A 57,671-nucleotide genomic window follows, 5' to 3' on the forward strand; every position below is an offset into this window, starting at 1 on the left:
AGATTTTTGTCTCGCCGTCAACCGTAAAATGCACTTTATTTGCAGAAATAAGTTTGTTTGCTTTTTATTTGTACAGACTGCGTTTTTATTGCGCTTATGATGGCTGATAAAGGCGCAACAGCTTTAATTGGCAATAGAGAATGTTGAATAATGTGATTAGCTGAAACTTCATCTTTATATGATCAGACGGTAAAATACGGGGTTGCTTACATCAGATATAAAAAAGCCCGATAATGAAATTCATTTATCAGGCTTTTAATTATTATTTAAAACTTAATAATAATTAAATTTTGAATATACTCGCTTCGTCGTGTAATTCACTTGCTAAGGCTGCTACATCATCACTAGCTCGAGAATTTTCTTGAGAATCACTAGCAACTTGCTCACCAATATCACGAATGCGGATAATATTCTCATCAACATCCTTAACAACGACCGCTTGTTGCTCAACCGCGGTAGCTACAAGTACAGTCATTTCCGCAATAGAGTTAACATCGGTAATAATCTCATTTAGCACTTCTTCGGTTTCTTGTGCTTGTGTAACACTATTAAGCCCCTGCTCTTTACACACGCCAACGGTATTCACAATTTCAGAGGTTGTCGCTTGTAGCTCACTAATAATGGCGGTAATTTCGGCGGTAGAATCTTGGGTTCTCACCGCAAGTGTTCTGACTTCATCAGCAACAACAGCGAATCCACGCCCTTGCTCGCCAGCACGAGCCGCTTCAATTGCTGCGTTAAGTGCCAATAGGTTAGTTTGCTCTGCAATACCTTTAATAACTTCGAGTACAGAAGTAATGCCATTACTTTTCTCTTGTAATTGCACTATTTCCTCACCTGCATTAATCAGCTGCTCGGATAATTGGTTAATATTAACAACTGTGCTATCAAGTTTTTCCTTACCTTCTACCGCTTTGATAGCTGCTTCATCGGTACGCTCTTTAGTCAGTCGGGCGTTATCTGCTATTTCACCAGCAACAATTCCCATTTCCGTTACCGCAGTGGCCACCATATCGCTTTGCTGTGACTGGTTTACGATTCCTTCGGTTGTTTTGGAGACACTACCCGAAACAATATTTGACGACTCACTAAGGGAGTCAACAGTTTGGTTAATGCTTTTAATGAGTTCCTGAAAATGCTCCATAAAGATATTAAATTCTTTAGAGATAACACCAATTTCGTCGTGGCGATCTTCCGTACGCTGAGTTAAGTCACTCGCTTTCCTAATTTCCGATATCCGTGTTGAAAAGTTATTTAACGGGGTAATAATTTGTCGTGCAACAATAATAATTACGCCAGTAATTAATATCGACACAATAATAGTCACAAGTAGATGTTGTATACGGGCTTGCTCAATACCATCGTTAATATAACCATTTAACAATTCAATTTCTTTTGTCAGTTCACTTTCAACTTTATGGACCGCTGAACGCATCGTGCCCCGTATACCTGACTTTGAGTCCAAGCCAATTTGCTTTGATATATCAACAAACTTATTAAACTCGCTTACATAGGTTGATAGCAAATTACGCGTATTGGCATTCGGTAGGCGAATATCAAGTTGTTCTGCAACACTCGCTATGCGTCCAACGTATTTTTCGTCGTTACGCAGAATAAAATCTTTTTCGTGGCGTCTAAGTGTTAATAGTAAAGTGTGAGACTCAAAATCACCCATAACTTCAATACTACTTTCAAGTGCATGAGTTGCCGCACGCAACTCGCCATAAGTACCAGAGTCTTTATCAAGGCCCTTTGCTATTGACGTCATTAATAGCTTTTCAAATGACTGTTGATAATTTTGCAGGCTGCTCTTGATAATTAATAATTCTTTGGTAGAAATATCTGCTGCTGTTAAACGATGTTCCATATCGGCAAAAAGATACAGCGCGTGCTTATAAGTGGTATCGAATTTTTTTCTGTACTTTATATCTTTACGCAACAAAAAGTCTTTTTCACTGCGTCGCAGTTGCAACATAGTGACTTGCAAATCTTTCAGTTCAGTTTTGATTTCAATTAAATTAGCTACTTTGCTCTGATTCGCTGCATTCTCAAGGTAAAGCCCTAACAAGCCCAACATAACTAAAGTGACAATTACATAGAGTTTTTGCTTAATGGTTAATTTCATACAACATCCCGATTAGAACAATTACGAAAGGAAACGTATTATAAATTTTAATTGTTTACTAAGCCATATTTGATTTCAAAAACATTGCGAGAAATCAAAGAGAAGCGAATATGTTACTGTCAAAGTTAACAACATCTTGAGTAAAGCACTGGTGAAAATAAAACCATTACGCTACTATCGAAAATACTATTAATTCTCTAGTATTAATTGGTTTTATCTATGATAAAAATTCGTGATTTAGAATATTTACTTGCTATTGCGGAGCATAAACACTTCGGCAATGCAGCAGAAGCTTGCTTTGTTAGCCAACCAACCTTGAGTGGGCAAATTCAAAAGCTTGAACAAAGACTAAAGCTCACCTTAATCGAGCGAAAAACTCGTAATGTCATGTTGACTCCTGCTGGTGAGAAATTAATTCAACAAGCAAGACAAGTGCTCAACGCCGCCAGTAATTTTGAAGAGGCTGCAAAAGCATTACTTGATCCGTTATCGGGCGATTTACATATCGGCTTAATCCCAACTTTGGCACCCTACGCACTGCCTCATATTATGCCTGCGTTAAATAGCACGTTACCTAAGGTTAATTTTTATCTACATGAAAATAGAACCAAAGATCTACTCCAGCAATTAGAGCAAGGTAAGCTCGATATTTTAATTCTGCCTTGGCTGTCGGAAATGGAACGCTTTGAGCGTTATGATTTATTTGCTGAGCCGCTAGTCATGGCAACCTCTCAGCAACACGAGTTCGCCAGTAAAACTCAGGTTAACTTTGATGATTTGCAACATCAGAAAATTCTTACCTTAGAAGACGGCCATTGTTTACGAGATCAAGCTATGGGTTATTGCTTCAGTGCTGGTGCAGAAGAAGACCACAGTTTTAGGGCAACTAGCTTAGAAACTCTGCGTTATATGGTCGCCAGTAATATGGGCATTACTTTGCTACCACAGTTGGCAACATTAAACCCGCTTTCTAACAAAGACATCCGCTATATTTCTTTTTCACAGCCAGAGCCAACACGAGAAATATCACTACTGTGCCGTGCAGGTTATGCAAGAATGGATTGTGTTAGAGCGGTTGCAACTTCTGTGCGCAATTCAATAACGCCATTATTTACTCCCCAATAGTAAAACTAAAACAAAAAGCGCAACTCAAATAGAGTATGCGCTTTCAAAACTTTCCATGTTCGAAAAGAACTTATGCCGCTGCGTCTTGGCTCTCTGTCGTTAATCCATTAGGGTTTGGTGTTCTAATTAAATAATCGAATGCCCCTAGTGCTGCCGTTGCGCCACTGCCCATAGCAATGATAATTTGCTTAAACGGCGAGTTAGTTACGTCACCTGCGGCATAGACACCCGCCATGTTAGTTTCACCCTTTTGATTAGTGATAACTTCGCCACGCTCGGTTAATTCAACACTACCCTGTAAGAATTGCGAATTAGGTAACAAGCCAATTTGCACAAATATTCCTGCCAGTGCGATTTCTTCTTGCTGATTAGTGGCACGATTAAGGTAAGTTAACCCAGTAACGTGCTTACCATTACCTAATACTTCGGTGGTTTGCGCATTAACAATAATATCGATATTAGCAAGTGAACGCGCTTTGTTTTGTAATACGGCATCGGCACGTAATACAGAGTCAAACTCCAATACGGTAACATGTTCAACAATACCAGCTAGATCAATTGCCGCTTCAATACCTGAATTGCCACCGCCAATTACCGCGACTGACTTGCCTTTAAATAATGGGCCATCACAATGTGGACAATAAGCAACCCCTTTACCACGGTATTCTTGTTCACCAGGCACATTCATTTCTCGCCATCTTGCCCCTGTAGCAATAACGGTAGAGCGGGTTTGTAAGCTGGCACCATTTTCTAATTCTATGGTGATCAGGCCGCCTTCTTCTTCACTTTCTATAATTTTTTTCACTCGTTGATCATTCATAATATCAACGTCATAGTCTTTGACATGCGCTTCCAAGCTAGCCACCAACTTTGGCCCTTGTGTAGCACTGACTGAAATAAAGTTTTCTATCGCCATCGTATCTTGCACTTGGCCACCAAATCGGTCAGCAACAATGCCGGTACGAATACCTTTACGAGCACTATAAATGGCTGAAGCTGCACCCGCGGGCCCGCCACCAATAACTAATAAATCAAAGGCTTCTTTGTTATTAATAACTGCCGCTTGACGGGCGCTAGCATTACTATCAACTTTATTTAAAATTTCGCTGATGGTCATTCTACCTTGACCAAACGCCTGACCGTTCAAGTAAACCGCAGGTACAGAAAGAATATCGCGTTGATACACTTCTTCTTGAAATAATGCTCCGTCAACCATCACATGCTTAATTTGAGGGTTAATGGCCGCCATCATATTTAACGCTTGCACAACATCAGGACAATTTTGACAGCTCAAGGAAATATAGGTTTCAAAGCTATATTCACCTTCTAATGCTGCCACTTGTTCGATAACTTCTTTTTCAAGCTTGATGGGGTGTCCACCACTGTGTAATAACGCCAACACCAGTGAAGTAAACTCGTGGCCCATAGGCACACCAGCAAAACGCATTTCACCACCTGTTTTCACTGATTTAACCAGCATTGATGGTACCCGTTCATTCGTTGCGTCAGCTTCTACTACACTCACTAATGTCGACATTTCAGCAATGTCTGACACTAATGATTTTAATTCTTTTGATTTGAGGTCATCACCTAAAAATATCGACAATTCAACAGCCGAGGTTAAATTTTGTAAATAGGTCTTTAATTGTTGCTTTAAGTTCGTATCTAGCATGGTTTATTCCTTCGAAAATAGATATTGAATTGGAAAATTTTAAGTTTTTATCTTGCTTTAGGTACTGCCGCGACATCAGTTGGTAACGTCGCGGCTAGTTGGACTTGATGTTAGATTTTGCCAACTAAGTCTAATGATGGTGCTAACGTTTCTGCACCTGGTTGCCATGCAGCTGGACATACTTCGCCGTCGTGCTCTGCAACATATTGTGCCGCTTGAATTTTACGAACTAATTCTTTTGCTGAACGGCCTATGCCTAAGTCATGTACTTCAGCTATTTTGATTTCACCTTCTGGATTAACAACGAACGTACCGCGTAATGCCAAACCGTCATCTTCAATCATGACACCGAAATTACGGGTAATTTTTCCTGTTGGGTCACCAATCATAGGGTATTGAATTTTACCTATAGTGTCTGAACTGTCGTGCCATGCTTTGTGAGTAAAATGTGTGTCGGTAGATACTGAGTAAACTTCAACACCCATTTCTTGCAACTGGCTGTAATGGTCGGCCATATCACCTAATTCTGTTGGACATACAAAGGTAAAATCAGCTGGGTAGAAAAAGAATACTGACCATTTACCGGCAACATCAGCTTCAGAAACTTCAACGAAGTCACCATTACTAAATGCCGTCGCGTTAAAAGGTTTAATTTTTGAATTGATAATAGATTGATACATGCTTATCTCCACTTGTTTGTAAAAGCTTGTGCTGTTTAAGTTGGAATAATATTAAGGCGAACCATTAAATAGGTACAATCGTTTAAATTAATAAATGTAATAGTTAAAAACTATCAATATGAGATGACGTGGTGAGGAAGACTTGCTAATGCAGTCTAGGCATAACTTTGTGCTATAGGGCATAAAAGCTTTGACACTGTTAAAAAGGCACAAATCGATAGATTATAGTATTCGCAGCTTAACCAAGGGGAAAATCATGAATATTAGCCACACTGAAGAAAACACGCAGCAACAGGAAGATGAATTTAACTATATCACCAGCAAGAGTATTGCTAAGCAGAACAAGCAAGCAAAGCAAGGTAATGAGGTTATTATGAGTAAAATATTAGAGCTATTAGAAGATAATGCTTCCAACCATGTTTTAGGCTATAACTAGGTTGCAAGGTAATTTAATGTCAAGCAAGCGCTGATAAATTACTGAGCTAACGCGGCATCACGTTTGTGAATATCAGCATAATGCTTAAGGCGAATATTGAGTAGATCATTATTTTTAATGGCTGCTTTAACAATGCCTTCTAATTCCAACTTTCGCTCCTTTAATAACGAGTGGCTAGAAATAGCAAGATAATGACGAGTTTTATAATCTGGTTGATACACTGTTTTCGCTATTCTGTTTCGTTCACCTAATTTCATTAAAAGTGGTAGTGTACTTTCTTCATAGTGCACAAATGCATCAATACGTTTATGTAATAACAATTCGATATTTTGCACGACCCCAGAGGCACGGAACTTATTGATTCTATTGTCATCATCGAAAGGTTTAAAATATTTAGAATAGCGATTTACGCCAATATATTTGCCAGATAGATCATTGTAGTTTTTGATACTTTGATGGTTTTCTTGTAAGGTGAAAATACGGTATGAAAGTGACTCATAATGCGGCATGATGTAAATAAATTCATCTTGTCTTTCATCCGTTTTCTGAATACCGACAATTAAATCTAATTGGCCATGTTCAATTTGTAGTAACCGCCTAGCAAATGGCATAGTCGACAATTCTAGTGTCATATTAAGCTTTTCAGCAAAATACTTTAAATATTTACTATGTAAGCCATGCCTAAACTCTTCTGCAACCGCAGCCCTAATTACAGGTTTCGTTCCGTCATTCCCATAAGATTGCCCACAGAAAAATAAAGCCATAACGAAAATAAAATTTCTCATTAGCTTATCAACTATTCACGATATCTTAATACATTAACTATGAGTGAAAATTCGCAATTTTCCAGCTTTGCTCAATGTACGAATTTGCCAGCAAGTAGCTTTTGATAATTCCCATCTTTAATCACGTGCTGACCATTAAGCCAAACTTGCTCAATACCTGATGAGTATTTATTCCATGATGAAAAGTCGGCATTGGCTGAAAAGTTTTCAGCATCAAAAATAATAATATCCGCCTGATAGCCTTTTTGTAGTTGACCACGATTTTTCAAACCCAGTATTTTCGCCGTTTGACTCGAGCTTTTATTGATAAATTCACCAACCGTTAACAACGCTTTTTTCTGCACATATTCTTGGTACTTTTGCGGGAAGCTAGCAAATTTTCGTGGGTGACCATTAGTGCCATCGGATGAGGTTACTACCCAAGGTTGTACCATAAAGGTTTCAACATCAGTTGCTGACATATTAAATGAAGCGACCCGTACTTCGCCTTCTTGCACTAATTCAATAGCGGTTGTCACTGCGTCTTGTTGTCGACGCTCAGCAACTTCGGCCAAATTTAGCCCAACTAGTTCTGGTATTTTAAATGCGGTAATTAACAGTGATTTTGGTCCGCCACGACGACGAATGTTTTCTTGAATTTCGGCTCGTAATTTAACGGCTAAGCTCACATCATTTAAACGGTTATGAAAAGCTTGCTGTGAATCTGCCATTGCCCATTTCGGCATGACCGCACTACGTAATTTAGTACCTGAGGCAAGCCACGGATATTGATCCGCCGAAATGCTAATGCCTTGTGCTTGTGCTTGTTCGATTTTTTCAATCGCAGCGGCACTTTGCCCCCAAACATCAACACCTAGGGCTTTAATATGGGCAAGGTGCAAATGTATTTCAGCGGCATCGGCAATATGTATAGCTTCAGCCAGTGCGGCAAGAAAACCAATATTAAAGGTGCTTTCATCACGTAAGTGAGTATCATAAATTCCGTTATACTGACTGGCGATTTTAGCTAACGCTACAACTTCTTCGGTATTGGCAAAGCTACCAGGTACATAATATAAACCGCTCGACAAACCTAATGCGCCAGCTTCCATCGCTTGCCTTAACAACTGAGACATTTCGCGCAATTCTTCTGCACTTGCATAACGCTGTGCTCGCCCCATCACTTGTTCACGCACGCTACCATGACCAACCAACAACGCGACATTAGTGCCGATACCATTAGCTTCAAGCTCTCGAGCAGTTTTTGCGATATCAACAGGACCTTCTCCGTCATTACCATTGACGACAGTGGTAACCCCTTGAGTTAAATAATTAAGGTTATGGTTTTTATCTTGGCTGTACAGTTCTTCTAAGCTATGCGTATGAGGGTCAATAAAGCCTGGGCTGACAATTTTTCCTTCGGCATTAATGGTATTTTGTGCTTGAATGTTATGTTTACCCGATGGATACATACCACAAATTTCATTAGCGCAAATGGCAATATCCATAGCTTGGGCTTCAACATCAATGCCGTTATAAACGGTGCCATTAATAATTAAGGTATCAGCAACCTTTGCTTGAGCATCGTTTACCGAATGACTGTCACTGGCTGACTTTTTTTCAACACACGCGCTGAGCATTAATGCACTACTAATGATCAAAGCTACAGGTAGAACTTGATTCAAACTTATACTACGCATAAATACACTTACTCTTTATTGTGATCAGTACCTGACATCAGCGTTTGCATTAACGTTACTGCGGCATTATTAGCAATAACTTTAATATTATCACGATTAGTTTCATCACCCATTTCATAAGTTATGGCGTGTACTTGATAATTATCAGCAAAATATTGTTTAGAAACGCCATTATTCGGACGGTTACCTGGCTTTTGTATTACGTCAAAATTCGGCATAGCTTGGTCAAGGGCACCTAACCAATGCTTAACAAAATAGCGGTTTTCAACGCCGTAATCTACCGGCATAGTATAAAAGACGTCATGTTGGGTAGAATGAAAATCAACCGCAAACTTTATCTTCTGACCACTAGCAACAAGCGCTTGTAAATGTTGATGTACTTGCGTGGTTTCAGGCTGCTTAAAGGTGATCCAATCTCGATTCAAATCAACGCCATTGGCATTATGACGCCAATTACCCATAGCGACACCATCTGGGTTTAAATTTGGAATAATAAGTAAGTTATATTTTTGACGAAAGCTATCCGCAAATGGGTTGCTCGCCAATAAAGTTTCAACAAAAGGAAATAGCGCTAACGCTCCGGTTACCTCTGGTGGATGCATGCGTCCCAGAATAACCAGCCATTCATTACTACTGCCTTTACTCTCTATTTTATATATAGGTCGACCTTGAATCGATTCACCTAATTGACTATGTTTTACTGAGCTAATAGCTTCTAAATGTTTCGCCCAATCAACATAATATTGATTGTTAATCACTTCTTGTCCGGCAATATAGGTTGCTTGCTGACTAGCACTAACATTAAAAGTTAACACTTTTCCACGATATCTATGCTTATGAACATGCCAAGATTGCATATCGTTACTTATTTTCGGTAAATAACGATTCTCTCGTTTGCCGGCAATTTTAATTGCTACTTTAACTTGAGCTGGCTGATCCGCCACTATTTTAAAAGCGTACCAAGGGCTAGGGTTTATCGGTGTATTTTCTGGCTTGATAATAACCTGAAAACTATTGCCCCCTATGCGCTTACATTCATCCATTCGGCTTGCTTCAAAGTCAGCCAGTAAACGTACACTGCCAATATTACATGCTTGCGCATTATTACTTTTATTTACAACAACCGTTTCCGCACACGAGGCAAGGAGTAGTGTTGAAAATAACCATGAGCAAATTTGTAGTGATTTCTTCATAATAACATCTTAAAAATTGGTATTGTTTCGAGAAAATAAGGCTCGACTAGTGTAATAGTCGAGCCTTAATTATCAACTTAGTCTATGACTAAAAGTCTTTTCTTAAACTCATGTAGAAATAACGACCACGATTTGAATGTAAGGCACCAAAGTAACCGTGTGCTAATTCATCAGCTAATGGTGGTTCTTCATCGGCGATATTTCGCACACCAAAGCGGATTTTAGTGCCATCTAAGGCACTATCGTCGGCAAAACGATAATCAGCATAAACATTCACGCGAGTGAAGCTATCCACTGGCAACATAATAACTTCGTCGTCAACGGTTGCTGTCGTACTGGTATCAATCACTTCACTCACGTAATTAGCATTAATACCTGCTCCCCACTGATTATAATCCCAATCAAGTGAAACTCTTGCGCGCCATTCTGGACGACCATTTTGTTTGATCAAGTCGCCAGCGCCAGCAACTGTTCGGTCTGCCGGTACCGCTGGATTCCCGGCTTCTTGGGCCGCAATTAACTGTGCTGAAATTGAGTCAGCTTCTTGCTCAAACTTATTCAGCTTGGCAGCATTAGCGGTAAATTCAAATTCACCGAAATCAGTTTCCCAATCATAAATCAAACTAAAATCTATGCCTTCAATGTTTCTGACACCTAAATTCAAATAATCATTATTGATTTGTATCACTTCATTGGTATTGGCATCACGAATGACTGCACTATTACTAGAGCCTTCACTTCTTAGTAATGAATCGTAAAGTAAATGTGATGACCCTGGTAAAATACCCACTAAATCTTTCTGCTTAATTTTCCAAGTATCTATGGTAAAAGTCAGATTTTCAGTAGGTTCAAAGATTAAACCAAACGAGGTATTTTCATCATCTTCTGGTTTTAAGTCGGTCGTACCACTACGAATATCAACAATGCCATAAGTTGAATCAAGCACTGGATCATACAAACTATTTGAGCGTGGCACACCTTCCGCTGATACTTGCGGTAAACCAGGTGCACGGAATCCACCCGCGTATGATGCTCGGAAACTTATCCAATCTGCTGGCTCCCAAAACAACGCCACTTTTGGTTTTACTGCACTGCCAACATCAGAAAAATTTTCATATCGGCCAGCCACTTGTAATTCTACATAATGAGAATCAGAGTCAACTAAAGGGACTAAAAATTCTGCATAGGCAGAAGTGACATTACGAGAAGCTTTTGAATCTGGCGTTGGACTGCTACCTAAAACGTCACTACCCGAAAGCTCTTCTCCCGAAATTTGATCAACAAACGGGATTCTACCATCAAGTAATGGATCGCGATCATCTTCAAAGGTTTCACGTCTAAATTCAACGCCCATTGCAATTCCAACATCACCAGCAGGTAAGCTCCAAAGAGCACCATTACTGACTTTAAAATCAACTGATGCCAAGCTTGTTTTTGAATCACGATTAACGTTAACCATAAATTGGTCGATAACACTTTGTGGATTTAAGGTTGTATCACCACTATTTGGATTGTTTACATCACCGCCTGTAAAGATGTTATACGCTAATGAAGGATCAGTACTATTGATTGCCTGCTGAAATTTACTGGCTTGAATACGGTTGGCTGAATCATTAGTTTCTGCCGCAGTGTAAAATGCCGCAGTCTCCCAATCCCAATCGTTATACGTACCTTTCAAACCACCTAAAACACGATAACTAGTATCGTCAACTTCAACATTTCTAGGCCCTGTATCAATTGCTCGATAGCTACGCAATAATACTTCCTCGCCAAATGGGTTATGTGCTGCATCGGCAGAAATAAGAAAACGTTGTGCGGTTAAGTTATGCGTTTGCTCACGAGTACGTTCCGCTTTCGCATTGTAATATGTCACTTCAGAAAAAAAGTCTAAATCGCTATTAATCTCATGCGTAAAATAACTGTAAAAATTTAATCGCCTGACATCAGAAACTAATGAACGAGTAGTGCCGCGATCAAAGCGCTGGTCTCTTGGGAAGCTACCACTGTCAGCACAAACACCACCGTCTAGATTAACCACACAACCAGAGCTCGTATCAGGCTGCAAATGAAAACGGCCTAAAGCGTCCGATTGAAAGTCACCCCAAGGCGTTGCAGTAGAGCGATTATCTAATTGGGTATCGCCAATAAACTCTTCTGGTAGTCCAGGATATTCACGTAAATCATGACTGGCTGAATAAGGACGTTCACTCGCCATCATGCCATTACGATCATAGTAGCTAAATGACGCGGTTAAGTGTGAACGACCTTCATTTAAATCAAAGCCGGTTAAATAACTAAAGGTGGTTTCATCAAGTGATGTACCTTCTGAGCCGCCATATGACAACTTAACTTGATTACCCTCAAAGTCATCTTTAAGTTGGTAGTTTACAACACCAGCAACGGCATCAGAGCCGTATATTGCCGCAGCACCATCACGTAAAACTTGCAAAGAACGTAAGCCTGAAACAGGTAAAGTATTTGAATTTGATGTCGACACAGGAACAAAATTTTCTGATTGTGTACCTGGATGAGTGACAAGTCGACGTCCATTTAGCAAGGTTAAGGTATTACCTGAGCCTACGCCGCGTAAGTTAATTGAAGCAACATCGCCACGGGCATCATTTACACCACCATTACCCGTTGCAGCACCAAAGTTAACAGCGCCAATTTGCGGTATTGAACGTAATAATTCATCACCTGACATTGCCGCCGTATTTTCAATGTCTTTCTCTGTTAATGCGGTAACAGGTAAGGCACCAATATCAGAAGCACGTTTAATATTAGAACCAACAATACTGATTCGTTCAATTTCTTCTTCTTTAGCTGCCGCTTCTTCTGCATTGGCTTGCTGAATAAATGTTGTTTGGGCTGTTAAGGCGGCTAGTACACATAGACTTACCCGCTTTAACTTATGCTTATACATCGCTTGTTGTTTCATCACTCTCACCATCATAAGTTGCATTTATACTGTTTTATTTGTCGAATATTTTTTTATTCGTTTCTTGTTGTTAGGTTCACCATGCCGAATTCATAAACGCAATACTATTGACACTTCGTTTACAACCCATAACCTAAAGTTATAGCAAAGTTACAATTTCAGCCAATTTCTCCTTTCAATCACGTTATCATCCTCATAATTATGCTAAGCTCCCGCGCAAAAATTTTCCTAGCTAACTTCATTAACAGTGAATGAAAGCTGAGTAGCGAGAGTAAAACTTTTGGTTATGACTCTCTTAAATTTTTGAACTGCTGATCGAACGATTATCTCTTTACAATCGAATTTCGATGCATTGTCCATATAAGAATCATGCGATAACGAAAACGCCAAATAGAAAAAGGTTAAATGCTCATATGAATATTGAAATATCTACTACTGAAACGCTGCTCGTTGCTCTTGTCATTCTTTTTGCCGGTTACTACCTTAATAGCAAAATTGCATTTCTAAAAAATAACAACATTCCTGAACCCGTTGTCGGCGGTATTGCTTTTTCCATTCTTTCGGCAATTGCTCACGTGTATTTTGATGTGAATTTTCAATTTGATATGGCCTTTAAAAATCCACTAATGACAGTATTTTTTACTACTGTCGGTTTAGGCGCCAGTTTCACTTTATTACTTAAAGGCGGGCCTAAAGTGGCGTTATTTCTTGGTGTTGCCACTTTATATCTGCTGGTACAAAATGCCGTTGGAGTTTCTGTTGCCGCGGCCACAGGTATGGAGCCATTAATGGGCTTAATCGGCGGTTCAGTGACACTTTCTGGTGGTCATGGTAATGGCGCAACCTACGCTGATTTATTTATTAATGAATATGGCATGCATAGCAGCGTATTTGAGTTAGCCATGGCAGCAGCAACCTTAGGATTAATATTAGGCGGCTTGGCTGGCGGCCCAGTGAGCAAAAAACTCATTAAAAAATATAACCTCAAAGCAGATACTTCTTACCATGAGGAATTAGACGATACCATTACCTTTGATCCAGAAGATCATGACTTAGTTACGCCAAAGAAAATGATGGAAACACTTTTTGTTATTTTACTTTGTATGTATTTAGGTCGTATGGGTTATGAAGCATTAAAAGCCATTGACGTGGTGCTACCTGCTTTTTTAATTCCATTATTATTTGGTGTGGTTATCACCAACCTAACCGAGTTTACTAAAATTTATAAGGTCAGCCGTGCGTGTATCGATTTATGGGGTACCATGGCGTTATCAATATTCCTTGCCATGGCATTAATGTCGTTGAAAATATGGGAACTGGTTAGCTTAGCTGGTCCAATGATATTTTTGATTTTAGTGCAAGCCGTTATGTTAATGCTGTTTGCTTACTTCATCACGTTTAGGGTTATGGGCAAGAACTACAACGCTGCAATCATGGCAGGAGGTCATTGTGGCTTTGGCCTTGGAGCAACGCCAACAGCCGTCGCTAATATGGAATCTTTAGTGTCACGCCATGGTCCGTCACCACAAGCATTTTTAGTGGTACCATTGGTGGGTGCATTTTTTATTGATATCACCAATGCTTTGATCATACAGTTATATTTAAGCTTACCATTTGTTGGTGGTTAACCAAGCCTAGCCCACAAACTTTACTAAGGACGTTGAATGCGCTTACGACATATAGAAATTTTTCATGCCATTTATACAACAGGTTCCATCACTAATGCCGCAAAAATTTTGCATGTATCGCAGCCCTCAGTCAGTAAAGTATTATCACATGCCGAGTTACAGCTCGGCTTCAATCTTTTTGAACGGGTTAAGGGCCGGCTAATTCCGACCGATGAAGCAGAAATGCTTTTTGATGAAGTTGATAAAATTTATCAGCAAATGCGCTCAATAAAAAATACCGCACAGAATATTAAAAAATCTGAGTTTGGTAGTATCGCTCTTGGCGTGACACCCGCATTAGGTTTTGATGCCATTCCCAATGTTATTGCCAATTACCATCAAGACTATCCAAACGTTACTTTTGATATTCAAACCATTCATAACGATGCTGTAATGCAGTCTTTGCTAGAACATAAATGTGATTTAGCAATCCTATTTTCCCCACATAGCATGCCTGGCATTACTTCCATTCCTTTAGCAGAATCAGAATTAGTCATAGTCTATCCGAAAGAAAAATTCCCTAATTCTCCACAGCAATTAACCTTAAGTGAAGTCAGCGATTCAGAATTTATTGATATTAGTGATAGTGGCCCACTCGCTGATATGTTGTGGGCAAGAGCAATGGAAGAAGACATCAGTTTCACATCATCAATTAAAGTGCAAACCTACTTTATTGCTGCTCGTTTAGTGGCACGTGGCTTGGGCGTTTGTGTGGTTGACCGCTACACCGCAGACGGCAATCTGTCAGATAATGTTGCTATTGCCTCTTTTGAACCCGCTCTTACCTTTAACATCAATGCGGTACATTTAGAAAACCGAACTAAATCTAAAGTAATTGATGAATTCATTCCATATTTAAAACAGGGAATTTCAAACAGTTAAAGAGAAACATAACCCCAGGTTATGATCGATACAAGCCTTCTCACTTTTAATGTTTGGTCACTAAGTTAAGCTCGGAATAAGAAAATTTCTGCTATCCCAGCGTTTAAATTTAGGAACTTCATTATGCAAATTGCTTCTCCTTACCTATTATTTATCGGTGATGCCACTGATCAACTTTCGATAAAAATGGCACGTGGCGCGGCAGACTGGCGGCCGGAGCTTTGTGTAGGTGAATACAGCGTTGACGGCTGCACCGTGAGTACAGGCATAAAAAAAATGGACATTGCACAGGCAGCAAGCCAAGGCGCAAAATCTTTTATTTTAGGCTTTGCCAATAGCGGCGGTGTGCTTGAAAAGAAATGGCTACCCTACATTCTAGAAGCAATGGATAACGGCATGGATATCGTTTCCGGTCTACACGACAAACTAACTGATTTTCCTGAAATTGTCGCAAAAGCCCAACAAACGCAACGACAGTTGCTCGATATACGGCATCCAAAAGCTGAGTTCGTTACGGGTACTGGGGTAAAACGCTCAGGTAAGCGTTTACTGACTGTCGGTACGGATTGTTCAGTGGGCAAAATGTATACCTCATTAAGCCTTGAAAAGTCGATGAAAAAACTAGGTTTTGATGTTGATTTTCGCGCCACAGGCCAATGCGGCATTTTAATCGCTGGCCAAGGTGTTGCCATTGATTGCGTTATCTCTGACTTTCTCTCAGGTGCAACTGAGTCACTTTCCCCAAACAACAGTGCTGAACACTGGGATATTATTGAAGGCCAAGGTTCGTTATCACACCCTGCTTTTGCCGGGGTAAGTTTAGGTTTATTGCATGGCTCCCAACCTGATGCGCTAGTCGTTTGTCACGATTTAAACCGCAGCCACATGCGCGGCTTACCTGATAGCCAATTTCCTAGCATTGAAAATACAATCGCTTTGAATGTACAAGCGGCTAAGCTTACCAACCCAAATGCAAAAGTCGTTGGCATTACCGTGAATACCTCGAGTGTCAGCGTTGATGAAGGGCAACGTATTTGTGCTCAACTTAGCGAACAGTTTTCTCTGCCTTGTGTCGACCCATTGCGTGATGGTGCTGATAGTATCATTGCAACTTTAGCATAGGCAAAATAGCGATGACTTTAAGCATTCAGGTTGCTGAGCAACAACTGCCGTTAAAAAACGTTTTCCGTATTGCTCGCGGCGCAAAAACACAAGCCAATGTTATAGTGGTCACCATTACTGACGGCATAAATGCTGGCTGGGCAGAGGCTGTGCCTTATGCCCGCTATCAAGAATCTGTTGATAATGTGAGTCAACAAATACAGGCCTTGTCTTTGCAGGCGATTACTAGTGATAACATTAGTGAATATATTGCAGCCCTACCCGCAGGCGCTGCCCGCAATGCACTCGATTGTGCTTGGTGGGACTTACAAGCAAAACAACAGCAAACCTCAGTAGCGAATTTGCTAGATCTTGCTCCTGCCAAACCTTGTGTAACGGCGCAAACATTAAGTATTGATACACCGGAAGCGATGGCAAAAGCGGTTATTTCATTGAACAACCCACCGCTGGTAAAAGTAAAGTTAGATAATCAAGATATCATAGAAAAAATGACGGCTATTCAACAGGCGGCACCTAACAGCGAGTTTATTGTTGATGCTAACGAAGGCTGGACAATTGATGACCTAAAGCAATGCTGTCAGCAATTAAAAGCATTAAATGTTGTTCTTATTGAACAACCATTACCTGCTGGTCAAGACCAAGACTTACTTCATTTTTCTTCCCCAGTGCCGCTCTGTGCAGATGAGTCTTGCCATACCCGCGCTGAACTTGCGTATTTAAAAAATCGCTATCAAGTTGTAAATATAAAACTCGACAAAACCGGTGGTCTAACCGAAGCGGTATTATTAGCCCAAGCAGCAAAAGCTCAAGGCTTTGAATTAATGCTAGGTTGCATGGTTGGGAGTTCCTTAGCCATGGCACCTGCCGCACTACTCGTTAATGACGCTCAATTCGTTGACTTAGATGGCCCGTTGCTAATCAGCGAAGATCGCCCACATGGTTTTAAGTTTGAACAAGGAATTATGCAACCATTATCTGAAACCCTTTGGGGCGGAACCACCACATTTATCGAAGCAACAAGCGTTATTTGCTAATAATTTCTCTTTACGTTCCCTTTGACATGTATTTATCAATGTCTTGCCCTGCTTGCAGGGCTTTTTTAATTGCTCCCTTAACAACTACAATCCTTTAAATACAAGGCATAAAAAAACCTGCTACGCAGGCTCTTTTAAATATGATTATCTAACTGTTAAAGATTAACATCTAAATGCTCAATAATGGTGGTCATGGTTTGTTGAATTTTCCCCACGTCAGCGGGAATAATGAGGATAGTATTATCACTAGCCATACAACCTAAGACGCCCGACTGTTCCCCCATGTTTTCAATCATTTTAGAAATTAAGGTTGCCGCACCTATCACAGTTTTAATGATAATTTGCATATGGTTGTGCTTTACGTCCAAGATTACAGAATCAATAGCTTGCTGAGCACGAGGAATGTGTTGTTTTTCTGGTAAACGGTACACGGCATCATTATTATGGTTACGAATTTTTATCGCGCCAACTTTATTCAGTAAGCGCGAAACTCGTGTTTGCGTGACATTTTCAAAACCCCGTAATGATAAAGCTCGCGCTAATTGAAGCTGTGAGCCAAACCGTTGGTTTTGCAGCAAAGATTTAAAGGTATCTAGTAACTCTGGCTCTGCAACACTCATACTCTGTAAACTTCCTCTTTGCCAACTCTACTAAAAGCTGGCTTCAATTCTTGTCGGGTTAAAATTTGATCACAACAGGTGCAGATACAGCTTTATCAACACCAAGGTATGCCGCTTGATAACTCAAGGTATTATAAAAATTTGGTTGCGGCTGTTTACTATAAGCACTTTGCCATTCAATTAAGGCAAAATCGTCAATATTCACTTGCGAAGTTGTGCCGTCTTGCAGTTGAATTTCAGCCAACACGCGATAACTTTTATAACCAATACGCGGGGAATTAAAATCCAATTCAACATTTTGCCAAGCATTACTTGCTGACAATTCAGTTGAGCCTATTAAGTGTTTGGGACTATTTTTAAAGGCGTCAAAAAGTTTCTGACGGGTCTTTCTGCCTTGCCAATAGAAGTTAATTTTTACCGGCGCTTGCACGTTAAATTTAGCCTTTATCGTCATTGCACTACTGGCTTTATAAACACGTCGAAAACTTTGCATACCAAAAATACTGCTCTTTTCTGAGCCAACCGTAACCGCCAAACTATGTGCTCCGCTGGCACCAAAATTATTTAATGTGGTTGCATTGCGGTCAAATAACCAACCACGCTCTGGGCTATCAAAAAGTGCAAAACTTTCAAAGTCACTACCGTTAATTAAGTTAGTGCCAACACGATAGGCAACTTCACTATTAGGCATTTGAATTTCACTAATACTTTGATGCCATGGTAACTGATAAAGCTCAGTTGTTCTTTCATTATCAGCAATATCAATCGCCAACCGTAATTTATTGCTCGGCGGCGTTCTTATAGTATTTGAATTTGAACCAATAACGCCATGTCCGCCTGATTGAGAGATAACAGTATTTCTTTGCTTCGAAAGTTCGGTTAAACGTTTCATTACGGTGTAGCGATGCATACCCGTCGCTGGTGTTGGCTTATAACCTTTAACATATATCGGCACGATTTCAGCGCGATGGAATTTACCCTCATCTAACCAGACATAGAGAATAAAACTGTGTTGAGTGGCACTAAAGTTCTGATCAAAAATAAAATTCCCCATCGAATAAGCAATAAGCTTATTGTTGTATAGCTCCAAGCCTTGGGTAACATGAGGATGATGCGCTATTGCCAACGCCGCACCAGCATCTAATGCTGACTTTAAACGCTGCTCGGTGACACCGGTGGGATTATTGGCGTATTCCTGACTGCCATGATATTGCACGATAGTGACTTTATCTTCGGCAACCTGCTTGGAAACGGATGCTAAAATGTTTTCCATTGAACCATAGGCCGCACCACCATGCTGATGATTTGCGGTTTGTGTTGGGTTAGCACTACCTTCCCAACCAACATAGCCAAGCATAGAGAATTCAGTGTCTTTTATCGTTTGCGAATGTGCTTTTAGTGCCATTTTTTCATTTACGCCAGCACCAGAATAAGCCAGTTCACTATCATCTAAAAACGCAAGCGTAGAATGTAGCCCAGAATCCATATAGTCATAAGTATGATTGTTACCTAGGGAAACATAATCCACGCCCGCCCATGTTAGCGCAGCTAATGTTTCCGGCTCTGAATAAAAGGTCACAGATTTTGGCGCTCGTTCAGCCGGCTTTTCGTCAGCAATTTGCGTTTCCAAATTAACCGCTGCGTAATCAGCCAAGCTCATATATGGCTTAATATGCTCAACTATGGCTTTACTGCCAGTTAGCTTATCTTCCGATTCAATCAGTACTTCATCGCCAAAGTAAGGTTTGTAGTAACGACGTCCCATCATAACATCACCAGCAAAGGCTAGCATGACACGCTTTTCAGCTTTTTTAACTAGAGTTATATCTGCGATAGTTGCTGCATTTTGTGAAAGTTCATAATGACTAAAGGTTTGGATGCTAGGAAAGTAACCTTCTTTGTTGACCTTTAACTGATAGATATCTGCCGATGGCAATTCAATGCTGAATTGACCACTCTTATCTGTACTATGAGTAACACCATTGATAACAACTTTAGTGTCGGTTAACGCCGCCGCTTGTTCATCAATCACCTTGCCTTGCAACGTATATTGCGCAAAGGAAAAAGCATGGTGACTAATAAAAACTAAAAAAGCACAAAAAAATGTCCGCAACATAAGGTATCCAAATCCAAAGTATTTGTTCCAGTATATAGCTTTCCTATAACTATTTTCATTCCTAAATAGATGGTAGGTATAACTTCAAGGTATGGCTTTAAATCACTTAATGGCAGGCAAAAAAATGCCCCTCATTTAAGGAGCACATTATAAATATAAAACAAAACATAAAACTGTATAAACAAAACCGAGGGGGAGAATCTCTTATTAACTCAGAGCCTTGAATTTACAATAAGTTCAAATTAGTTTTGAAAAAAATCAATTAATTTTTAGCGATAACTCATCACCTTTAACAGGTAAAAAAACAGATAAAAAAAACGCCCCTCAATTGAGGAGCGTATAACATAAATAAAATGCAATTTAATAAAACAAAAACCGAGGGAGAATCTCTTGCTAAGTAAGACGATCTTCGTAGTTGTTAGTTCAATTTTATTTAAAATAATTTTTAAATAAAATTCAAAAAGCTTCTAACACGCCAATTTTAAAGGCTTATAAGTAAATTAAAATCTGTTAAATTTCGTCAAAACCTTGCTGCTGAGCAATTAAATTTAATACTTTGGTCAGTTTTTTACCTAAATAGCCTGACAATAGTTTTGGTATTTGCTGTAAAAGCGATAATTCCGACGCTGTTATTGCCACATAACAATCCAATAATTTATTTTCTGAAGATAGTATATAAACATCATCAGCTAAAACGTCTTTTTTAATCGCATTTTCGACGCTCTCACTACTGCTATCAAATTCATCACTACAGACAAGGTTAAAGTTGATCAGCAATATATTTTCTTCATCACCGTACCAGTTCGCGGTCATGGTATGAAAGTTTAACTGCGCTTCTAGTTTATTGCTCACTGCGGCGATATTACCAATTTTCGCAACTAAGCTATCACTAACGTGAATAGAAATTGGCAGTTGTTCGGTCATAATGTCCATAGCTAAAAACCTTGATATCGATATAACATTTTCAAAAAAAGAAAATGGTTTATACTGAACATGGTAAAGCCTTGTTAACCTTACTTCAATCTTGATTTCTGCAGGTAAAGCTTGCAATTTTAGGTTGAATCTTTAAGCTAACGAGCGTTAACGTTTAACTTAGTTCTACTGAATCGGAATTTTAAATTTATTGTGAAGTTATTTTTCAGCAAGCAGTTTATTCTAATTGTCATGGTAATGTTTAGCCTTATTGGCCAATCATCTGCCAGCATGATGATGTCTTGCGATATGATGAATATGTCTGATATGCCAATGTCACACAGTATGGATTCAGCAGAACACTCCATGGACATGTCAATGGATGCCAGTACTACAACCAGTAAGACCGCTGATTGTTGTCAAGAAAATTGTGATTGCGCCACCGCAAATTGTAATCCTAATTCTTATACTAATAGTTTAACCACACTTGCCATTACACCGCTATATTCAGACAGTAGCAACCAAGAAGTTGCCTTACCACAAACGCAATTTCTAAATTACTTATTCAAACCTCCCATTTCATAACACCCTAGGATCAGTGCGCCTAAATTTAGGCCAGCGTCCCAAAATATTTAACGTTTAATTTCAATTATCTGCCCTCTTTACTCATTTTAATGGCGATAAAAACGAAACTAAACACAGCTTTAAATAGAATTTTTTAAGAAGAACAACCATGCTAGCATTACCTATATTTTTACCGCTACGCCAATCATTTAGTCATAGTGCTAAATATAAATCACCCAAAGCGATAAAGACTTTTGCACTATTATTTTTGATGACAGTATCAATCATTTCTAGCCAAAGCCTTGCCGCCAATACGTCAGCCAATAACGACATGAACACGCTAAGTTTGGCAAAAGCCATTAAGCAAGCACAAGCGAATGACCCTTGGCTTACCGGTAATCGTCATCAACAACAAGCCTTGGAATCATTGAGTATCGCCGCGAATACCATGGCCGATCCGAAAGTGTCTATCGGCATGGCAAACATAGCTGCCGATTCCTTGCACTTTAACCAAGAGCCAATGACTCAATTCAAACTCGGTGTCAGTCAAATGTTCCCACGTGGTGATACCTTAACCTTACGCAAAAAGCAGTTAAGCACCGAAAGTAAGCAATACCCTTACTTGCGCCAAGATAGAGAGTCAAAAGTCGCGGTAACCGTTGGTACACTCTGGCTTAACGCTTATAAAATGCAGCAAAGCATTGCCTTGATTAAAGAAAATAAAAGCTTATTTACCCAGTTAATTGATGTTGCAGAAGCGCGCTATTCTTCCACGATTGGGCAAGCACAGCAGCAAGACATTATTCGCGCAGAATTAGAGCTAAGTCGTATCGACGATAAACTAGTACAATTCGAGCAACAGAAAAATGCCTACATTGGCCAGTTAAACCAATGGTTGATGGCAACAGAGCAAAACGATAACGATCACTTCGCTAATAATTTCACAGTCGAACTGACTAGCCAACTGCCAAAAATCGACTTACAAAATAAAGCGTTAATTATGGCAAAGCGTCACTATTCCAATGCCGAACTCGTCAGCTATTTCAGCAACCATCCTGCGGTTGTCGCCATAGACAATAAAATAAAATCGGTTGCCTTAGGCAAAGCGCTAGCAAAACAAAAATATCAACCTGAATGGGGCATCAACGCCAGTTATGGCTATCGTGGTGACGACGCCACCAATAGTAGCCGTGCTGACTTATTTTCAATCGGTATCACCTTTGATGTGCCGCTATTTACCGAAAATAAACAAGATCAACAACACAAAGCAGCGGTATCAAAAACTGAAGCGGTTAAAACTGAAAAGCAATTATTGCTACGACAATTGCTCGGCGCTTTTTCTTCTGCAAAAGGCCGCTTATTACAACTTAATCAACGTCAGGCATTATTTGAGAAAAAACTCCTGCCGCAATTTCATCAACAGGCAGAAATTGCCTTAAACGCTTACACCAACGACAGTGGCGATTTTGGTGAAATTGTTCGCGCTCGCATTGACGAATTAGACGCCACCATTGATCACCTAAGCATTACCGTTGAACAGCAAAAATTACATTTAGAACTTAACTATGTTTTTAGCCAAGCTAATCAAACAGCAACCTTCACGCCCGCAACATTAGCCAAGCAATTACAGGATTAGCATAATGACAACAGATAAAAAAACACTTCTCAATAGCATGGTTCGCGGAGCTATTATCGCCATTCCAAGCATTTTATTTGGTGGCTGGTTAAGTTTTAATTTTTTTGCCAATTACCCAGCAGAAACAGGCTCAGCTGAAATAAACTCGACATCGAATGATGAAGCCAAGCCTATGTATTGGGTTGCACCAATGGACGCAAACTTTCGCCGTGATAAACCTGGCCTTTCTCCTATGGGTATGGAGCTAGTGCCCGTCTATAAAAATAATAACGCAAATGATGAAGTCGGCACAGTTACCATCAACCCAAGTATCGTCAATAACATTGGCGTTCGTACTGAAAAAGTCAAAAACGCAAGTTTACAAACGCAAATAAAAACTGTCGGTTACGTAAACTATAACCAAGACAAACTAGTACATATTCATCCACGCGTAAAAGGCTGGATAGAAACACTCAATGTAAACGCCGTTGGTGATACAGTTAAAAAAGGTCAGGCAATTTATTCGTTATATTCTCCTGAATTGGTCAATGCCCAAGAAGAGTTTGTACTGGCACTTTCACGTAAGAATACCCGCTTAATTAATGCCGCAAGAAACCGTTTATTAGCACTGAATATTCCTGATCGCGCAATTGCTGAACTACAACAAAGCCGTAAGGTACAACAGCAAGTGACTTTCTATGCGCCGCAATCAGGCGTGGTCGAAAACTTATCAGTACGTGAAGGCTTTTATGTACAACCTGGCACTATGTTGTTTTCTATTGGCGACCTTACTGAAGTTTGGGTTGAAGCCGAAGTATTAGAGCGCCAAGCCGGTTTTGTGTTTGTTGATGACAATGTTGAAATGACACTAGACTTTCTGCCCGGAAAAACTTGGCAAGGCAAAGTAGATTATATTTACCCAACATTAGACAGCCAAACCCGTACCATGAAAGTGCGCTTACGATTTAATAATCACGACCTAGCGTTAAAACCAAATATGTTCGCACAGGTGATTATTGACGGAAAACCCTCACCAGAAACCATAGTGATCCCGAAAGAAGCGTTAATTCGCACCGGCACGCAAGACCGTGTGGTATTAGCAATGGGAGAAGGTCAGTTTAAATCAATCGCCGTAGATGTTGGGCGCAGTGATGGCAAGCAAATAGAAATCCTTTCAGGCTTATCGGCAGACGACACTATCGTCACCTCAGCACAGTTTTTATTAGACTCAGAATCGAGTAAAACCTCCGACTTCAAGCGCATGTCAGCTATGGATATGGATATGGATATGGATATGGATATGGAACATACTGCCCAGCCAGTTGCCCATGCACAAGTTGTTGGCACCATAAACAGTATCGATGTTGACACCAGAACCGCCAACATCAGTCGAGGACCAATAGAAAAATGGCAACGCCCTGCTGCGACATTAGATTTTTACATCGCGAATAATATTGCCCTTGCCAAGCTTAATCAAGGTATGGAAATTAACTTCACTTTTGCCGTAGAAAATGGCGAATTTACCGTTATTACCTTGCACGATGCAGCTACCTCTATTGCTGATAACGACCATAATCATTAAGCCAAGACCAAGGAAATTATTATGATAGAACGTATTATTCATTGGTCGGTGTTCAATCGATTTTTTGTCTTACTCGTCACCTTAATCATTGTTGGTGCAGGTATTTTTGCCTTTAAAAACACCCCGATTGACGCGATACCTGACTTGTCAGACGTGCAAGTGATCATCAAAACCAGTTACCCCGGGCAAGCACCACAAGTAGTGGAAGACCAAGTGACTTACCCATTAACCACGGCAATGTTATCGGTACCCGGCGCTCGCACTGTCCGTGGCTACTCATTTTTCGGTGATTCTTATGTTTACGTAATATTTGATGACGACACCGATTTATATTGGGCACGTAGTCGAGTATTGGAATATTTATCACAAGTTGCCGCCAACTTACCTAGCAGTGCTAAACCACAATTAGGGCCTGATGCAACGGGTGTCGGCTGGGTCTATCTTTATGCCTTGGTCGATAAAACCGGCCAGCATGACATCAGCCAACTGCGCTCCATTCAAGACTGGTTTTTAAAGTATGAATTACAAACTGTTGCTGGTGTTTCTGAAGTCGCTGCTATTGGCGGCATGGTTAAGCAGTACCAAATATCGGTAAATCCAGATAAATTACGCGCGTATGGTATTCCACTGAGCTTAATTCAAACCGCCATTAAACAAGGCAACCAAGAAGTAGGTGCCTCCGTAGTGGAAATGGCTGAAGCTGAATATATGGTTACCGCCTCAGGCTATATTGAAAATGTGGAAGACCTAGAAGCTATTCCACTTGGTATGAACGCCAAAGGCGTACCGCTGCAACTAAAAGACGTTGCTGATATTAATTTGGGTCCACAAATGCGTCGTGGTATTGCCGAGCTTAATGGCGAAGGTGAAACCGTTGGTGGCGTAGTGGTGATGCGCTTTGGTGCCAATGCCCAACAAACCATTGCTGGCGTAAAAGAAAAGTTAAAAAGCTTACAACAAGGTTTACCGGATGGCGTAGAAGTGGTCACAGTTTACGATCGCTCAGGCCTTATTGAGCGCGCTGTTGATAACTTATGGTCAAAGCTCATTGAAGAATTAGCGGTAGTGGCCATTGTTTGCGTGGTGTTCCTGTTTCATGTCCGTTCTTCGATAGTTGCAGTTATTAGCTTGCCATTGGGCATTCTGGTTTCTTTTATCATTATGTATTTTCAGGGCATTAACGCCAATATCATGTCGCTTGGCGGTATAGCCATTGCCATTGGTGCGATGACCGATGGTGCCATTGTGATGATCGAAAATATGCATAAGCATATGGAAAAAACACCACTTACCGAGCAGAACCGATGGCAAATTGTCGCCAAATCGGCCTCCGAAGTTGGCCCTGCATTATTTTTTAGTTTGCTGATCATCACGGTAAGTTTTATGCCGGTGTTTATTTTAGAAGCACAAGAGGGCCGAATGTTTAGCCCGCTGGCTTACACAAAAACTTACGCCATGGCAGCTTCAGCAGGTTTAGCCATTACCTTAGTGCCAGTATTAATGGGTTACTTTATTCGCGGCAAGGTTATTTCTGAGCGCAAAAATCCAGTCAATCGAGCGTTAATAGCCGCTTATATGCCGTTATTAAAAACCGTTTTACGCTTTCCTAAAAGTACCTTATTCGCAGCACTAATTGTGACCTTAATTGGTTTTTCACCTATCGACAAAATTGGCAGTGAATTTATTCCACCACTTGATGAAGGCGACTTAATGTATATGCCAACCACTTACCCTGGCATTTCTATTGGTAAAGCGCGAGAAATTTTACAGCAAACCGATAAGCTCATACGCACCATTCCAGAAGTAAAAACCGTATTTGGCAAGGTCGGACGCGCTGAAACGGCAACCGACCCCGCACCGCTAACCATGATTGAAACCTTCATACAATTTAAACCGAAATCTCAATGGCGAGAAGGCACAACCACAGATACTATTCGCAAAGAATTAGATGCCATTGTCCGCTTTCCAGGTTTAACTAATGCTTGGGTCATGCCGATTAAAACCCGCATCGATATGCTAGCAACAGGCATTAAAACCCCTGTCGGCATAAAAATAGCGGGCAGCGATTTAAAAGTCATTCAAGATATCGGACTAGATATTGAAAATATCCTGAAAGATCAACCGGGCACGGCATCGATTTATTCCGAACGTGTCGCTGGTGGCCGTTATATCAAAGTTGATATTAACCGTAATAAAGCCGCGCGATACGGTTTAAATATTGCTGATGTTCAACAAGTGGTCGCAACCGCAATTGGCGGCATGAACGTCACTCAAACCGTTGAAGGTTTAGAACGTTATCCGGTTAATTTACGTTACCCGCAAGACTACCGTGACTCGCCAGAGCAATTACAATTACTGCCTATTGTTACGCCAGCAGGACAACGTATTTCACTCGCTGATGTCGCCGACGTTTATGTTGAGGATGGCCCGCCAAGTATTAAAAGTGAAAACGCTCGCATTAATGGCTGGAGTTTAATCGATATCGAAAATATTGATGTTGGTACGTATGTTGAACAAGCAAAAGCAAAACTCGCCGAAGAACTAGTACTACCTGCAGGCTATTCCATTTCATGGGCAGGTCAGTATGAATACATGGAGCGGGCTAAAGCTAAACTCAGCTACGTGCTGCCGTTAACGCTCGCCATTATCATTATTTTGTTGTACTTGAACTTTCGCAATTTTGTTGAAGTTGCCATTATTATTGCCACTTTGCCGTTGGCAATGATCGGCGGCATTTGGCTAATGTATCTTGAAGGCTTTAATTTTTCTGTCGCGGTTGGCGTTGGCTTTATCGCACTTGCAGGTGTTGCGGTGGAAATTGGCGTCATTATGTTAGTGTATTTAAACCAAGCCTTTAAGGAAAGTATTGAGCAACATCAAACTAACAAACTTCCTTTTACAATGAAGGAATTAACTCATGCTATCCTTCAAGGCGCGGGCATGCGTGTTCGGCCAGTAATGATGACGGTAGCCACTGTTATTATTGGATTGTTGCCGATACTATATGGCACAGGAACAGGCTCAGAAGTGATGAGCCGCATTGCTGCGCCTATGGTTGGCGGCATGGTTAGCGCAATTTTATTAGCTTTGCTTGTGCTGCCTGCGGTATATTTTCTATGGAGAAAGTCACAATTAAAACTGTAAGAAAGCCAAAAATGCTTTTTAAAATCAGCCACAAATTACATAAGTGGCTGATGTTATTTATTGGTGTGCAATTCGTTATTTGGTCGGTTACCGGCGCCTATATGGTGTTTTTTGATATTGACTATATTCACGGCGACAGCCTGATCATTAATCACCAAACTAAAATAAAGCCCGAAAATTTAACTTACTCAACACAAACACTTTTTCAGCAATATCCCAATGCGGAAAACTTAAGTGTCGGCATGCTCGTCAATCGTGAGGTTTATCGTTTTAACATTGATAAACAGGCCTTTATGGTTGATGCCTCCGATGGGAAGTTATTGTCACCAATAAGTGAACAGTCGGCTATTATCGTGGCTGAGCACTTTTATGCTGATGATGGTGAAATCATTAACGCCGAGTTAATCACTGAAAATCCTCCTTTTGAATTAAGTTCACGGCACTTGCCAGCATGGCGAGTGAATTTCGATAACTTTGCTGCACCTGCATTATACATATCAGCCAGCACCGGAAAGGTGGTCACTAAACGTCATGAATTCTGGCGGCTGTTTGACTGGATGTTCCGCTTTCATGTGATGGATTATGACGACGGCGGCAATGTCAGTAATTGGTTTTTATTTATCATCGCATTATTAGCACAATTCGCGGTATTAAGTGGTTTGGTATTAACCTACTTTAAAGTGATAAAACCTGCATTTAACAATAATCAAAAGCGCAGTAGAAAAGCAACGTTAACTGCACAAGATAAGCCGTTAAACAGTGGTGGTGAATCATGATGTTCTGGACCAAGAAAATACATAAATGGGCATCTTTACTGATAGGTTTGCAGCTACTTATTTGGGTATTTAGTGGCTTAGTGTTCAATGTGATTGATCATAAAAAAGCCCGCGGCAATGCTTATCGTCAAGCACCCACCGCCTCTGAACATATAGTCGCTGAAAAAGATTTGCTGCCTGTTGAATCAATCTTAAAAGCCTATCCTGATACGGTAGAACTGACACAAACAAAACTGTTAGCAACACCGTATTACTTGTTGACGCAAGAACAAGGTTTGTATCGTCACTTTGCTAATCGTTATTTGTTGGTCAATGCACTAACAGGTGCATTAACCCAAGTTGATGAGCAATTGGTAACACGTATAGCAAAAGCCAGTTACAACGGCCCAGGTGAATTAACCTCAGCGACCTTGTTAACATCTAATATTGCAGATTACCCAAAACAGAAAAACCCAACTTGGCAAATAAATTTCAATGATGATTTAGAAACCAGCGTTTATGTTGAACAAGGCTCAGGGCGCATAGTTGGCCATAGTAATAATGATAAACGCTTTGCTGGCTTTTTCTTTATGCTACATTTTATGGATTACGGCGACGAAGGCAGTTTTAACAACATTCAAATTATGCTGTTTGCTTTTGTCACTTTGTGGTTAACGCTTTCAGGGTTTATTTGGGCTGTGCATATGCTGAAAAATGGGCGGTACAGATTACGAAACTAACTACTGACAGCAACCCATCTGAAGTTTCACTAACCATCTGAAATTATTGCAATTAATCTATTCAAATTAAAAGATATTACTGAGCCATCTCAGTAATATCCAGCTATGTACAAAAATCTACATTTATTTTCTATCTTATGCACTGATAATCGCGCATATTCACAGCAATTATAGAGAATGGTTAAACTAAAATAATGGCAAAAGAATTTTTTACACTATCTGAACTTGCGCTTAAATTACGACGAAATGTATTGTTTGTCAGTGTACTTTGCTTCACTCATTTTGCTGTGGTTTCATTATCCACACTAAAAGTGTTCAATGTGTCTATACCTGATAAGTTTCTAAATATTGGACTACCAACATGCTTAATATGGTTTGCACTGAACTATTTTTACATATTATATGCAGAATATACCCAATGGAAATCTAGCTTTATTGAAGAAGTTGACGTACCAGAGGGGATGACGGAAAAAAGTTGGAAAACACGCACATTAATACCCGAAATTCGTCAATTAACAAATTCTTCTATACAAATTCACGCCGAGTTTACTATAGCAAAAGGTTATAGCCCAGGTAGACCAGTAACAGTGGAAGGCACAAACGCTGACACTGAAGAATTATTAATCAATATAGAAAATAATGTAATGTCTGCCATTAAAACAGATGTTGCAAGAATTGTTAGCTTTCAACGTGCGAGCAAGCGCTACAATATGGCAAATCAACTGCGATTTTATATTTTAGATTCAGCCGTTCCTTCCATCACAGTACTAACAGCAATTCTGGCTAGTTTTAGTGTTTTTAAATTTTAGATGGTAAATCTTCAGTCTTTTAATAAATTCACCAAGAAATCAGTATTAAATTTCAAGATTCAATACTGGCTACTATTTTTAAGTACTCATCACTTTTCTAAATTAAACTCAAATTCAATTTCCAAAAACTTTTCTCCACCAGCCTCTTCAGGGTAACGCCATTGGCTTAAGGCTTTCTTCGCTGAAAGTTCAAGTGCTCGGTCGCTATGCTTGTTCATACCACTAACATCAATCACTTTGCCTGAATAGGAAATGCGATATTGCAGTTTTACCTTGCCCGATTTACGTGAGTAAAGTGCTGATTTAGGGTATTCAGGCATCACCTTATGAGTCGGCTTTATATCAAGTTTAGGCTGTTCAATTGCCGGCACATTAACGTCGTCAGCCATTGGCTTATTTAATGCCATTTCTGGTTTGGCAATATCTGTGCTCGCTGTTGGTACTTCACTAATAACTTTCGGTGCATTACTTATCGGTTTTGGCGGTAACGGTGGCGTTGCTGGTGGAGGTGGTAAAGTCACTTCTTCAGGTTTTACTTCAGTAATTTCGACCACTCGCACTGAGTGTTGTTTGTATTGCTGCTTTGAACCATGCACAGCCGGTTCAGCAAAGTAGGTAATAATTGCCATAACGCCAAATGAAGCTACACCACCAGTTAGCAATAGCGCTAACATGTGCCACAGTGAACGGCTTGGTTTAACAGGTATAGCGGTATTTTCTAAATCAACCCTTGGCGCGTCGACTTGTTGTTTTCGTTGTTGATAAAGGTTGGAGAGTTCTTTATCAAATTTATCGGCACTCATGATGATGTTCCTAACAAATGACTTAAATTATTGCGGGCGTAACGTAATCGGCTTTTAACGGTTTCAAAACTGTCGTTAGTTAATTGCGCAATCTCATTTACTGAAAAGCCTTCCTGCTGAAAAATAAACGCTTCACGTTGTAAAAATGGTAACTGGGCAAGTGCAGCATTAAACTGGTTTAGTCTATCAGCGACTTGCAGCGATTTTTCCAAGTTTACGGTTAGCATTTTGTTTTCATCTAATAACTGACTTTGCCATTTTTGTTGGCGTCGAAATTCGTCAATTAAGGTATTGCGGGCAATGGTAAATAACCAGCTTTTTACATTACTCTGTGGCTTACTATGCTGTTGCCTAGCACTATAAGTTTTCATAACTTTTAACCAAGTCGTTTGTACCACATCTTCTGCCAACTCTTTGTTCGATTGACTCAATAAATAGTGATAAAGCGACAAATTAAATTGCTCAACCAGCAAAGACAAGTATTTGTTTTTGCCAGTTGAGATATAGTTTGCCAGCAACTTTGCTGGGCTAGTGGTGGGGTTATACCAGCCTTTGATCATTGACGGTAACTGCAAATTTTCATCCTAATTGTACTGATAGTATGCTGAATTAACCTGAACCATGTTGAGCGTAGTTTAACTAAGTTGAGCTTTGTTGGTTCATGTTGAAATCAAGTTGTACGGTTAAACCCTTTTGCACTATAGTTTTACCATCTTCTGATTTCGCACGATACTTCCATTTTCTTAATGCTTGTCTCGCGGCTTTATTAAATACACGCTTGGGCTCTGCGTCAATCACTTCTATGTTAGTTACACCGCCAATTTCATTGATATCAAAGCGAAGTTTTACCCAACCTTCAATACCATCACGCGCTGCCTCAACAGGATACTTAGGATTAATGCGCACAACAGGCCTTGCATCACTGTCACGACTGCCACCTCCCATGGTTAAACTCGGCCCCGTACTAGCAACTTTTATTTCAGGGTTACCATAGTCAAAATCGCCATCCACAATGGTTTCTGTAGGTGTAATAGTCGTTGTTGGCATGGGCTCTGGCGCCGGCGGTGGGTTGTTTTCAAAACGCACCCGTTCAACTGCTGGCTTTTCGTCTGGTACTTGGGCAAATTCAACCACCGGAGTTGGTAACATTTCTGCCGGAGCTACTTGATCGTTGTTCACTAAAAATGCCATAAAAGCAAATAAGCCAAAGGTAGTTGCACCGGCAAGAGATATTATCATTATCATTTTTTTCATCGTCGTTCCTCAATGTACAATAGTTTTGATTTAAAGAGGTGTGATCACACGCTAAGTCAGTGGCCAATTCCTAACTTTCGATACCAATTCAATTAAGTTATTGCCCATTTGTGCAGGTTAAAACACACCAAAGCTTCGTTGCTCTCAATCCCAATAGCTTGCTATTGCTCAATCAAGCGTCTTGCCTTGAATTATTTTTCCTATGCACAACAAGTCCACAAACTTAATAGAACTGGTATTAGTAAAACGATGGGGAATTAAAAAAGGGGTTAAATAAGTTTAATTTTTTAAATGAAATTTAAATATGTGCTTGAAGAGGTTTATTGCTTTGGCTTACTTTTCACAGCGAAAAAAATTCTATTAAGTATGTCACCTAAAATATAATATCCAAGGAATTGTCCAACGAGAAAGATGACCATTTTTGGCCAGAATGCCGTTTCCTCACTAAAAAAACTTAAGGCAAAACGCGCTGGTGCAGTAAAAATTTGATAACCGGGGAATGTGAAATCTATAAAGTTATAGTTAACAATAAAAGCTATAAGGCCAATAACTACACCAAAGATGGCGCACATAATAGAAGGTCTAACATGAGCTTTTATTATCATTAAAAAAGAAGGAAAACTAATACCATTCATACATAACCTTATTAAAGTCGAAAACTGTCGCTTCAACTAGCTATGTTACTCGTTTTCGCTATAACTATTAACTTGAATTTAACACTTCAATCGTTACACTGGTTGCCCGATTTATTATCTAGAATGATGTAATGAAAAAATTAATTACCCTTTGTACAGTCGCACTAGCTTTTTTAAGCGCAACAACTTTTGCTGAAACCTTAAAAGTTGCGTCATGGAATATCGCTTGGTTAGGTTCGCACGAATACAACAAACGCAGCGATGCTGATTATAAAGAGCTTGCTCGCTACGCTACACAGTTAGATGCTGATGTTATTGCCATGCAAGAAGTTGAAAGCGCCGAGTGGGCTAGAAAAATTTTAGGCGATGATTATGAATTCTTTTTCACCACTAAAGACTGGGTACAACGTGTTGGCGTTGCTGTAAGAAAGGGCAGCGGTTATAAAGCTAAAGGTATTGAATACGTTGAACTTGACCAAGGTTTGGCTCGTCGTGGCATGGATGTTACCTTAACTAAAAATGATAAAAGCGTCCGTTTGTTAGCCGTGCATATGAAATCAGGTTGTTTCGATAAAGCCTTAGATCAAGCCAGCATTGCTAAAATGCCAAACACCAACGAAAAAGAAGAATATGCAAAAACGGCTTGTGCTGAATTAGCAAAACAAGCAATACCACTAGAAGCCTGGGTTGATGCCCGTGCTAAAGAAGGTGTCCCGTTTATTTTATTAGGTGATTTTAACCGTCGTTTTGTGCGCGATATTTCGTTAAATCACAGTGAAATTCAAGGTTTATGGCAGGCAATTGATGATGACGGTGCTGAAGCACTTTGGGCGCCTACCATTAAAGCGGAGTCAAAATGTTGGGGTGGCTATTACAAAGATTATATCGACCATATAATTTTTGATCCGAAAGCAAAATCTCATTATGTTGAAAACTCGTTTGATCAGTTAGTATTCGAACAGAAATATAGCCGAGAAGTTAGTCAAAACTTAAGTGACCACTGCCCTATTTCAGTAGAGCTAGCAATGTAGTTTTACAGTCACAATTAAAACAAATAAAGTCCATTATTAAACACTAATAATGGGCTTTTTTTACAAAAATTAAATTTTAAACTAGTCTCGCCAATAATTGTTAGCCGCCGATACGGTTTGAAAATTTGTCGCGATAACTTGTGAAGAGGCAATTAAGTTTTCTGAGTTTTCGCTATAGTCTGGCCTAAGTTTGCTTCTTACCGCATCTGATGGTTGGGTATACTTAACCCCCATTCTTGATAGTTTTATTGCTAGTTCGTAACCTTCTTGCGCTGTTTCCGTTATTAAACTTGTTAACCATTGTTCTGACATAATTCATTCCTCATTTTTATTAAATTCCAGCCTAAAAACCCGTAAAGCAGCCACTTAGTGCACATTCATTTAATATAAATAAGAATGAGTGCTAATTATTCACTGCTAGGGTTAACAAGCTGATGACAAATTTCAATAACCGTTTCCGCTTGCTCTTTTGATAGCTTACTCATACAAAAAGCCTGCTCAGTAATTTTTGAACTCTGCTGCGATAACAATTTACCGGCATCAGTTAGTGCGATATTTTTTTGTCGTTCGTTACCCGCTAGCATTTGGCGTTCAATTAACTCTTTTTGTTCTAAACGTTTTAAAAGCGGAGTCATGGTCGCTTTACTGAGCTTGGCATTTTTTGCCAGTTCACTTATCGAAATATTATCTTTTTCCCACAACGCCATCAGTACGATGAACTGCGTATACGTTAAGCCTAGTGGCTCTAATAACGGTCGATAAATACTGGTTAGGTGATTCGACGCTGAATACAACGCAAAGCATAGTTGTTCATTTAATTTGGCAACAGACAAAAAACTCTCCTACTTCAAAATAGATATAGATAAAAACACTGTCAATTTTGCCTGCATATTATTTAATTAACAACTATTCGTTGACTAATAGTTCGTGTACGTACAATAATGTAAAACCTACAACAACTCAAGAGTAACGAAAATGATAAATTCAAAAATGATCACCTTAGCTTTGTTATTGGCAACAGCACCTTCAGCATTTGCCAATAACACTGATACCGCAACTGATGGTATTAACACCTTTGAAAAGCTTTTTGGCGTTACAGAAGGTAAGCGTCGGAATCACACCAAAGGCTTTTGTTTTTCTGCGACATTAAGTCCAAAAAACAAAAATATTCAGCAATATAGCAACAGTAATTTATTTACAGAAAACTCTCAGGTCATTGGCAGGCTGTCTCATAAAGGAGGTAAGTATTTAGCGGCAGACAATAAGCCTGGGGAATATGGCATGGGCTTGTCGATCACCACGGCGAGTAATGAAAACCACCTAATGTCGATGAACACTTTAGACTTTTTCCCTGTTGCGACCCCTGAAGCATTCGCTGAATTGATGCGCGCAAAGGTTGTAGGCTCTGCTGCGGTAAAAGCTTTTAAGCAAGGTAATAAAGATCTTCAGCGCTTTAAAGCGCATCAAGCAACAAAAACTAAAGTACTGAAACCTTATGAAGCAAACGCTTTCAACAGTATTAACAGCTTTTATTTAGTTAATGATAAAGGAGTGAAAACTGCCGTTCGTTGGGCTTTTGTGCCGCAACGTCAGCAAGAATTAGTTGTCACGCCAGCGCAAGATTTTTTCTTTAATAATTTACAAAAAAATCTCACTAAAAATGCTGTGAGCTGGGATATGGTGATTACAATTGCTAATCCAGAAGATGATGTTGATAATGCCGCTTTCGCTTGGCAAGGTCAGCATCAACAAATTGTCGCTGCCGAGCTAACAATTAACGAGATACAAACAGAACAAGCTGGAAAATGTGACTTAATAAATTTTGATCCTATGGTGTTATCAACTGGCTTTGCGCCATCTGCTGACCCACTTTTACAAGCTCGACGTAATGCTTACGCTGTTTCATTTGGTAGACGTTTAGCTGAGCAATAATGGTGTTTATTCAAGCAGTAGTTTCTTTAACTGATGATTTATAGTAGATTTTTTAATCAAGGATAAATCATCAAGGAAATTTTTTTACATGACTAAAGCACACTCAGATTCGTTAAAAGTAGGTTTAGCACAAATTGCCCCAGTATGGCTTAACCGCACTGCAACCACTGAAAAAATCATTCAGCAAATAGTTAACGCAGGTAAAGAACAGTGTGACTTAATTGCCTTTGGTGAAGCCTTATTGCCCGGCTATCCGTTTTGGATTGAGCTTACCCACGGTGCTCGTTTTAACGCTCCCGATCAAAAAGCATTACATGCGCACTATATGCAGCAAGCGGTTTCTATAACGTCTGGGCACTTAGACAGTATTTGCGCGGCAGCAAAAGCCGCCAATGTTGCGTTATATTTGGGGATTATTGAGCGCGCTGGCGATCGAGGCGGTCATAGCCTTTACTGCTCAATGGTTTATATCAATAGACGCGGTGAAATTGGCTCAGTCCATAGAAAGCTAATGCCAACCTATGAAGAACGATTAACTTGGTCACCGGGTGATGGCCATGGTTTGCGCGTACATTCATTAGGTGATTTTACCGTTGGCGGTTTAAATTGCTGGGAAAACTGGATGCCGCTACCGCGCGCAGCATTATATGGACAAGGTGAAGATTTGCATGTCGCTATTTGGCCTGGTGGAGAGCATAACACCCATGATATTACCCGCTTTATTGCCAAAGAAGGTCGTAGTTTTGTCATGTCTGCCAGTGGCTTAATGCGCCCAGAAGACTTCCCCACTGATACGCCTTATCTTGACGATATTTTAGCAAGCATTAATAAGTCACACCTTGCTAATGGCGCTTCTTGTTTAGCTGGCCCTGATGGTGAATGGCTGATAGAACCACAAATTGGTGAAGAAGGTTTATACACCGCCATTATTGATCATAAAAGAGTTAGAGAAGAACGACAAAACTTCGATCCCGTTGGTCACTACTCTCGCCCTGACGTTACGCAATTGCACGTTGATAGAACGCGGCAGTCAACGGTGCGATTTAAAGATTAATGCCTGAAGTAATACCTGATGAAAATTAACAAAAAGTAGCGATAGATCAAAAACCTATCGCTACTGTTTTTTATAATAACTTAGTCGTTTTTCCATTATTTTCTAACACCACAGCTTTGGCTAATAAATCATTTTCTTGTAAATACTTGCCAATGGTCGTAAACGTTGTAGTTTTTACTTTACCGCTATGATCTTTTGTTGAAACATCATCGACAAACAAGTTGCCTAACATTAACTTCATTGGATTTATTTTTACCCGTTGCGCTGTAAAGTGCTGCTTAGCATTAGTCTTTAAAGCGGCAATATCTGTGGTTTGATAAACGCCAGCGTTGATAATGTTTAACGTGTGCTCGGTACAGTTTTGAAAGCGATTATTAAAAGGGTTAGCAATCACTGAATAGTTTTCATTATGTAATTGTTTATCTTTGCCCATTGCTATCACTTCAATTATCCGTTGTTGCACATCAGCAGTAGGAATAATAATTCCTGCCTTAAGCGCATTTACTCCCCAAAAAAAATCAATAGGGTAATCAATAACCAGCTCACTTTTATCAAGCTCACCTTCTTTTTGATAAAGGTTATGAATGGCATAACCGTTAACCTTTTCGCCCGACTCTAGGCTAATTTGTGAATAAACCGCTATCGCCGTATGAGTAAACTTAATGCCTTTAGGCAACTCTGCTTCTGGACGGCCAACGCGGCCAATAATGAATGCTCTAGCCCCTTCATTGGCAGCATAATGTTCAACATTTTTAGCAAAAACTTCTACCTGCTCAATGGGTAATTGAATATCAGTTTTTTGTGCACTACCTGCATAAGTTAATTGTGAATAAAACAAGCAAATAGCAATAATAAACCCTGTTAACTTCGTCATGTTATAACTCCTCAATGTTAGAAATACTCATCATTTGTTTAGGAGAAGGGATAACCGTAATGGTTTTTTCGGTTATCTCTAGTGGCCCGTCTGCAATAGCATTTTCCATTAACTTAGTACCTAACTGCTGTGAAGCATTACCAACTGAGCCAGCAACTACTAACGGTATTGCTACTACAGCACTACCAACTTTAGCGCTTGCCGCCGTACCATGTGAAGCTGCTAATGCCGAATGTTTACTTGCCGCACTGCCGTTTTCTGATGCGCCACTATTAGCGAAAGACTGCATACTCGTTACTGTTAATACCATTGTTAAAACAAGATTACGTGTTTTCATCTGAACTTCCTTAATAAGTGTTAAAAACGATATTGAGTATGCCTAACGGTTTGTATAAATAAACCTAAAGAGTTAATGTATTAACTATCAATACCAAAGGTATAGGAATTTAATACTTTGAGTCAATTAGATGATGTTTGTGCAACTTTAAAAGCTTTGCTAAAACAGCAGCATATTACCTATAAAACCCTGGCAAAGCGCTTAGCGATGAGCGAAGCCAATGTAAAACGCATGTTGTCATTAAAACAATTCAGTCTGGCTAGATTAGAAGAGATTTGTACCGTGCTGAATATCAATTTATCAGACTTATTTGTTTTGGTAGAACAGCAAAAAAAGAAACTCAGCCAACTGACACCAGAACAAGAATTAGAGTTAGTAAGCGACGTTAAACTGATATTGGTAGCCGCCTGTGTGCGCGATGGTTGGTCGTTTGATGAAATTATTCAACATTATGAAATTGACCAATTTGAATGTATTCAACTATTGGCAAAGTTAGATCGTTTGAAAATGATTGAGCTATTGCCAAACAACCAATATAAAGTGTTAATTGCTCAAGATTTTCAGTGGATACCACACGGGCCACTTGAAAAGTTCATGACTAAAGACGGCATTGCGACTTTTCTTGCAACACCTTTTACCGAAGATAATAGCTTTAGGTTCTATATTCGCGGCACTTACAGCCAAACCTCTATCGACATAATTAAACGCAAGTTAAATCAGCTGAAAAAAGAAGTCGCGCAGCTGAATCAGGAAGATGCAGCATTACCATTAGAAAACCGTCAGCATATTGGGTTACTATTGGCGATGCGACCATGGGAATTACCGCACTTTCAAAAGCTTAGGCGAGTTAAAAGCTAAACTTGGAATAATTAAAAACGTCTTCGTGTGTTTTATAAGGAATGTATCATTGCAAAATAACCATAAAGTTTTAACTCGAACAATGCCAACGATTAGCAAAGCCCTACTAAGTTTGTTACTTAGTTGTACACTTTTCGCTTGCAGCGCTCAAACCGTTAGAATTGCAGAGTCGACAACCGACTATTGTGCTGCTATTCCTGAAACTAACGACGCTATGCTGTCGGAGTATTTAGCTCCTGTTAGCAATAAAATGCAAAATAAAACCGGCGTTTATGTACTCGAACAAGGCATTGAAGCTATGTTATCTCGTGCTTGGTTAACTGAGCATGCAGAGCACACCATTGATGTGCAATATTTCATTTTCTCAACCGACAACATTGGCTTAATCGCGACTGATTATTTGGTAAAAGCCGCTGAACGTGGCGTAAAAGTACGAGTACTAGTTGACGACATTATGGTTGAAGCCAGTGGCGATGAATTACTTACCCTTACCGCACATGAAAATATCGAGATTAAAATTTATAACCCAATGGCCAATATAGGTAAAAACATTTTCGATAAGGTCATCAACTTAACCACTGATTTTCATCAATTAAATCAACGTATGCATAACAAAACCTTTACCGTTGATGGCAAAGTATCAATCACTGGTGGTCGCAATGTCGCAGATGAATACTTTGGTTATGATCATCAATTCAATTTCCGTGACCGAGATGTGCTGCTAGTTGGCGGCATTACTAGCGAAATTCAAACCTCATTCAATCAATTTTGGCAAAGTAAGTTAAGTGTTGATATTGCCGATTTAGTAAAATCGAAAAAAGCTGAAAACTATGTTCCTGACTTTAATCCATTGCACCAATATGCCTGTAATCCAGAAAACTTCGTGCCTTCGGTTAGAAAAAAAATTAATGAAATGCCCGTCGCCATTGCTGATATTCAACAAAAGCAGCAATTACAGTGGTTAGAAAACGTAGAATATATTTCGGATATGCCGGGTAAAAACAATGCCAATAAATTTTTGGCCGGTGGTGGCTTATCAACCGAAAAATTAGTCACGCTATTGCAAAGTGCTCGGAACAATGTCGTTATTCAAACCCCTTATTTAATCACAACTAAAGCGACGCGAAAAATTCTAAAAGCGGTAGTGGACAAAGGTATAGATGTTAAAATATTAACTAACAGCTTGGCCTCGAATGACAACCTTGAAGCATTTAGCGGTTATCAACGTGACCGAAAAGCATTACTAAAAACCGGCGTACAAATTTTTGAATTTAAGCCGGACGCGAAAATTCGCCAAAAGATCATGTCGGAAGTAATGCATAAGCAATTGCAGCAAGCCCCCATTTTTGGTTTGCATGCGAAATCAATGGTGATTGATGACCATACCAGTGTGATTGGTACCTATAATGTTGACCCACGCAGCGCTAATCTTAATACCGAAAACTTTGTCATTATTCCTTCAAAGAAAATTGCCCAAGAAGTTAAGCAAGGTATGTTAGAAGAAATGCAGCCGGAAAATGCTTGGGCCATTACCTTAGATTGGAACCCTGACAGCGAAGAAAGTTTTATGAAACGATTAAAAGTAAAACTTCGTCGCATTGTGCCGAAAAGTATACTTTAATAGCTAATATGGGGATGAATTATGACCACATCAGCAACTGAATGCGTAATTTTACTGCATGGTTTAGCGCGCTCTGCACATTCTATGGATAAAATAGCCCAACGATTAACTAACGAAGGTTATCGTGTGCTGAATATCGACTACCCCTCTCGGGCTTACTCAATTGAAGAACTTGCAGAGCAAACCATTACAGACGCCTTATCACATTGTGAAGGTTTGCCAGTTAGCTTTGTTACCCATTCCATGGGCGGCATATTAGTCAGACAATTTCTTCATAATCATAGTATCGAAAATCTGAATAAAGTGGTGATGCTTGGCCCGCCCAACAAAGGCACCGAAATTGTTGATAAGTTAAGCCATTTACCTGGCTTTAGTTTCGTTAATGGCGAAGCTGGTATGCAATTGGGCACAGGAGCATTGAGTTTACCAAATCAGCTTGGCAAAGCTAATTTTGATGTCGGTATTATCGCCGGCACGCAAAGTATTAACTTAATCTTGTCGTCACTAATTCCCGATACAGACGACGGTAAAGTTTCGGTTGAAAGTACCAAAGTCGATGGTATGAATGATCATATTGAAATGCCAACCACCCATGTTTTTATGATGCGTAATGAAGCCGTGATTGAGCAAGTCATTCACTACCTTAAACAAGGTAAATTCAATCATTAATTGTTCTGCATAGCATTGCCATTGCGCCACGACGCTCTGCTACTCCCTACTCAGACTAAAGTAGGATTGCCAATTTCACTGACACTGATTACCGTAAAACAACGATAAAGATAGTAACTAAAAGTCCGTGCGGTGGTAAATTATGTTCACATCTCGTCAGATCACAGTGTTGTTAGCATTCCTTACCGCTACATTCATAGCTTTGCTGCTTATTGTCTTAATGAAAATAACAGCAAGTAATACTTGGTCGATATTCTTAATTTTTGTCGCGAACTTCTTTATTTGCTTAATCAGTATTAATTTCGCCGTGCGTCACAAGCAAAAAATTCAACGCCAACTATTGGTTCAAACCTTAAGACTGGACATTGCCGATGACCTACCAGTAACTGATGCTTTAAAAAATCAGGTGAATAAAACCGCCGCGGCAGGTAAAAATATCGACGATAAAGCCAGTGAGCTCGCGATCAATTCTGCTGAAGTTGGCTTTTTTCTTGAGCAGCTTAGTAACGCTATCGAATTATCTAGTGAAGATGTTGATCGACTAGCCAGTGCCGCCCAGCAAATGTCAATAAGCATTCAAGTGATGAACGAAAATGCGGCCATCGCATCTCAGCAATCAAGCCAAGCAATGAGCGCCACATCTAGCGGTTCACAGCAACTTAATGACAATGTTGAGGTAATAAACCAGTTAAATGCCGATGTGATAAAGGCGGCAGAGAAAATAAAATCACTGTCACAAAAAGCGGCTGAGATTCAAAACATTACCAATGTGATTGATGGAATTTCAGGTCAAACTAACTTGCTAGCCTTAAATGCCGCCATTGAGGCTGCCCGTGCGGGTGAGCAAGGCCGAGGTTTCGCCGTTGTTGCAGACGAAGTACGAGCGTTAGCATCGAAAACAGCGGAAGCGACGGAGCAAATTGGCACTATGCTCAATCAAATTAACGATGAAACCCTGCAAACAACAAACGTTATGGCGCAAGTTGTCGAACAAAGCCATAGTATCGTCAGTGGAATGGGCTCATTGGCAAGTTCATTGAGTGATATCAACCAGCAAATGGCAGAGTCATCTGACGCCAGCAACCATATAAGTACGGCGCTGCAAGAGCATAATGTCACCAGCAATGAAATTTCTACTGCCATCACAAACCTACATGACTTTTTGCTTGAAAAAAGCCAAGAAACGCATCAGGTTTCTGATAAAGCAGCGGAACTCTGCCATAGTACTGAGTCTATTTTCATTGAGCTGGCTGAATTTAATACCGACTCAGTAATCGAAAAATTTTGTCAGCAAGCACAAACCTCGGCTCAACAAGTCGCAAGCTTATTTCAAGATAAAATTACCGCTAAGGAAATTAGCGAACAGGCACTGTTTGACTTCGATTACCAAGCAATTGCCAACACAGCGCCGCAAAAATATCACAGTGGTTTTGATAGCTTTACCGATACGTTTCTCCCAGCAATTCAAGAACCATTGCTAGAGCAGAACCCCGAATTTGTCTATGCCGGAGCCGTTGATATTAATGGCTATTTCCCAACCCATAATCGCCGCTTCTCTCAGCCTTTAACCGGTGATTCCGCAAAAGACGCAGTTAATAATCGGACTAAACGCATGTTTAATGACAGTACCGGCATTCGTTGTGGTCAGCACACTAACAAGTTTCTTTTACAAACTTATAAACGTGATACTGGCGAAATAATGCATGATGTATCTGCACCTATTATTGTTAATGGTAAGCATTGGGGCGGCTTTAGAATTGGCTTTAATGCCAATACGCACTAAGCCTTGTCACTAAAATCAAGTACATTAATTTCCACCATCCAAAAGATGAATTAATTATGACGGTTAAAATAAATACTTCACTTTATGGAAAATTTTAGTATGGTGTCATTGAGCTTAAGCAGTATTTAATGAATCTAGGTAGGGAATCGAGATGAAATTATTTAAACAATTAACGCTAGTTACTATTGTTTTATCAAGCGCAATATCAGGTTTTACGTCGGCACATGAAATGGAAATCACTGCCAATACACAACAAATATCAAAAGACAGTAAACATCATATTTACTCAGGCAATGTCAGAATTGCTTTTGCCGATGGCAACCTTTCAACTAAATCAAGCCATGCCTCCTTTGAAAATGGCAAAACAGTAATGGTAGGTGATGTAGAAATCATTCTTAACAATGCCATTGCTAAAACCCAGCGAGTTACCTTCACACCGTCAAATCAAGGATTTGTTGCTGAGATGGATAAGGTGACTTTTACTTATAAATAAGTATTTATGATAAGTATTGGGTATCGATAATCAGCTATTACCTGATTATCGATACCTGAATTTAGTGCTTAACGATTTTCAAAAATGATGGTGACATGATAACCGCTTTTACCTTGGCTAACGGTAAACGGCCAATTAAATTGCGTAGTGAGTTTTTCAACAAGCTGCATACCTAAACCAAACCCTAATTCATCTTCGCTCGCATCGAGTGCTGTCGAGTCATGCTCAACATTGTTAATGATCACCTCATTACCGCGTTGTAAAATATCAACATGGCCACTTTGCGTGTGCTGGAAGGCATTTCTAACAAGGTTATTCAGCACTATTATGGTAGGTACTTTTGCAATAGCGACCTGACTTTGGTCAGTGCAAATATTCACTTCCACAGCCTTTCCTGCCAATAAATATCGCAACTCAGCTTGGCAATTTTGCATTAACTCTCCCAAACTCAGCGTCTCAATCGGCATATCAATATCACCGTCGCGGCTCAGCCAAAGCAAGGTTTCTGTCATTGACTTCATGGTGAGACTGGCACGCTGAATACGATCACGAATATCGCGCTCTTTTGCGACAGGATTCGGGTTCACTTTTTCCAATAAGGCTGCATTACTTCTTAATACCGCAATCGGCGTTCTAAGTTCATGGCTAGCATAACTTAAAAACGCTTGCTCACGTTGAACCGACTCCGCTACCGACGCTAAATTACCGTGAATCAGGTTCGCTAATTCATTCAGCTCTTTAAACCTAAAGTCAGGCTTAGCTTTATCTAGATCCGTTAACGTTAGTTGCTTACTCCAGGCTTGCAACGACTCCATCGGCACCGCTATTTTTTTAAAGACAAATAATAGCGCCAAAATAAATAAAACAATTCCTGCTAGCCCCATGAGTACCACAACCACCATAGGATCGACTAAAAAGTTAGGCGCATGCTTGTCGGTCGCTAATTCTTCCCTTATATGCTCGTTATATTTTGAAACGAATATTTGCTGATTATTGCGCTCTGTCACGAGTAAAGAATATGCTCGACCCGGTGGTGCAATATAAATCCAATCTTCAAAAATTGAATGATGAACATTGTGCTCACTAGGAATAACAGGAAAGCGATCTCTGACAGGCTTAGGTACTTTTTGCCAATTGGTGGTAACATGAAAGTCGAGTATGGTTTGCTCTTCAAGATCACCTTGCGGATAAACCTGCCCAATATCTCGCATAGCGGCGCCAATAGATAAATCAAAAGCACTAAGAAACAATCGACCACTTTGATAGGATAAAATGGCAGAAATCAGCAATACTAAGCTGGTTAATAATGTAAATATATAGGTTCGAATACTCATGTTATCGATTTAGTTCCTAAACTGCTTTTTCCCGTAAGACAAAACCAAAACCGGTTTCAGTTTCAATAACCAAATTAGCCTCAACTTTCTCAAGTTGCTTTCTAAGGTGATGAATATGCACCTTTAAGCTGTTGCTATCAGGTTGTTCATCACCCCACACAGCTTGCATGAGTACCGCACGAGACACAGGTTTTCCCGCTTCACGCATCAGTTTTTCAAGTAACTTAAACGTGATCGGCGTTAGCTTAATGGTGTCCCCTGCATAAGTGGCGCTACGTGCTTTTAACGCTAGTGTTAGCTCATCAATATTTAAGGTACTTGCTTGACCGCTGCGGCGTTTAGATAAGGCAATGACACGAATTAAAAGTTCCTCAATTTCAAAAGGTTTTACTAAATAGTCATCCGTGCCAGCATCAAAACCCGCGACTTTATCACCGAGTGAGTCACGGGCAGTGAGCATTAAAATTGGCGTGTCATCACTATTTTCTCTAACTTTTTGGCAAACCGTTAAGCCATCAAGTTTTGGTAAATTCAAATCCAGTAAAATAACTTGATAATCATTGGCTTCGATTAGCGATAAACCTTGAATACCATTCGCTGCATGATCGCAGCGAATACCTTCAATTTCTAAATAATCTACAACCGTAGCCGCCAAATCGATATCATCTTCTACTAGTAAAACACTAATGCTCATGCATCAATTCCTCTCGACGTTTTGCAGTGAATTTCTGCTTTAAGCGGTCGATTAAGTTTATTGCATCTTGATGCATCATGAGTAATGACGGCACCAATAACAGGGTAATTAAAGTTGCAAATAAAATACCATAGCCTAATGACGCTGCTGCTGGAATAATAAACTGAGCCTGCGTTGATGTTTCACTTAATAACGGCATTAAACCCGCATAAGTGGTGATTGAGGTTAACAATACGGCGCGTAAACGTCCGGTACAAGCCTCAATAATCGCTTCAGACACTTTCGCTTTTTGTTGCTTCAACGCATTAAAGCGAGACACAAGTAGTAAGCTGTCATTTACCACCACACCACTTAAGGCAACAATACCATTAAAAGATAAAACACTCAGTACCATATCATTTAACCAGTGACCTAAAATTGCCCCCACTAAGCCAAATGGGATCGCCATCATAATAATCACTGGTTGCACATATGAACGCAAAGGAATGGCCAATAAAATATAAATTGCTGCCATGGCCATAATGAATAAGCGTGTCATTGAATCTGTGGTTTCTGCTTGCTCTTCTGCTTCACCAGCAAAATGAATGGCTAGATCTGGATACTTATTTTCTAAACGAGGAATAAGCTCTTTTTCTAACTCAAGCACTAATTCATTAGAAGAAATAATATCTTTATCAACTTGCGCACTAACATATACCGCCGGCAAGCCAGAAATACGGGTAATATCATTTTGTTGATATTCAGAAGTAACCCTTGCAACCAACGCCAACGGCACCACTTGACCATCAGTTAATCTAACATTGGCTTTCATAACATCATCAACGGTTTGACGTTGTTTTTCCGGATAACGAATTCTGACCTTCACTTCGTCTTTACCACGTTGATAACTTTGCACTATTTCACCACCAAAGGCTTGTAGCACCTGACGAGATAACGCTTGTGTAGTCAGCCCTAACGCTAAACCTTGTTCGTTTAATTCAAAACGTAATTGTGCTTGGCCTGAATCAAAATTATCATCAATACCACTAACACCCGCCACTTGCGATATCGCCGATTTTATTTCCTGCCCTGCAGCACGAATGGTGTCAGTATTCCACGCTTTCAGTTCAACTTTAAAGTTATCACCACCACCAAAGCCTGAGCGAATATCTAACTTTCTCACCCCTTCTGGCATTTTTACCTGCGCTTTCCAAATACGCGCAAATTCATTTAAGCCATAAGGTGCGCCTTCATCAAGCTCAACAACAATTGAGCCTGCTAAATCACTTTCACCAATCACTTCAATGGTATCAATGCCCGTACCTTGCTGGCCATATTTTGCCATCAGCTCTTGATCTGTGCTTTGCGCCGCAAGCTCAAGCGTATTTAAGTTTTTATTGGTTTGACCAAAGCTCGCATCATTTTGCATTGAAATACTGGCTTCAATTACACTACCTGGAATATCAGGGAAGAATGCCACACGCACACCACCGTTAGTTGGCATGCCTATCACTAAAATGAAAATAGCAATAAAACCACATAGCACACCATAGCGATAATTTACCGCCCATTTAATTGCTGGTTGATAAACTTTATCGCTAAACCACTGCAAACCATTATCGGCAGCATCTTGAATACGTGGCCAAATACTTTTCCAACCCGCTGTGCCTGTTTTCCTATGCGTATCTAAATGTGCCAAATGTGACGGTAGAATTAACTTTGATTCCACTACAGATAACAATAAACAAATCGTGACGATAACGGCGAATTGTGAGTAAACTTGCCCCATACCGCCTTCAACATTGGCCAGCGCAATAAAGGTCGCCACAGTAGTTAACACACCAAATATGGTAGGTACGGCAACTTTTTGAGCACCAACAACGGTACTTTTAATCGAGTCGCCCTGCGCTTTTCGCGTTGCGTAAATACTTTCGCCGACCACCACGGCATCATCAACAACAATACCGAGCGCGAGAATAAAACCAAACGTGGTCATTTCATTAATGGTCATACCGGTAAAGCTGTCGGTCATAAAGAACAAGGTGCCACAGAAAATAAAAGGTAAGCCCGCCGTTACCCAAAACGCAACACGTAAGTTTAGAAATATGGCTAAAACGATAAAAACTAGCGCAATACCTGACAAGGCATTTTTAACTAACAACGCTAAACGATCGCGAATTAAAGTGCCGCCATCGTTCCATGTTTCCATAACAACATTTTGTGGTAACAAAGCGCTTTCTTGCCATTTGCTGACAATATTATTAGCCTGCTCAACAATCTTTAATACATCGCCGTTGTCATCAACGTTAATTTCCACACCAATGCCGGGTTGACCGTTATAACGACCAACGACAAAAACATCATCAGCGAAATCATCATTAATTTTTGCCACATCACCTAAGCGAATTTGGCTACCATCTGCCAAAGTAACTAAGGGAATATTGGCGAATTCTTTTTGTTGGTACGCTTGTTCAGCCACCTTTAAACGCACAACTTTGTCGGCATTACGTAAACTGGTCGAAATAGCAGTAGATGATTCACTATTAACTACATCTGCAACATCTGAAAACGATAAGTTATAAGCTTGTAGCTTTTGCTCATCAAGCTCGATCGACATCATCGGCTCAGCTTTGCCTTTTATCGACACATTTGAAATGGAAGGCTGCGCGAGTAAATCAACTTTTAAGCGTTCCGCAATGGCTTGCAATGCGGTGCGATCACTATCGCCAAAAATTTTAATTGAATAAGCGTGATTCAATTGCGTCATTTTCTCTATGCTTGGCTTTTCCGCCGCGGCAGGAAAATTGTAAATAGCATCTACTTTGGCTTTTACATCACGCAATAAAATATCAAGATCATAGCTAGAAGTTGCTTCAACCGTGACATTACTGCCATTGGCATTTGAAGTCGAAGTAACACGTTTAATGCCTTGTACTGTTGCTAGTGCTTCTTCAATTTTTATCGCAATGCCTTCCTCAGAAAGCTTGGCATCGCCGCTATCATAAGTCATCGAAATGCGAATAGAGTCAGTCGCCCACGGCGGAAATGCCTCTTTACGCAATTGATTAAACGACATTAAGCCAAGAAAGATGATTGATAGCATCAATAAGTTTGCCGCAACTGAATTACCAGCAAACCAAGCGATAATACCCCGTTGGTGGTGTGCAGGTGTCATTACAATAACTCCTCTACTTTCGCTTCAACTTTCATATTTTTTAAGTAGCTAGCTAACGGGCGATTAACAATATTAACAGCTTCACTTGCAACGCTTTTATCAATTGGCTGAACATAAACAGCATTGTTTTGTGAGAACATCACGTTTATCGATAAATAATCGAGTAAGCCGTCATCATTTACCTGCCAAACCGTATTACTGTCAACCAATGCCGAGGCGGGTAATTGCCACAATTGCTCAAGTTGTTGGCCATGAATGCTGGCTTTGACAAATGAGCCTGGAAATAACGGTTTATCTAATGCAATAGGCTGTTTAACAACGGCAACCAATGAACGTTGACGACTTTGCGCATCAATATGCTGTTCAACTCGGTCTACCAATGCTTGCCATTGTTGCTGTGTTGATTCATCAGTTAATTGAACTTCTATAGTCGTTAGTTGCTGCGAGTCATTTTTTGTATTCTGCAATAATTGCCATTGCTGTGCGGATAACGGCAAAGCCACTTCAAATAATGAAATATCATATAAGTCAGCTAAAGTGGTGCCCGTTTGCACATTACTGCCCACTTGTACTTTTTTAGAAACCACTAAGGCATCAAATGGTGCTCGCAATTTGGTTTGTGCTAAATCATATTCCGCCTTTGCCACTTCTTTAACTGACATTGCATATTTGGCTTTTGCTGCCGCTAATTGTGGTTTGCGCAGTACTAAGTCTGAAGCTTGCTCGTCAGCTAAACCTGATTGTTGCCACTCTTCCTCCGCTTGGCGACTATTAAGCTGTTCTTGTGCTAAGGCTAATTCAGCATCCGCCAAATTCGCTTGTGCATTTGCCAATGCTTGTTGATAAACAATAGGTTCAATTTCTGCCAACAATTCACCTTTTTTAAAGGTGTTACCAGTGAGAAATTGATCTGACAAATAGGTAATTTGACCACTCACTTGTGAGGTTAGTGCTAATTGATTTCGCGATTTAACTTCACCATAGGCGGTCACTTCAGCACGTTGACTAATAGCAGCAACTGCCGTGACCGACACCACTGGATATTGTGGTGCTACTTTTGGCGGCGGTGTTTTTTGCTGATTGGCAGACAAGGCACCATTGATAGTAATGGCGAGAAAAATACTGCTTAATCCCGCCACAGTAGCAAGTGATTTTTTATTGATAATTGGCATACCTATACTCCTAAGCCTAACGCAAGCCCTAAGGTAATGCGGTTGTTTAATAACTCGTAAGTTAATTGCGTAACTTGTGCTTGTAATGAAAATGTTTGTTGTTGAATTTGTAGTAGGTCGATTAACGACACTGTGCCTTGGCGATAGCGTGAGGTATACGTTTGCTCACTACGCTTGGCGCTCGCTAGCGCTGATTCAGTCAGCACTAATCTTTTGCTAACAGCTTGTTCTTGAGCAACGGCGTTATCAACTTCATTAACGGCTGAAAGTAACTTTTCTTGGAAATTCCAATAGCTTTTTTCAGCGGAAAATTTTGCGATTTCTACTTCGCTAGTCAACTTCCCAGCATTAAAAATTGGTGCTGATAATTGCCCGAGTAATTGCCAAGCATTACTGCCAAAAAGTGCGTCATGTAAGTTAGCGTCACTATTAGTAATAGAGCCTGTTAACGACAAACTCGGAAGTAATGCTTTGTACGCCACTTTATGTTGATACTGGCTGGCAATAATATTTTGATAAGCCTGCTGTAAATCAGGACGTCGGCCTAAGTTTTGCTCTGCAACATTATCAAGTGGCATCATCACTTCAGGATAAACTTTACGATAACTGAGTGAATTTTCAGTCACGCCCGTTAATAGCACGATATTTCTTAACGCTTGTTGATATTGCGCCTGATAATCAACCAGTATTGCTTGGCTACTTTGTGTTGACGATTTGGCGGTATCGAGCTCATTTAATTCGATTAGCCCTTTGCGATAGCGGTCAACAATCACTTGTTCATTGGTTTGATAAGCGCTAACGCGCGCCGACTCTATGGCGATTAGCTGACTCGTTTGTACTAAACCTAAATAGGCTTGCATAACGTTAGCTGCTAATAAGTCTTTCGCACCTTGATAGGCATAAGCACTGGCAGCAACGTTTGCTTGCTCAGCACTGCTAGCGTTGGCAAGTTGCTGCCAAATATCAAGGGTCCAGGCAACGTCAACACTAGCGCTGTAGTTTGCCGTACTTGCTTCAGCTTTATTGGCATTTAAACCTGCTGAAATACTTGGCCATTGCGACGATGAAGTAACCGTTAATTGTTGCTCTGCAGTTTTTAAGGTCAGCAAAGTTTGTTGTAAGCTTGGGTTATTTGCCATGGCACTGGCAATTAAGGCATTGGCTTCATCGATAGCAAGTAGCTCAGATAAAGCGATAGCTTGTGGTTCATTGCTAACGTCAATACTGGTTTGTGCTAAATCTTTTAGTTGCTTGCTTGCTTGTTGATCAAAAGTTACATCTTCAAATGTTGAACATGCACTAATAAAACAAAAGCTTAGCGAGATAATAAATACTGGTGAAAACTTCACAATTCGCCCCATAATTAAAAATATGACGAAAGTGTAGCGAGTGAGGCGTTAAAACGAGGTTAAAAAGAGGGTTAAGAACAGAATTAAGATTTATATTTTTGCCAACCTATTGATTAGCAAGGCTTTACATTTGACCTCGCTAATCGATCATAGCTACTTTTTAGGTAGGGCTTTGTCGTGTTGATCAATAATCATAGTCACTGACTGATGTGGCCCGCTTTCGAAATTAACCGGCGTTGAATAACCAATAATATCGTCAGGGCTTTTCTGATGTGGATTTTTACTTTTCGTCGCTTTAGCAACAATCACCACATTTTCCGCTTGTTGTAAGGTTAAATGCGGTAATAAATACATACTTTGATGCAATTCAATCTTGCTGGGTAACTGTGACAATTTCCCTTTGAAGTTCGCTAACGGTAAACGTGCGCCCGGTTTAGAGGCATAAACATACAGCACCCAATCGTCAGCATCATTTGGCATTAATTCAGGGGAAATATTAACCTGTACGGTAATTTTTCTATCGGGTTTATCAGAGGTTTGCTCCTGTGCATTAGCCATATTAGACCAGCCAATTATTGTCCACAGCAGTAAACAAAAACTCAAATATTTTTTCATCACCATTACCTTAAAATAATCGCTAACATTACCACCAAGCAACTTGGTTACTTAGCAGCACAGTGTAATTTTCTCTTAGCTAATTCTTAACCGCTTAAACAATAAGCGCAAGGAAATACCTTGTAATACTGTACATTTCTGCACAAAATGTGACTTACCTCAAACTTGGCAATTTTCAACGAAGTAACTAGTTCTAGAAAATAGCTTAAATCTCGCATACGCTAACGCTTCATATTTTCAATGGATGAGTCAATGAATAAAGTCGCATTAGTCACAGGCGCTGGGCGAGGCATAGGCGCTGCCACGGCAAAACTACTCGCAATGCAAGAATATAAAGTTTGTGTTAATTACCGCACTAAAGCCGACAGCGCGCAGCAAGTGGTTGCAGATATTAAACGCCAGGGAGGAAGTGCGTTCGCTTTTGCTGCTGATGTATCACAAGAAAACGAGGTGATTAAACTCTTTCAAGCAATCAATGATCAATACGGCGCTGTAACACATTTAGTCAATAATGCCGGCATTTTATTTACTCAATCCACTTTGGCTGATTTATCTGTTGAACGTTTTAACAAAGTATTAATCACCAATGTCACTAGCTGCTTTCTCTGCTGTCGAGAAGCAATAAAACAAATGCCAAACGGCGGCGCCATTGTTAATGTTTCATCAGCAGCATCCAGAATAGGCGCACCGAACGAGTATATAGATTATGCCGCTTCTAAAGGTGCGATGGACTCGCTTACCAAGGGTTTATCGTTAGAGTTAGCAGAGCGTAATATTCGCGTAAATGCTGTGCGTCCAGGTTTTATTGATACCGATATGCATGCTGATGGCGGAGAACCAAATCGGGTAAAACGCTTAAGTCCACAAATCCCGTTAAAGCGTGGTGGCACTGCAGCAGAAGTCGCCAATAGTATTGCTTGGCTTTTATCTGCTGAGGCCTCGTATGTTACCGGCACATTTATCGATATTGCCGGTGGCAAGTAGCTCATTTAAAAATAATTCCATTGCAGGTGTAATGTTTTCAGTTTTTTGCCACTAACTGATTATAAGTAAGAAGAGCAATTAATTTAGGGTGAGAACTAAACAACATGGGAAGTGACTTTTATACGGCATTCATACTGCCTTACGCTGGTATTATCATTAAAATCTGTCGGGCATATACCAATTCTCAGGATGATTTTGAAGATTATTATCAAGAAGTATGCTTGCAAATTTGGCGCAGCCGTAACAACTTTAAAGAAAATTCACAGTGGTCAACATGGATTTATAAGATCTCCTTAAATGTTTGTTTAACTTACTTAAAAAAGAAAGATAGTCAACATCAGCAATTTGCTTCTGACACTTTACCCGACGAGGTAGTGGCTGACAGTCAAGCATTTTCCGATGACGCTATCAACTTGCTATATGACGCTATTCGTCATTTATCAGAAACAGATAGAGCCTTAATTTTGCTTTACTTGGAAGAGAAAAGTTATTCAGAAATTGCCGATATTATTGGCTCTAACGTAAATAATATCGGCGTCAGAATAACCAGAATAAAGCAACGTTTAAACAAAATACTTAACATGGAGAGCTAATCAATGAAGCAATCAATCGAAGCTATTTGGCAACAAGGTTTTATCGACGACAAGGCATTAATTGCACCAAAGATTAATGATTTATACAATCAAAAATCTCAAAATGTCGTTGATAAGTTACAACAAACATTCCGCTGGAATAATATTGGTATCGCCATTGGTGCATTCGCAGTATTAGTGGTAATGAGTGCATTTGGTATGCCCATTTTGGCAATGTTTATTGCAGCTATATTACTTGCCATAGTCTGGCTTGGTAAAAATCAACTAGCTGAATTAGAACGTATGGATAAAAATGTTAGCAGTTATCAGTACATTAAATCATTTGATACTTGGTTAAAAAACCTCATTGCACATTACACACGAATATATCAGTTTGTATACCCAGCTCTGTTTCTAGCTTGTATCGCGCAATTTGGCTTTTCAGAAATAGGCCTATCAATTATTCATGGCTTTCAAGTGGATTTTCCAAACATACCTGTATTATTTGGCGTGCCAATTGTTTTTAGTGGCGGCGTATTATTTATTGCCTTTTTGCTGTCGTATTTTGCCAGTGCTATTTACCAATTAGACATGAAGCCGATTTACGGTCGCGAGTTTAAAAAGCTTGAAGAGATCATTGCAGATATGGAGGCATTGCAAGACTAAAATGTTAAAGAATCAGCTGTAGTAACATAATGTCATATTTTAGCTACCTTGCGACTACAGCCATTCAGTTAGAAACTAGATATTAAACATCTTTTATAACAACTACCTACTCTACGCTTAAAAAATATTCCCAATCACCTTTTTAGTTACACCTGTAACATAGATGTTACAAAAACAATACAATTGTGCAATAAACATCCGAACAAACGTTAGTCACTGGATCACCACTTTAGCAAATGCTATAAGGTCGTGTTCGTTAAGTAAAAAAGCCCCCACAGAACAACCAAACTCACTTTTTTACCTATCAGAAGGATGTCCATATGCGTATTAGGACTGAAAAAAAACTAAGCCGTTTATTAATTACTGCAGCAATACTTGCACCACTAGCTTTATCAGTACAAGCAGAATTTATTGAACGGAAAATAGCAACACCAAACCTTACTCCAACCACATTATTAGCAACGCCATATAGTCTTATCGCTGAAGAAGCGATTCTTGCTGATTTGCGTGGCCCATCTAATGTTAAAGATATTACCCTAGCGGTAAATAACAATGGTGAACTGGTAATTCGCAATAACACCGTACGTTTGTTTAGCGACTTGAACGTTATTGTTGATGGTACAGGTGTCACGATAAAGCAAGTGATTCAACCACGTACAACAGTCACGGTTGCATTAACCGATTTTGCGTTATCAGCAGAAACAACACTGACTCGTTTAGAACCCTATGGCGTTTTTTCACCGAATGCCAATGGCTTTAATGAAAGTGTTGAAAAAGACATTTGGGTTGACGTTTACGCTGATATTCAACGTAATATGATGAAGTTTTATGCTCGTGCTGAAACTTATGACTATTACCAAAATTATTTTTGGTCTGAACGAGACGAGTCAAAAAGCTCAACATTATCAAAGTGGCATAAAACAGCCACCTATGATATTCCAAAAAATTACCGTAAAGCCCACAAAGCCGCAGGCTTGGCCAGTAGTAGTTGGTTAGCACTAGCAGCCTATACTTTAGATCGCTCATTTACCGTTACCGATTATATTTATACTTCACATTACGGCACATTTAGCCACGAGTATGGCCACACCATGGGCTTCAATCATGATTCAGGTATGGCATACGGCTGGGATAATCCGGTACGTGCAGAAATGCAAAAGCTTATTGCAAACGGTACCGTCAACCGTGTTGCATCAGGCGATGAACCGACTAGCCACGATATGGATTTCTTTTTGCATTTTGATGAGGCTGAAGGCTTAACATTGTATCAGCAAGCCGATGCTGAATTTACTGGTATCGACTGGATAAATGTTGTTTACGATGATGCTAAAATTGCCCTCAGTGAAACCCGCATCGAAGATAACAAAGTCAAGTTTGACCTAGCTAAAAACAGTCACGATAAAATTTTGTTTAATGCCCGTTTAACTGATCAAGAGTTTATGGCGAATTTAAGCTATCAAACGCAAGACACCGGAGCAATAGAACTAGGTTCATCAACATTTTTCATTCCAGACATGAGCGAGAATATTAGCTCAGGCATTATAGTTGATGCTGCGACTGACGTTGTTGGGCCAACAGCGCCAGTATTAAATGTTGGAAGTAAAACCCGCTTTAGTTTCCCGGTAACAGCAGAAAATGGTGAAACTCTGGTCGTGCAAGCATGGGGAGACAAACACTACCCGGGCTGTGAATGGAAACCAATGGAAGATGCTGCCGGTTGTTCAACAAGGCATCAGCAATCGTTTGACGCCAATTTACGCATTAGTGTAACTCTAGAAGATAACCCACAATTAACCGTAGGAACCTATACCGGTTCACTGCCATTAACTCAAATTGATTATTTTGATCAAACCAGCCCTAAGCCACTAGTATTACCTATTAACATTTCTGTATTTTCAGATCCAACACCGGCTAAATTTGCCGCAGAGCAAGTACAGCATGAACAAGCACGAGCAGCATTAGTTGACGCTCTACCTCTGTTTGATGGTGCCATCACAGGCAATACCAATAGTAGTGACGCGTTTAGTGTCGACATTAATGGTGATGCAAAAACCTTATGTTATTTTCATGCAGTGAAAAAAGATTTATCAACAACATCGTTACTTGGTTTTGTTGAAAATAATACTTGTACGATTGGCGAGCTAAACAGTTATAACGGTATTGCAGGCTTGAGCTCTGAAAGCTTCCTAACCTTTAACCGTAATACGATTAGCCAAGTAGACGATAAAGTAATGATCACTTTGCCTGAAACTGGTGAGCATCTTCAAATTTGTTACCGCAATGACGACCCTTGGACAGGAGTTGGTTTTATTAGAGGACGCAAGTGTGTTTCTAATATGACGGCAAGCAATGGCAAAGGATGGGGCTTTTCAAGTGGCAATCAATATCTAACACAGTCACGTGACACCCTAGATCAATTACCAGAAAACGAAGGCTGGGTTCTACCATCAGCAGACATTACACCTTTAACGGTTAATTTTGACCATGGTGAAAGTGCTATTTGTCGTATGAGCATTTTAGGCACACAACTTTTAGGTTATGTTAATGATGGCAAGTGTACTATCGGTGCCAATAATGTTTGGCAAGGTAAACAAGGTTTTGGCTCATCTCAATACCAAGTGGTTGATGCAAATGCTAAACACAAAATTGAAGCCGTTAAAATTACCGTTAAGCAAAGTAGCTGGTTTCCTGAGCCACTAGATCTTGAAGTATGTTATCGCGCAGAAGCCGATGTTGCTGGTGTAGGCTTTAGTACTTACGCAGGCCAATGTATGCAACACGACCGTGGCGTAATCAAAGCTAACGGGAAAAATTGGTATTTCGGCTACAACAGTAATAGCCCGAAAGTCATGTGGGAATATAGCTTAAGAACCGACGACATTTGGGTTACACCTTCATCAGCACAATTAACATTTAAGTTACCCACCAGTACTGGTGAAAAAACCGTTTGTCGCTTTGAAGCAAATGATAAAGCGCACTACGGTTTAATCAACGAGCTTAATCAATGTGAAATTGGTGCTAATAATCGTTTAAATGGCCAGTACAACTTTCATAGCGATGAATATCAAGTTATCCGCGCTGACGCAGCAATGCCGGGCGAAAATATTAACTTCTTTCACGATAACGATAAAGTAGTACAGCTGTGCTCACATAATGACAACGTAGGTTACAGCTTCGACGGCCAACATTGTGAGCAAGCCGAAATACTTGGTGACAATGGTAACCGCTGGTTGCACAACAGTGATAACGCCATGCAGCAGTATATTTATCAATTTCCCGAAGATAACGCTTGGGTGTTTCCTACAGCAGCGTTAACACCTTATGTAGCAACAACTCAGCAGGGTGAATTAACGGTTTGTAGAACACACTTTAACAACCGCACCGTGATGGGGTTTGTGGTTGATAACCAATGTAAAATCAATAGTGATTTGAGTATTGAAGATAACTTTGGTTTCAGCAATGCACGTTATCAAGTTATTGACACTAGCCTAGGGAATTCAGGTGATGCAGTTATGGTGACTTGGGAAGATGGCATAAGCCGCGAAATTTGTTACCGCCCAACATCAAAGTGGATGGGTGTTGGCTATAGAGG

At 40.0% G+C, this 57,671-nt stretch carries 49 protein-coding genes (1 of these 49 running past the window's edge); 25 read left to right on the forward strand and 24 right to left on the reverse strand.

What is annotated here, in order from left to right; genetic code table 11:
- Positions 1–283: 283 nt before the first annotated feature.
- Positions 284–2,125 carry a methyl-accepting chemotaxis protein gene (locus AC27JP_RS17510; RefSeq protein WP_487117217.1) on the reverse strand — a complete coding sequence of 614 codons (1,842 nt, stop codon included), beginning with the start codon at positions 2,123–2,125 and terminating at the stop codon, positions 284–286.
- A 219-nt stretch (positions 2,126–2,344) separates the two neighbouring features.
- On the opposite strand from AC27JP_RS17510, the gene oxyR reads away from it, so the two are divergent.
- Positions 2,345–3,250, forward strand: coding sequence for a DNA-binding transcriptional regulator OxyR (oxyR, locus tag AC27JP_RS17515; RefSeq protein WP_487117218.1), 906 nt, complete (start codon positions 2,345–2,347; stop codon positions 3,248–3,250).
- A 70-nt stretch (positions 3,251–3,320) separates the two neighbouring features.
- Here oxyR and ahpF read toward each other — a convergent pair whose 3' ends face one another.
- Together ahpF and ahpC are read right to left on the reverse strand one after the other, a co-directional pair.
- A complete protein-coding gene (gene ahpF / locus AC27JP_RS17520; protein ID WP_487117219.1) occupies positions 3,321–4,922 on the reverse strand; it encodes an alkyl hydroperoxide reductase subunit F in 1,602 nt (533 codons plus the stop codon).
- Positions 4,923–5,032: 110 nt separating this feature from the next.
- Positions 5,033–5,602 (reverse strand): alkyl hydroperoxide reductase subunit C, encoded by a 570-nt coding sequence (gene ahpC, locus AC27JP_RS17525; protein WP_487117220.1) that lies wholly within the window; start codon positions 5,600–5,602, stop codon positions 5,033–5,035.
- A gap of 256 nt (positions 5,603–5,858) precedes the next feature.
- Here ahpC and AC27JP_RS17530 point away from each other — a divergent pair, with 256 nt between their 5' ends.
- On the forward strand, positions 5,859–6,038 hold the full coding sequence (locus tag AC27JP_RS17530) for a hypothetical protein (protein WP_487117221.1): 180 nt from the start codon (positions 5,859–5,861) through the stop codon (positions 6,036–6,038).
- A gap of 38 nt (positions 6,039–6,076) precedes the next feature.
- On the opposite strand, the gene AC27JP_RS17535 is transcribed toward AC27JP_RS17530, so the two are convergent.
- The 4 genes from AC27JP_RS17535 to AC27JP_RS17550 all read right to left on the reverse strand — a co-directional run bounded on the left by AC27JP_RS17535 (position 6,077) and on the right by AC27JP_RS17550 (position 12,657).
- Complete coding sequence (locus AC27JP_RS17535; RefSeq protein ID WP_487117222.1) at positions 6,077–6,823, reverse strand: substrate-binding periplasmic protein; 747 nt, start codon at positions 6,821–6,823, stop codon at positions 6,077–6,079.
- Positions 6,824–6,894: 71 nt separating this feature from the next.
- Positions 6,895–8,502: an N-acyl-D-amino-acid deacylase family protein gene (locus AC27JP_RS17540; RefSeq protein WP_487117223.1), complete on the reverse strand. Its 1,608-nt coding sequence runs from the start codon at positions 8,500–8,502 to the stop codon at positions 6,895–6,897.
- 8 nt (positions 8,503–8,510) lie between these two features.
- Entirely contained in the window at positions 8,511–9,695 is a 1,185-nt protein-coding gene (locus AC27JP_RS17545; protein WP_487117224.1) for a M14 family metallopeptidase, read from the reverse strand.
- Between the two features lie 88 nt (positions 9,696–9,783).
- Positions 9,784–12,657 (reverse strand): TonB-dependent receptor domain-containing protein, encoded by a 2,874-nt coding sequence (locus tag AC27JP_RS17550; protein WP_487117225.1) that lies wholly within the window; start codon positions 12,655–12,657, stop codon positions 9,784–9,786.
- Positions 12,658–13,046: 389 nt separating this feature from the next.
- Between AC27JP_RS17550 and gltS the strand changes: the two genes are divergently transcribed.
- From gltS to dgcA, 4 genes are all read left to right on the forward strand, one after another.
- Positions 13,047–14,261: a sodium/glutamate symporter gene (gltS, locus tag AC27JP_RS17555; protein WP_487117226.1), complete on the forward strand. Its 1,215-nt coding sequence runs from the start codon at positions 13,047–13,049 to the stop codon at positions 14,259–14,261.
- A gap of 36 nt (positions 14,262–14,297) precedes the next feature.
- On the forward strand, positions 14,298–15,182 hold the full coding sequence (locus AC27JP_RS17560; RefSeq protein WP_487117227.1) for a LysR family transcriptional regulator: 885 nt from the start codon (positions 14,298–14,300) through the stop codon (positions 15,180–15,182).
- 123 nt (positions 15,183–15,305) lie between these two features.
- A complete protein-coding gene (gene dgcN / locus AC27JP_RS17565) occupies positions 15,306–16,304 on the forward strand; it encodes an N-acetyltransferase DgcN (protein WP_487117228.1) in 999 nt (332 codons plus the stop codon).
- 11 nt (positions 16,305–16,315) lie between these two features.
- Positions 16,316–17,338 (forward strand): N-acetyl-D-Glu racemase DgcA, encoded by a 1,023-nt coding sequence (dgcA, locus tag AC27JP_RS17570; RefSeq protein WP_487117229.1) that lies wholly within the window; start codon positions 16,316–16,318, stop codon positions 17,336–17,338.
- 155 nt (positions 17,339–17,493) lie between these two features.
- Here dgcA and AC27JP_RS17575 read toward each other — a convergent pair whose 3' ends face one another.
- The 3 genes from AC27JP_RS17575 to AC27JP_RS17585 all read right to left on the reverse strand — a co-directional run bounded on the left by AC27JP_RS17575 (position 17,494) and on the right by AC27JP_RS17585 (position 21,007).
- Entirely contained in the window at positions 17,494–17,958 is a 465-nt protein-coding gene (locus tag AC27JP_RS17575) for an arginine repressor (protein WP_487117230.1), read from the reverse strand.
- A gap of 58 nt (positions 17,959–18,016) precedes the next feature.
- Entirely contained in the window at positions 18,017–20,074 is a 2,058-nt protein-coding gene (locus AC27JP_RS17580; RefSeq protein ID WP_487117231.1) for a CapA family protein, read from the reverse strand.
- 510 nt (positions 20,075–20,584) lie between these two features.
- Complete coding sequence (locus AC27JP_RS17585) at positions 20,585–21,007, reverse strand: hypothetical protein (RefSeq protein ID WP_487117232.1); 423 nt, start codon at positions 21,005–21,007, stop codon at positions 20,585–20,587.
- Between the two features lie 192 nt (positions 21,008–21,199).
- Here AC27JP_RS17585 and AC27JP_RS17590 point away from each other — a divergent pair, with 192 nt between their 5' ends.
- The 7 genes from AC27JP_RS17590 to AC27JP_RS17620 all read left to right on the forward strand — a co-directional run bounded on the left by AC27JP_RS17590 (position 21,200) and on the right by AC27JP_RS17620 (position 30,195).
- Complete coding sequence (locus AC27JP_RS17590; RefSeq protein ID WP_487117233.1) at positions 21,200–21,571, forward strand: hypothetical protein; 372 nt, start codon at positions 21,200–21,202, stop codon at positions 21,569–21,571.
- Between the two features lie 148 nt (positions 21,572–21,719).
- Positions 21,720–23,186: a TolC family protein gene (locus tag AC27JP_RS17595; RefSeq protein ID WP_487117234.1), complete on the forward strand. Its 1,467-nt coding sequence runs from the start codon at positions 21,720–21,722 to the stop codon at positions 23,184–23,186.
- A 4-nt stretch (positions 23,187–23,190) separates the two neighbouring features.
- Positions 23,191–24,747: an efflux RND transporter periplasmic adaptor subunit gene (locus tag AC27JP_RS17600; RefSeq protein WP_487117235.1), complete on the forward strand. Its 1,557-nt coding sequence runs from the start codon at positions 23,191–23,193 to the stop codon at positions 24,745–24,747.
- A gap of 21 nt (positions 24,748–24,768) precedes the next feature.
- The gene (locus AC27JP_RS17605) at positions 24,769–27,891 is read left to right on the forward strand and encodes an efflux RND transporter permease subunit (protein ID WP_487117236.1); all 3,123 of its coding nucleotides are present in this window, start codon (positions 24,769–24,771) and stop codon (positions 27,889–27,891) included.
- An 11-nt stretch (positions 27,892–27,902) separates the two neighbouring features.
- Positions 27,903–28,667, forward strand: coding sequence for a PepSY domain-containing protein (locus AC27JP_RS17610; RefSeq protein ID WP_487117237.1), 765 nt, complete (start codon positions 27,903–27,905; stop codon positions 28,665–28,667).
- The gene (locus AC27JP_RS17615) at positions 28,664–29,386 is read left to right on the forward strand and encodes a hypothetical protein (protein WP_487117238.1); all 723 of its coding nucleotides are present in this window, start codon (positions 28,664–28,666) and stop codon (positions 29,384–29,386) included. Before AC27JP_RS17610 ends, AC27JP_RS17615 begins: the two co-directional genes overlap by 4 nt.
- A gap of 194 nt (positions 29,387–29,580) precedes the next feature.
- Positions 29,581–30,195 carry a hypothetical protein gene (locus AC27JP_RS17620; protein ID WP_487117239.1) on the forward strand — a complete coding sequence of 205 codons (615 nt, stop codon included), beginning with the start codon at positions 29,581–29,583 and terminating at the stop codon, positions 30,193–30,195.
- Positions 30,196–30,284: 89 nt separating this feature from the next.
- Here AC27JP_RS17620 and AC27JP_RS17625 read toward each other — a convergent pair whose 3' ends face one another.
- The 4 genes from AC27JP_RS17625 to AC27JP_RS17640 all read right to left on the reverse strand — a co-directional run bounded on the left by AC27JP_RS17625 (position 30,285) and on the right by AC27JP_RS17640 (position 32,887).
- Positions 30,285–30,998 (reverse strand): TonB family protein, encoded by a 714-nt coding sequence (locus AC27JP_RS17625; RefSeq protein WP_487117240.1) that lies wholly within the window; start codon positions 30,996–30,998, stop codon positions 30,285–30,287.
- Entirely contained in the window at positions 30,995–31,573 is a 579-nt protein-coding gene (locus AC27JP_RS17630) for a sigma-70 family RNA polymerase sigma factor (RefSeq protein WP_487117241.1), read from the reverse strand. The genes AC27JP_RS17625 and AC27JP_RS17630 overlap by 4 nt, the downstream gene beginning before the upstream one ends.
- 64 nt (positions 31,574–31,637) lie before the next feature.
- Positions 31,638–32,252, reverse strand: a complete 615-nt coding sequence (locus AC27JP_RS17635) for a TonB family protein (RefSeq protein ID WP_487117242.1) — start codon at positions 32,250–32,252, stop codon at positions 31,638–31,640.
- Positions 32,253–32,572: 320 nt separating this feature from the next.
- Positions 32,573–32,887 carry a hypothetical protein gene (locus AC27JP_RS17640; RefSeq protein WP_487117243.1) on the reverse strand — a complete coding sequence of 105 codons (315 nt, stop codon included), beginning with the start codon at positions 32,885–32,887 and terminating at the stop codon, positions 32,573–32,575.
- Positions 32,888–33,018: 131 nt separating this feature from the next.
- Between AC27JP_RS17640 and AC27JP_RS17645 the strand changes: the two genes are divergently transcribed.
- Positions 33,019–33,918: an endonuclease/exonuclease/phosphatase family protein gene (locus tag AC27JP_RS17645; protein WP_487117244.1), complete on the forward strand. Its 900-nt coding sequence runs from the start codon at positions 33,019–33,021 to the stop codon at positions 33,916–33,918.
- Positions 33,919–33,999: 81 nt separating this feature from the next.
- On the opposite strand, the gene AC27JP_RS17650 is transcribed toward AC27JP_RS17645, so the two are convergent.
- Both AC27JP_RS17650 and AC27JP_RS17655 read right to left on the reverse strand, forming a co-directional pair.
- On the reverse strand, positions 34,000–34,230 hold the full coding sequence (locus tag AC27JP_RS17650; protein ID WP_487117245.1) for a hexameric tyrosine-coordinated heme protein: 231 nt from the start codon (positions 34,228–34,230) through the stop codon (positions 34,000–34,002).
- Between the two features lie 95 nt (positions 34,231–34,325).
- The gene (locus AC27JP_RS17655; protein WP_487117246.1) at positions 34,326–34,751 is read right to left on the reverse strand and encodes a MarR family winged helix-turn-helix transcriptional regulator; all 426 of its coding nucleotides are present in this window, start codon (positions 34,749–34,751) and stop codon (positions 34,326–34,328) included.
- Positions 34,752–34,893: 142 nt separating this feature from the next.
- Between AC27JP_RS17655 and AC27JP_RS17660 the strand changes: the two genes are divergently transcribed.
- Both AC27JP_RS17660 and AC27JP_RS17665 read left to right on the forward strand, forming a co-directional pair.
- A complete protein-coding gene (locus AC27JP_RS17660) occupies positions 34,894–35,850 on the forward strand; it encodes a catalase (RefSeq protein ID WP_487117247.1) in 957 nt (318 codons plus the stop codon).
- 88 nt (positions 35,851–35,938) lie between these two features.
- Positions 35,939–36,904 (forward strand): carbon-nitrogen hydrolase family protein, encoded by a 966-nt coding sequence (locus tag AC27JP_RS17665; RefSeq protein ID WP_487117248.1) that lies wholly within the window; start codon positions 35,939–35,941, stop codon positions 36,902–36,904.
- Positions 36,905–36,974: 70 nt separating this feature from the next.
- On the opposite strand, the gene AC27JP_RS17670 is transcribed toward AC27JP_RS17665, so the two are convergent.
- Together AC27JP_RS17670 and AC27JP_RS17675 are read right to left on the reverse strand one after the other, a co-directional pair.
- The gene (locus tag AC27JP_RS17670; protein WP_487117249.1) at positions 36,975–37,778 is read right to left on the reverse strand and encodes a DUF2145 domain-containing protein; all 804 of its coding nucleotides are present in this window, start codon (positions 37,776–37,778) and stop codon (positions 36,975–36,977) included.
- Between the two features lies 1 nt (position 37,779).
- Positions 37,780–38,115, reverse strand: coding sequence for a hypothetical protein (locus AC27JP_RS17675; protein ID WP_487117250.1), 336 nt, complete (start codon positions 38,113–38,115; stop codon positions 37,780–37,782).
- Positions 38,116–38,232: 117 nt separating this feature from the next.
- Between AC27JP_RS17675 and AC27JP_RS17680 the strand changes: the two genes are divergently transcribed.
- The 5 genes from AC27JP_RS17680 to AC27JP_RS17700 all read left to right on the forward strand — a co-directional run bounded on the left by AC27JP_RS17680 (position 38,233) and on the right by AC27JP_RS17700 (position 43,539).
- Positions 38,233–38,973, forward strand: coding sequence for a helix-turn-helix domain-containing protein (locus AC27JP_RS17680; RefSeq protein ID WP_487117251.1), 741 nt, complete (start codon positions 38,233–38,235; stop codon positions 38,971–38,973).
- 49 nt (positions 38,974–39,022) lie between these two features.
- Complete coding sequence (locus tag AC27JP_RS17685) at positions 39,023–40,594, forward strand: phospholipase D family protein (RefSeq protein WP_487117252.1); 1,572 nt, start codon at positions 39,023–39,025, stop codon at positions 40,592–40,594.
- Between the two features lie 21 nt (positions 40,595–40,615).
- Positions 40,616–41,263 (forward strand): esterase/lipase family protein, encoded by a 648-nt coding sequence (locus AC27JP_RS17690; protein ID WP_487117253.1) that lies wholly within the window; start codon positions 40,616–40,618, stop codon positions 41,261–41,263.
- A gap of 142 nt (positions 41,264–41,405) precedes the next feature.
- Positions 41,406–43,046 (forward strand): methyl-accepting chemotaxis protein, encoded by a 1,641-nt coding sequence (locus AC27JP_RS17695; RefSeq protein WP_487117254.1) that lies wholly within the window; start codon positions 41,406–41,408, stop codon positions 43,044–43,046.
- A gap of 151 nt (positions 43,047–43,197) precedes the next feature.
- Positions 43,198–43,539, forward strand: coding sequence for a hypothetical protein (locus tag AC27JP_RS17700; protein WP_487117255.1), 342 nt, complete (start codon positions 43,198–43,200; stop codon positions 43,537–43,539).
- A 68-nt stretch (positions 43,540–43,607) separates the two neighbouring features.
- On the opposite strand, the gene AC27JP_RS17705 is transcribed toward AC27JP_RS17700, so the two are convergent.
- The 6 genes from AC27JP_RS17705 to AC27JP_RS17730 form a co-directional block, all read right to left on the reverse strand.
- Positions 43,608–44,873 carry a sensor histidine kinase gene (locus AC27JP_RS17705; protein WP_487117256.1) on the reverse strand — a complete coding sequence of 422 codons (1,266 nt, stop codon included), beginning with the start codon at positions 44,871–44,873 and terminating at the stop codon, positions 43,608–43,610.
- A gap of 16 nt (positions 44,874–44,889) precedes the next feature.
- A complete protein-coding gene (locus AC27JP_RS17710) occupies positions 44,890–45,567 on the reverse strand; it encodes a response regulator transcription factor (protein WP_487117257.1) in 678 nt (225 codons plus the stop codon).
- Positions 45,557–48,721, reverse strand: coding sequence for an efflux RND transporter permease subunit (locus AC27JP_RS17715; protein ID WP_487117258.1), 3,165 nt, complete (start codon positions 48,719–48,721; stop codon positions 45,557–45,559). Before AC27JP_RS17715 ends, AC27JP_RS17710 begins: the two co-directional genes overlap by 11 nt.
- The gene (locus AC27JP_RS17720; protein WP_487117259.1) at positions 48,721–49,893 is read right to left on the reverse strand and encodes an efflux RND transporter periplasmic adaptor subunit; all 1,173 of its coding nucleotides are present in this window, start codon (positions 49,891–49,893) and stop codon (positions 48,721–48,723) included. The genes AC27JP_RS17715 and AC27JP_RS17720 overlap by 1 nt, the downstream gene beginning before the upstream one ends.
- A gap of 2 nt (positions 49,894–49,895) precedes the next feature.
- Complete coding sequence (locus AC27JP_RS17725) at positions 49,896–51,242, reverse strand: TolC family protein (protein ID WP_487117260.1); 1,347 nt, start codon at positions 51,240–51,242, stop codon at positions 49,896–49,898.
- A gap of 153 nt (positions 51,243–51,395) precedes the next feature.
- Positions 51,396–51,857, reverse strand: coding sequence for a c-type cytochrome biogenesis protein CcmI/CycH (locus tag AC27JP_RS17730; protein WP_487117261.1), 462 nt, complete (start codon positions 51,855–51,857; stop codon positions 51,396–51,398).
- Between the two features lie 252 nt (positions 51,858–52,109).
- Between AC27JP_RS17730 and AC27JP_RS17735 the strand changes: the two genes are divergently transcribed.
- The 4 genes from AC27JP_RS17735 to AC27JP_RS17750 form a co-directional block, all read left to right on the forward strand.
- Positions 52,110–52,841 (forward strand): SDR family oxidoreductase, encoded by a 732-nt coding sequence (locus AC27JP_RS17735; RefSeq protein WP_487117262.1) that lies wholly within the window; start codon positions 52,110–52,112, stop codon positions 52,839–52,841.
- A 104-nt stretch (positions 52,842–52,945) separates the two neighbouring features.
- Complete coding sequence (locus tag AC27JP_RS17740; RefSeq protein ID WP_487117263.1) at positions 52,946–53,434, forward strand: RNA polymerase sigma factor; 489 nt, start codon at positions 52,946–52,948, stop codon at positions 53,432–53,434.
- A 3-nt stretch (positions 53,435–53,437) separates the two neighbouring features.
- Positions 53,438–54,079 (forward strand): hypothetical protein, encoded by a 642-nt coding sequence (locus AC27JP_RS17745; RefSeq protein ID WP_487117264.1) that lies wholly within the window; start codon positions 53,438–53,440, stop codon positions 54,077–54,079.
- A 320-nt stretch (positions 54,080–54,399) separates the two neighbouring features.
- Positions 54,400–57,671: the 5' portion of a hypothetical protein gene (locus AC27JP_RS17750; RefSeq protein ID WP_487117265.1), read on the forward strand. It continues 106 nt past the right edge of the window; 3,272 of the gene's 3,378 nt are visible here — the first part of the coding sequence; it begins with the start codon at positions 54,400–54,402; its stop codon lies off the right edge, out of view.

The sequence above is a fragment of the Colwellia sp. SU-HH01172 genome (genome assembly GCF_057553355.1).

What these genes read in the sequence shown, in the direction of transcription:
- AC27JP_RS17745 (WP_487117264.1), top strand. Translation starts at nt 53,438, where the DNA reads ATGAAGCAATCAATCGAAGCTATTTGGCAACAAGGTTTTATCGACGAC.
- AC27JP_RS17545 (WP_487117224.1), bottom strand. Translation starts at nt 9,695, where the DNA reads ATGAAGAAATCACTACAAATTTGCTCATGGTTATTTTCAACACTACTC.
- dgcA (WP_487117229.1), top strand. Translation starts at nt 16,316, where the DNA reads ATGACTTTAAGCATTCAGGTTGCTGAGCAACAACTGCCGTTAAAAAAC.
- AC27JP_RS17705 (WP_487117256.1), bottom strand. Translation starts at nt 44,873, where the DNA reads ATGAGTATTCGAACCTATATATTTACATTATTAACCAGCTTAGTATTG.
- AC27JP_RS17615 (WP_487117238.1), top strand. Translation starts at nt 28,664, where the DNA reads ATGATGTTCTGGACCAAGAAAATACATAAATGGGCATCTTTACTGATA.
- AC27JP_RS17550 (WP_487117225.1), bottom strand. Translation starts at nt 12,657, where the DNA reads ATGCAACTTATGATGGTGAGAGTGATGAAACAACAAGCGATGTATAAG.
- AC27JP_RS17660 (WP_487117247.1), top strand. Translation starts at nt 34,894, where the DNA reads ATGATAAATTCAAAAATGATCACCTTAGCTTTGTTATTGGCAACAGCA.
- AC27JP_RS17595 (WP_487117234.1), top strand. Translation starts at nt 21,720, where the DNA reads ATGCTAGCATTACCTATATTTTTACCGCTACGCCAATCATTTAGTCAT.
- AC27JP_RS17585 (WP_487117232.1), bottom strand. Translation starts at nt 21,007, where the DNA reads ATGGACATTATGACCGAACAACTGCCAATTTCTATTCACGTTAGTGAT.
- AC27JP_RS17530 (WP_487117221.1), top strand. Translation starts at nt 5,859, where the DNA reads ATGAATATTAGCCACACTGAAGAAAACACGCAGCAACAGGAAGATGAA.
- AC27JP_RS17540 (WP_487117223.1), bottom strand. Translation starts at nt 8,502, where the DNA reads ATGCGTAGTATAAGTTTGAATCAAGTTCTACCTGTAGCTTTGATCATT.
- AC27JP_RS17580 (WP_487117231.1), bottom strand. Translation starts at nt 20,074, where the DNA reads ATGTTGCGGACATTTTTTTGTGCTTTTTTAGTTTTTATTAGTCACCAT.
- AC27JP_RS17600 (WP_487117235.1), top strand. Translation starts at nt 23,191, where the DNA reads ATGACAACAGATAAAAAAACACTTCTCAATAGCATGGTTCGCGGAGCT.
- ahpF (WP_487117219.1), bottom strand. Translation starts at nt 4,922, where the DNA reads ATGCTAGATACGAACTTAAAGCAACAATTAAAGACCTATTTACAAAAT.
- oxyR (WP_487117218.1), top strand. Translation starts at nt 2,345, where the DNA reads ATGATAAAAATTCGTGATTTAGAATATTTACTTGCTATTGCGGAGCAT.
- dgcN (WP_487117228.1), top strand. Translation starts at nt 15,306, where the DNA reads ATGCAAATTGCTTCTCCTTACCTATTATTTATCGGTGATGCCACTGAT.
- AC27JP_RS17560 (WP_487117227.1), top strand. Translation starts at nt 14,298, where the DNA reads ATGCGCTTACGACATATAGAAATTTTTCATGCCATTTATACAACAGGT.
- AC27JP_RS17690 (WP_487117253.1), top strand. Translation starts at nt 40,616, where the DNA reads ATGACCACATCAGCAACTGAATGCGTAATTTTACTGCATGGTTTAGCG.
- AC27JP_RS17610 (WP_487117237.1), top strand. Translation starts at nt 27,903, where the DNA reads ATGCTTTTTAAAATCAGCCACAAATTACATAAGTGGCTGATGTTATTT.
- AC27JP_RS17645 (WP_487117244.1), top strand. Translation starts at nt 33,019, where the DNA reads ATGAAAAAATTAATTACCCTTTGTACAGTCGCACTAGCTTTTTTAAGC.
- AC27JP_RS17735 (WP_487117262.1), top strand. Translation starts at nt 52,110, where the DNA reads ATGAATAAAGTCGCATTAGTCACAGGCGCTGGGCGAGGCATAGGCGCT.
- AC27JP_RS17710 (WP_487117257.1), bottom strand. Translation starts at nt 45,567, where the DNA reads ATGAGCATTAGTGTTTTACTAGTAGAAGATGATATCGATTTGGCGGCT.
- AC27JP_RS17730 (WP_487117261.1), bottom strand. Translation starts at nt 51,857, where the DNA reads ATGAAAAAATATTTGAGTTTTTGTTTACTGCTGTGGACAATAATTGGC.
- AC27JP_RS17670 (WP_487117249.1), bottom strand. Translation starts at nt 37,778, where the DNA reads ATGACGAAGTTAACAGGGTTTATTATTGCTATTTGCTTGTTTTATTCA.
- AC27JP_RS17575 (WP_487117230.1), bottom strand. Translation starts at nt 17,958, where the DNA reads ATGAGTGTTGCAGAGCCAGAGTTACTAGATACCTTTAAATCTTTGCTG.
- AC27JP_RS17650 (WP_487117245.1), bottom strand. Translation starts at nt 34,230, where the DNA reads ATGTCAGAACAATGGTTAACAAGTTTAATAACGGAAACAGCGCAAGAA.
- AC27JP_RS17605 (WP_487117236.1), top strand. Translation starts at nt 24,769, where the DNA reads ATGATAGAACGTATTATTCATTGGTCGGTGTTCAATCGATTTTTTGTC.
- AC27JP_RS17640 (WP_487117243.1), bottom strand. Translation starts at nt 32,887, where the DNA reads ATGAATGGTATTAGTTTTCCTTCTTTTTTAATGATAATAAAAGCTCAT.
- AC27JP_RS17700 (WP_487117255.1), top strand. Translation starts at nt 43,198, where the DNA reads ATGAAATTATTTAAACAATTAACGCTAGTTACTATTGTTTTATCAAGC.
- AC27JP_RS17740 (WP_487117263.1), top strand. Translation starts at nt 52,946, where the DNA reads ATGGGAAGTGACTTTTATACGGCATTCATACTGCCTTACGCTGGTATT.
- AC27JP_RS17510 (WP_487117217.1), bottom strand. Translation starts at nt 2,125, where the DNA reads ATGAAATTAACCATTAAGCAAAAACTCTATGTAATTGTCACTTTAGTT.
- AC27JP_RS17625 (WP_487117240.1), bottom strand. Translation starts at nt 30,998, where the DNA reads ATGAGTGCCGATAAATTTGATAAAGAACTCTCCAACCTTTATCAACAA.
- AC27JP_RS17620 (WP_487117239.1), top strand. Translation starts at nt 29,581, where the DNA reads ATGGCAAAAGAATTTTTTACACTATCTGAACTTGCGCTTAAATTACGA.
- ahpC (WP_487117220.1), bottom strand. Translation starts at nt 5,602, where the DNA reads ATGTATCAATCTATTATCAATTCAAAAATTAAACCTTTTAACGCGACG.
- AC27JP_RS17665 (WP_487117248.1), top strand. Translation starts at nt 35,939, where the DNA reads ATGACTAAAGCACACTCAGATTCGTTAAAAGTAGGTTTAGCACAAATT.
- AC27JP_RS17675 (WP_487117250.1), bottom strand. Translation starts at nt 38,115, where the DNA reads ATGAAAACACGTAATCTTGTTTTAACAATGGTATTAACAGTAACGAGT.
- gltS (WP_487117226.1), top strand. Translation starts at nt 13,047, where the DNA reads ATGAATATTGAAATATCTACTACTGAAACGCTGCTCGTTGCTCTTGTC.
- AC27JP_RS17715 (WP_487117258.1), bottom strand. Translation starts at nt 48,721, where the DNA reads ATGACACCTGCACACCACCAACGGGGTATTATCGCTTGGTTTGCTGGT.
- AC27JP_RS17635 (WP_487117242.1), bottom strand. Translation starts at nt 32,252, where the DNA reads ATGAAAAAAATGATAATGATAATATCTCTTGCCGGTGCAACTACCTTT.
- AC27JP_RS17720 (WP_487117259.1), bottom strand. Translation starts at nt 49,893, where the DNA reads ATGCCAATTATCAATAAAAAATCACTTGCTACTGTGGCGGGATTAAGC.
- AC27JP_RS17535 (WP_487117222.1), bottom strand. Translation starts at nt 6,823, where the DNA reads ATGAGAAATTTTATTTTCGTTATGGCTTTATTTTTCTGTGGGCAATCT.
- AC27JP_RS17695 (WP_487117254.1), top strand. Translation starts at nt 41,406, where the DNA reads ATGTTCACATCTCGTCAGATCACAGTGTTGTTAGCATTCCTTACCGCT.